Source organism: Methylocystis sp. H62, from assembly GCF_015709515.1.
GTDB lineage: Bacteria > Pseudomonadota > Alphaproteobacteria > Rhizobiales > Beijerinckiaceae > Methylocystis.
The window spans coordinates 57672-111967 of sequence record NZ_JADNQZ010000046.1; the positions used below are offsets into that span (position 1 = coordinate 57672).

Sequence of the window (54296 nt, forward strand, 5' to 3'; positions counted from 1 at the left end):
CGAGGCGGGCCTCGTAATCGAATGCGGCGCGCATGGCGACGAGATACAAAACGATTAGGATTGGCGTGAAGACGCCGATATGAAAGAACTTCGGGGCGAATTGACTGGCGCCGAGCAACAAAGACGCGGCGGCAAAGCCTATTAGGATGACCCCGAAACCGGCCGTCAGAATATGGCCCTGGCCCATGCGGGTGAAGACGGACCCGTCCCGGTTCAGAGCGTCGAGCACGACCAAGATCGCCAGATTGAAGACGCAGCTACCAAGGGCGTCGCCGACAGCGATGTTTGGCGCGTTCGCGGCGGTGACGGCGCTGACGCCCGTGAACAGTTCGGGCAGCGAGGTCGCCGTGGCGAGCAGCAACAATCCAATCCAACTGCGTGAAAGCCGCGTCCGCTGTGCGATAATGTCGCCATAGCGCGCCAGCACTGGCCCTGCGACGGCGATCAAGGCGACGCAGATCGCGAATTTTCCCCAAGCCTCGGTCATCGCCGTCATCAAACCTCCTCCGTTGTCACGACGCGGAGCGCAACGAGCATGCGCTTTGCGCTGTCGTCGTGACATAGCTTACCGCGTGGAGCGACAGAAGCATTCCACCTCTGGCAAGCGAGCGCGGCGATGTCCTATCCGGGCGGCCCGGAATTCGGGGCGGCGCACGGTCTTCTATTCGGCCGCCGGGTTAGACAACACCACGGGCGCGCCCGACAAGAGATCCGTCGCCACCACGTGCATGGGAAGGACTGCGTCTTCGAGATTGCGATAAGGAAGATAGGTGTCGACGAGCCATCGCACGCCGTCAGCCGGTGTCGATTTGCATTTCAAGGGGGTCTGCGTCACTTTACGTGCACATGGCGGATTCGAATGGAAGCATTCGAGCTCGCAGCAGCTCAACGCCTGCGCGGCCGTACATGGCGCGCTTAAGTGTCTTGAGACGATTGATCTGCCCCTCGGCTTGGCCGCTGCTCCAATGTTCGACGATGGCGTTCCTGACGGCCTCGAGATCTCGGCTCAACGTTCGCGCAAACTGTTGCATTGAACGCACACCGGAATGCTTTGCGTCATGAAGCCAATTGTTGAGCTTGTCCGGATCATCCCCGCGCAGAATGCTGCGAAAGCGCATCGCGAGTTGGCGCATGACGACGAAGCTGGGGGAGGCCTGCTTCAAAACGACGACCTTAGCGTTCTCGGCGGGCGTGAGTCGCCGCGTCGGCTTCATGCAGAGAGAAGCGGCAATGACCCGGAGAGATTTGCCAGCCGGTCGCTGGATCGACTGCCGGGATCTCAATGAACTTTCTATACTGCTGTTCTGACTGCTTCTTTTCCCTGCTGCCGGCGCGCCATGTCGACAAAAGGCGCTCCAGATTTGAGAAGCTTCCCGTGTAGCCCCGATGTCGAAGGTCATGAAACAAACGCCGGCCTACCCGATCGCCCTCGGCCCATCGGCGGGAAAGGAACTCTTGGAAATACAGCGGGGAAGTCGGCTTCAACGCCAAGCGCCGACGGTGTAGCGGGAAACCTGTCTTGATCCATTTCGCGACGGTCCTGTGGTCGACGCCGATCTGCGCAGCGATGTCGACAAAAGTCTTGCCCGAGGCACGCAGCGAACTGACCCGGTCAAATAAAGCTTGACGCGCGTGGCCGCATTCGCCGCGCCGCGCCGCGTGACGATCTCCGGTGGTCGGCGGGAGTTGGGGACGCCCGGCAAAACGACTGATGCGGGTCATGTGTCGCTCAATGCTTTCGCGCAAGTTCTGCAACAAATGAAAGCGATCAGCGACTTGTCGAGCTTGCGGCGCTCCCTGCCGAACGCCCTGTGCGTAAAGACCGCAGCGGTCGCGGCTGACGACTTCGATTTCAGGATGGCGCTTGACCCAATCCGCAGTCTCTTTGGCGGAGCGGGTTTCCAGCACATCTGCAACGATCCGACGTTCAAGATCGACAATGATCGTTCCGTAGTTAAAACCTTTGCGCCAACTCCAATCATCAATCGCGATGGCGCGCAGAGGAGCGCCATCGCGACGTTCGGATGCATGACGTTTGAGCTGCCGCAGAATCGCATTGTCGCTGATTGGCATCGCCAAGCGCGCCAGCAATTTTTCGCTTGTCCTGCCGCCAGCGGCGTGGCCGAACAATCTCACGAGGTCGGTAACACGCTGCGTTTTTCGCGCAAAGGGAAAAGCCGTCGTCAGTCTTTCGACGAAAGTCTTTCGCGCGCACCCGTCGTCCAAACACCGCCAACGTCCCAGGCGCAACTCGAGAACGACAGGGACGCCCTGGATTGGAAGATCCTGCAAGCGCCGGAGGTGCCAACTATGACGCGATGCTGACGCTCCTCCGCACTCGGGGCATGACCGCGCCCCGGCTCCGTCCGCCGATTCGATCCACCGGTTCTCTCGAAATACAACGCCGCGCACGACAACTCCGGGCCCAAAGGCTAAATTCGCTTTCTTCGTCATGCGCTATTGAGGCGCCAAGTTCCGCTTTGGCAACGCAAAGCACTTAAAGTGACGCAGACCCCTCTAATGCGAGAAAGGCGGCGGCGAATAGCTCTCTGCGCGAACGCCATGATGCGAAATTGTTCGCCGCGACGAAGGCTGCGGACGCGAACATCACCGCGATGACGTGTGACGATTCGCTCGAAACTCGTCCACGGCACGAAGTCCATGACTTGCGAAAACAGCGTCCGGCCATAGTTCACGGCAGGGCTCCCCGATCAGGAAAATAGGGAAAACTAGCGCAAAATCACCGAGGCCAGTTCAAATCGACACCAAACCAAATCAGGCCTAACGTATTAGCCATGAAGGCTTATTCCAGCTGCGTCGTTCGCTTAACCGGACAGTAGTGAAGAAAATAGGCGTCCGACCCAACTTCAGCGAAGCAGCTTGTCGAGCGCCCAATTCGAACGCTCTGCCGCCGAGAGCGACTGGTAGCTAGCGAATGCAAATCTGGAAGAGAGGCAATGATGAGCATCCTTGAAGTCTGCCGCGTTTGTGAAGCTTCTTCGATTTCTGACACCGGCATTGAAACGGCTCTGGCGCCGGCGAATGTTAGGTCGTTGGGAAACGCCCAGTTTCGGGTGTGGCGCTGTCCGTCGTGCCGCTCAATCCACGCTGGCGATCAAGTAGACCTTGAGAGTGCATATCGAGCCTATCCCTTTCACAAAATGAAGCTCGATTGGGTGCTAAGTCTGGCCTATCGCCGACTGACCCAGCGGCTCTCCCAAGCGGGTCTGAAGCAAGGGCAAACTGTGCTCGATTTTGGCTGCGGCGGGGGCTCGCTCACACAATATCTTCGAGAGAAGGGTTACCGCGCGGTCGGCTATGACGCATACTCGCCGCGCTTTAGCGATCCAGCGCCGCTCGAGGAACGCTACGATTTAGTAATCTCTCAGGACGTGATTGAACACGTCGAAGATCCCATTACCACGATTGCGCGCTTGGAGGCTCTGTGTCGTCCCGGCGGTCTGGTCGCTATCGGCACGCCAAACGCCGCCGCGATCGATCTCGATGAAGCGGAAAAATATGTTCATTCCCTGCATCAACCGTATCATCGCCATATACTCGCTCTGCCGGCGCTTCAGGAAGCAGGTCGAAACATCGGCCTGAAGATCGAGCGCACCTATCTGACCGGATACATGAATATGCCTATGCTTTCTTTGAAATTTTTGCATTACTACATGGGATGTTTCGATGGGACGCTCGATGTGCTTTTTGAGCGGCCGCTGAATAGCGCGCGATTGTGGTTGAACCCACTCACAGGATTTTATTTGTTTTTCGGGTATTGGCTTGGCGACGAGACGGAGGTCTTCGTTATTTTCCGTAAGCCGTAGAGGCGGGCGCGCTGCGAAATCTCTAAAGAGCAATGCGATTGTGCGAGTTGGAACGAAGCTTGCGCCAAACTCGTTGAACCGAAATCTGGACCAGCAAACTTTGGGATTGGCGATAAGGGGAGCTGAAAATGGCAGACGCACCCGTCGATAGAGCAGAGCAAAATGAGCTTTTTGCGGAGATTGCGGGACGCGCGTTATGCGAGCCGGAATTCGGGGAAGCATTGCTCAAGGATCCGGATGCCATACTGGGACAAGCCGGCTTCCACGCGAATTGGCGCAAGCGGCTGATCGAGGGGCTTTCCTCGCCGAACGCTGAGTCGTTGACGGTGGCCGATCTTTTTGGCGCGGACTCAAAAATTGCGCCACGCGTCCGTCGGTTTCGATCGCTGCATTGTTGGCAGGCGAGGGCCGATCGTACGCGCGGGCGCTTCGTACGCCAGCAACCATGGCGCCTAGCCGTCGATCCGCGGCGCCAAGGCAAATTAGGCGGGAGCGAACACAAAGACCACGACGAATGCTAGTTCGCTCGGCGGGCCACCAGCAGCAGTCCAGTGCCTTCGTCCTCGCGCGACGGAAGACCCAGCGCTAGCCGGGCGGCCAGGCCGCCGAGCAGGCCGACTGCGGCCGAGGCATGCCAAGACCACGCTTCGCGATAGTACGGGCCGTCGCATTTGATCGGACTGCACCGGCTGATCCAGTAAAGCAGCGCGTCGTCTTCGCCCCAAGGAACCCTTTCGATGCTTTCGACAATCGCGCCGGCGCGTTTCGTCATTTCCTCCAGCGCGCCAATTGTCCACCAGCTGAGGTGATGTGGCGGGGCGTTCATCAGAAAATTCGGTATCCGAGTTAAGGCCGACGGAACATGCGGCACGCCGATGAAGACCAGACCGCCTGGTTTGGCGGCGCGCAGCATTTCGCCGAATAGCGACGCAGGCGCGCTGATATGTTCGAGAACCTGAAATGCGCAGACGGCGTCATAGGTTGCGGCGTTGACGACGAGATGTTCGCCGAGAGTCTCATTGTGGATCGAAGGGTCGTCGCCGTCCTCGGCGAAATGCGGATCCAGCCCAGTGTAGTCGGCGTGAGTCACACAATGGCGGAAATTGCCTAAGCCGCATCCGACATCGAGCACTCGCGCGCCGCGCGGCACATGGCGCGCAGCGAGATTGAACTCGGGCCGAACGAAATGGTTGGAGTAGAGGCCGAGTTTTTTGAGCCTCGAATAGAACCCTTCATAAAAGACGTGATCGCCTTCGACAGGCGGGTCAAAGAACAGCAATCCCGTCGGCGATTCCCACAGCCCGAACTGGCTCACCTCGCCGAAGCTCGGCCGAACTTCCGCGCCGAACTCTATTTTCCATAGGCGACGGAGGAGGCGCGCTGGCACCATTTGGACGAGACGAACCGCGGAAACGCCAGTGACCGGGCAGCAAGGCACTACAGGAGGCTCCTTGGCGGAATTTCGAAGCATTCCATTCGATCCAACTGACTGGCGACCATGCTTGTAGCCGCACGCAATCTCGCGGCAATGGTCGTCACCTTCGCCAACAGTGGCCCCCGGCCACCCGAATTTTCGGGACCGCCTCCAGAGAGCTCGGCAAGACCGTCTCGCCCACATATACCACACTGTCTAGATCGAGCAGTTTGCCCTTGACGGCGCGGCCGCAGCCTCGCGCCGCCCACATCTTCTTCTGCGGCATCGACCCTCCGACGAATTTCTTAACAACGACTGGATGGGGTAAGGAGTATCAGGAGACCGCGACAAACGGGCGTCGCCTCGCGAGAATTCTGTCGTCGGTTATTCCCAATGCTCCCCGGCGTCGCTCTCCGCAAAATCTTCGCGAAAGGAATGGCGTCGGGACCGGCACCCGGTTGCCTCCTCTCCAAGAGTCATTCGTCTTCGAGCTGCTTGATGTCGGGGAGATCGCGCAGCGTCGCGAGGCCGAAGACCTCGAGAACCTTCTTGGTCGTCACATAGGCGAATGGTGCGCCTGACTCCGGCGCGCGCAAGGTGTCATCGATCAGGCCATGGCGCTTGAGCGCGCCAATGACGTCGCGGCTGATCTCTTTCCCGGCGAGCCGCGAAAGTTCGGCGCGGGTACCGGGTTGCAGATAGGCTATCGCGGTCACCGCCAAAATCTCGGTCGGGGTCAATTCGGGCGCGTCGGCATGGCGCTGATCGCCGCCGCCCGCCGCGCAGATCGCCGGCGCAAAGCGCGGCTTATAATAGTGTCGATTTCGGTTTCAAGATGAGACTCACGATCTTTTGAAAAACAGGGGCTTAAAAAAACCAGTCTCAGTCCGATTTCGGTTTCAATTGAGACTATATCGGCACATTTTCGGTTTCAATTGAGATTGATCGACCGGTCGATCAACCTTACTATAACGACATGGCTGGTCTGGTCGACGATTCAAACGATCCGCGTTGGCAAGAGACTGAACGCCGAGACCAATTTCATCACGAACTGTTAAAGGCAACTGGATGGAAAGCGACGCGAGACGTCGTCGATGCCGCGCATGTGCTCGACGGCCTGATGCATCATGAAAGTTCGCTCGACATTCGCGAGCATTACACCGACACCGCCGGCGCGATCGATCATGTGTTCGCACTGTGTGGCCTGTTGGGCTACCGCTTCGCGCCGCGCATCCGCGATCTTGCCGATCGAAGGCTTTATGTCCTCGATCCCAGAGCGGAATATAAGGCGCTTAAATCCATGATCGGCGGCGTGGTCGATATGCGCGTCATCGGCGACAATTGGGATGAAATCCTGCGCGCGGGCGCGTCGATCAAGGCCGGAACTGTCGCGCCTTCCGCGCTCATGCGCCGGCTCTCGGCCTATCCGCGGCAGAACGCGCTCGCCAAGGCGCTGCGGGAAATCGGCCGCATGGAGCGCACGCTGTTCGCGCTCGACTGGATCAGCGACCCTGCCTTGCGCCGCCGCGCCAATGCCGGCCTCAACAAAGGCGAAGCGCATCACGCTCTCAAGCGGGCCGTGTTCTTTCACCGCCTTGACGAAATCCGCGACCGGACTTTCGAAAACCAGCGCTACAGGGCTTCCGGCCTCAATCTCGCGGTCGCCGCGATCATTCTCTGGAACACTGTCTATATCGGACGCGCCGTCAACGCTTTGCGCACCCGTGGCGAAGACCTGGCTGACGAGCTTCTCGCCCGTGTCGCGCCGCTCGGCTGGGAGCATATCGCCTTCAACGGCGATTACGTTTGGCCCGCCGAACCCCTCGGAGTTGCCTTCCGGCCCCTCAGAAACCCCCGCTCTGAGCTACTCGATGCGGCTTAGAGTAGGATTTTGGGAAGATTCTGCGATGATGGGGTGGACGGCGCCCCGAGCGGCATCATCGTGCCAAGATGGCCGCTATCGCAGCACCATCTAAGGAAAGCCGTCCATGGGGAAATCTAGCTGTCGGGAGCCATTTTGGCGTGACAATACGTTTTCAGGAAAATCAATGATTTAACCGTAGCCATCATGCCTCGGAATATCCATTTAATTGGGTCTGCCTCATTTTTCGTGCTTTTTACCGGTTGGTGACTTCGCTGTCGGTATTGAGCCGCATGAAAGCAAAATCGACATGGACGCTCGGGCCAGGCGTCAGAGCTATGGCCGTGGAGCGCGATGGCGATCGTTGGGTAATTTCGGCCGCCGCGCGAGAGATCGGCTTCTGTCCCGGATGCGGGGCGCGATCACGACGGCGACACAGTCGATATTCGCGCTGTTTACAGGATCTGCCGGCTCAGGGCGCGGTTGTCGCATTGAAAGTCCTGATGACGCGATGGCGTTGTCTGAACAGGGTGTGCGCACGAAAAACATTCTCCGATCAACTTCCCGGCGTCGCCGCCCGACATGCGCGCCGGACGTTACGCGTTGGTCGCCTTCTTCAGCTATTTGCACATGGCGCCGGCGGCAAGCCAGGCGAGCGGCTGATAAACCGCCTCGGCATGCCGGCGAGCGACGACACCCTCCTGCGGCAGTTGAAGCGGGGCGCGACCCGCAGGATCAACGATGTTCGTGTGTTGGGCGTCGACGATTGGCGCCGGCGGAAGGGAGAGAGTTACGGAACCGTGATGGTGGATCTGGAGCGACGCGAAGTTGTCGATGTCTTGCCCGGACGTTCGACGGAAGAAACGGCGGACTGGCTGCGCCAGCATCCAAATGTAGAAGTCGTCAGCCGGGACCGTTGCGGACTTTATGCGCAGGGAATACGCCACGGCGCGCCACAAGCGCGTCAGGTGGCGGTCGGTTCCATCTACTGCAGAATTTGCGCGAGAGGATCGAGCACCAGCTAAGTCGTTCCGATAGAGGCCTGGCGCGTCCCTCCTCGCCGAGAACTGAAGGTGAAGATTCTGGCTTGATTTCTTGCAGCACACCGGGGCGGCAAGTGATCGCTGAGGACAGGTATCTTAAGCGACTTGCATACCACCGTTCGCGACAGGCGATGTTTGAAAAGGTTCAGCTTCTGAAGGCTGAAGGAAAGAACATTCGCCGTATCGCTCTGGAAATGGGCGTTAACTCGCGCACCGTCAGGAAGTGGGTGCATGCAAGCGAAATGCCTGAACGCCGCGAGCGCACTCCAACGCCAACATCGCCGCGCTATTTTCGGGATTATCTCGCGGACCGTTGGGCGAAAGGATGCAGGGGTGGCCGACAACTCTTCGAGGAGATTCAGCAACGTGGCTATTGGGGCAGCCGTTCCAACATGGAGCGCCTCTTGGGAAAGTGGCGAGGCATGGAGCGTACAGCGCTTGCACCAACCAGCGCGCCCTCGCCGAACGTTTCCCCTGTGACTACGACGGCGCTTCCACTTCGCGCGATCGATCCCGAAACGGGTTGGGCCATTTCGCCGATCATTGGCGCCGCGCTTTGCATAAAGCCACGTGGAATGCTGACGGCGCGGCAAGCCGCTAAGGTCATAGCCCTGAAGAAAGCTTCACCAGATTTTGTCGCCATGCGCGCGCTCGCGATGCGATTTCGGGGCGTTCTTCATTGCAAAGATATGAAGCGACTCGACAAATGGCTTGACGACGCTCAGCGATCAGGAATTTACGCCATGCAACGCTTCGCATGTAGGTTACGCGGCGATATTCAAGCGGTCCGAAATGCGGTGGCGGAACCTTGGAGCAATGGTCAAACTGAGGGACAAATCAATCGATTAAAAACGCTCAAGCGCGCCATGTATGGCCGCGCGAGCACCGAGCTGCTGCGCGCGCGTATGATGCCGATGTTGGCGCTTCCGGAGCACGAAAAGTGAGGTGGTCCGCCCCCTGAAAAGTGATCCTCCGTGAAGTATGGCTTTTGAGCCTATGAGGAGGATTTGAGATGGGCAGGAAACGGCACAAGCCCGAGGAGATTGTCGCGAAGCTTCGTCAGGTCGACGTGCTGACGACGCAAGGGCATTCGGTTGCGGAAGCCATTCGATCGATAGGCGTTACGGAAGTGACGTATTACCGCTGGCGCCAGGAATATGGCGGGCTGAAGAGCGACCAGGTCAAGCGGCTGAAGGATCTCGAGCAGGAGAACGCCCGGCTTCGCAAGGCGGTGTCTGATCTGACGCTTGAGAAGCTGATCCTGAAGGAGGCTGCGTCGGGAAACTTTTAAGCCCCGCCCGCCGTCGCGCCTGCGTTGAGCGCGCAAGGGAGGCGTTCGGCGTGTCTGAACGCTTCGCCTGGCGCGTGCTCGGCCAACATCGTTCGACGCAACGTAAGATCGCCAGGACGTCAGATGACGAAGCGGCTCTGACCGCCGACATCATCGCGCTCGCCCTCCAATATGGGCGATATGGCTATCGGCGCATCACGGCGTTGCTGCACGACGCCGGCTGGGCGGTGAACCTCAAGCGCGTCGAGCGGATCTGGCGGCGGGAGGGGCTGAAGGTCCCAGCAAAGCAGCCCAAGCGAAAGCGACTGTGGCTGAACGACGGATCATGCATTCGGTTACCGTCCTCAACACGAGATACCGATCCAGGTGGAAGACCCGAGCATTATCTACAGGGTCGCCGAAGCGCCCTCACGGCTCCTGCTGAGAGAGGTTCTCCCGCCTGGCGCCGGCCCTTCGATGAAAGGCCGGTAGTCTGAACCACTTTTGATGACAGCGTGGACGACGCGCGCCATCTTGGCGGTAATCGCTGTGAGCGCCTTGCGCTTGAGATCGGGATTGTCTCGGTCCCGAGCGATGTAGCGCTCGAACTTGTCCCTAAAGCTGTTGTCGCGTTGACGGATCGCGACCTGTCCTGCGAGCCAAAGCGTTCGCCTCAGGCGCCCATTGCCATACTTCGACAGCTTCGTTTGGCTACGGAACACGCCGGATTGCATCGTGGCGAGATCAAGCCCGCAGAACTTCAGGAACTGACGGTGATGGCTGAACCGACGCAGATCGCCGGTCTCGGCGAGGATGGTTAGCGCATTGATCGGCCCGATGCCTGGGATACGGCGAAGGAGCCGAAAATCCGCGCTGTCGCCAAGGAGCTCGCCGGCCATCACTTCGATCTCGCCGCGTTGTCGTATCAAGCTGCGAGCCTCTGCGATGACCATGCGGAACATGCGTATCGCCGGCGCATCTGGCGCTAGAGGCAGCCCGATGGAGGCCTTCGCCGTTTCGTAGATATCTGTCAGCAGTCGCTCCTTTGATACCTTCCGGCCAACAACCGACCACGCCGCCTCGACGAATGCTTCCTTGCTCAGAGTGGTAATGCTCGCCGGTGTGGGAAACTGTTCGAGAAAGGCGAAAAACCAGTCGCTGCGGCTGTTTCCCCTGAAGCGGTCGATCTCGGGAAAATACAGTGGCAGGTAATGCGTGAGAATCCGATGCTGGATCTCGGTCTTGGCCCTCGAGATCGCCTCATGGGTCTTGGACAGTTCCTGGACGTCGTTGATTCCGGCGACCAGCGGATCGTAATAGCGCTGGGTCGCGCCGATCCGCAGCATGTGCAAAATCACCTGCGCGTCTTTCGGATCGTTCTTGTCCCAGCCGTTGTGCAGCGCTTCGCGCGTTCGCGCCAGCGCCATCGATGACACGAGGCGCGCCTCAAAACCGGCTTCGATCAGCCGCCAAGCCAAAGGTCGATGATAGTTGCCGGTCGCCTCAAAGGCGCAGATCACAGGGCGAATATAGCCAGCCAGTGTCCCGACGAATCGATCATGCTCAGTCCGATTGTTCAGCACCGTCAATCGCCGTCGACGCTGATGATTGGCCGCCTCAATGAGGACTTCGTTGCGCGCTTTGGCGACGTCGATCGCTACCAGCACGGGGTCGTTCGGGATAGGCTGCATGTTGGTCATGGCCGGACTCTCCGGAATGAGGATTCAAACACCGTCATTCTAGAGACGCATCGCCCGGCCATGGCCGCCTCGAGCGGCGCGCGCTTGCTGCTTAATAGCAGCGCGCGCCGCTGGCTCGGCGGTCGCCCCATCACCCTTCCGCAGGTGCTATGGCCCCGAGTTCATCGCCAAGGCCGTGCAGGATTGGATAACCGCTGTCGGCGCCAGGACCGCTTACATCGAGCCAGGCAGTCCATGGGAGAATGGCTCTTGCGAGAGCTTCAACTCGAAGCTTCGTGACGAACTGCTAAACGGCGAGATCTTCTACTCGCTCAAGGAAGCGCGGATCATCATCGAAAGCTGGCGGCGTCATTACAATGAAGTGCGGCCACATTCGTCGTTGGGGTATCGGCCGCCAGCCCCGGCGGTTCTGTTCCCCGAGCGCCCGGCTGCGCAACCCCAGCCAGCTCCGCCGGGCGCTCAGCCGCTGGTCCAAATGCCGATCTTGAACTAACATCCGAACTGGATCGCCCGATGGGGGCCGACCAAGACGTGCCGCGCCTACGTCGTTTCCTATGGAGCGGCTACGTTGACGAGACCCGCGACGCGCTCAGACTGATGAGCTATTGGGTTCGCAGCGCCGTCTCCGAACATACCCACGAGATCAACGCAAAAATGAAACGATTTCTGGTGCTCATCGACGAGTTGGCGACATACTTAAGATTGAACCAGGCTTCCGTAATCAATTGTTGTCAGCGCTATTGGAAGGGTCTGCCGATTTCGAGCTCGCGAGCAGAGTCCGCGGTCAACGCGCTGGTCAATGCGCGCATGAACAAGTTGTGGCAGATGCGCTGGTCGCCGCGCGGCGCGCAACGTGTGCTTCAAGCCAGAGCCGCTGTGCTCGATGGTCGGTTGAAAGCGGGCGCATTCCATCTCGCGGCCTGACCCCCAGCTATTTCCCACTCCCCGACCCAGCTCTGCGGCGGCGGACGAACGCTGGCCTCAACAAGGGAGAGGCGCGTAACGCGCTCGCCAGGGCAGTGTTCTTTCACCGTCTTGGCAAAATCCGCGACCGGACGTTCGAAAATCAACGCTACCGCGCTTCTGGACTAAATCTGGTCGTCTCAGCGGTCATCCTTTGGAATACAGTCTACCTCGGCCACGCCGTAGCCGAACTGCGTTCCAGTGGAGTACCGGTCCGTGAGGATTTGCTCGCTCATATCGCGCCGCTCGGTTGGGAGCATATCACCTTCAAGGGGGACTATGTTTGGCCGACGGAGCCGCTACAAAACGCCTTCCGGCCCCTCAGAAACCCGCGCTCTGAGCTACTCGATGCGGCTTAGCGTACGATTTTGGGAAGATTCTGCGATGATCCCGGATTTGGCGCCGAGGTCGACCGTGCGATGAAACAGCGCAGAGAGACACTCGTCGAAATGGGTCATGCCAGGCGCACGCCGGATAACGTCATTCGCGCGCGGGGGGACTTGGTAAGTCGACTGGAGCGGGGCGAGATCGAGCGCTTCGGAAAATCCATGGCGGCGGACAAGCACGCCCCCTTCAAAATGAAAGCGGAGGGGGAGCGCGTCTCGGGCGTCTTCACCGGCACGACAAACCTGGTCTCCGGTAAATACGCCGTCATCGAGAACGCCTATGAGTTCACGCTCGTTCCATGGCGGCCGGTGATGGACGATCGTCTCGGACGCCAGATCAGCGGCGTCGTCCGAGACTCGGGAATCTCAAGGGAATATACCCGGGCGCGGGGGATTGGAATTTGAGCGATCGTTGCTCAATAGGGAAGGCAGTCGGCAGATTCTCGATTTATTCGCGTGAGTAGCGCCGGCGACGGGCGAAAGGTCACGACCCTGCGAGCGCTAATCACCGCCTCCACCCCGGTCTTGGGGTTGCGCCCGGTGCGCTGTCGCTTGGCGCGGAGGTTGAACGTTCCAAAATTGCGCAGCTTGACCGGTTCGCCGCGAACAAGCGCGTCGGACAGCTCATCGAAGGTCTCATTGAAAATCCTTCGAGCCTCGGCACGGGACAGCGTTGGGCAACAATGATAAATCGCCGCTCGCAAGTCGTGTCGCGTGAACGTTCGCACTCTTTCGCTTTTCTTCAGCACACGAACGCCGGCAGTTGATCCGAACCTTGCACGCTCGCCTCCAAAAACGCTCATGGCCACACTCCACTGCGATGATTTTGCCGAAAACCTAACGATTATTCGCTCTTTCTCGGCCACGCAACTTGCGAGAATCCGATCCCTGCGGCCTTCACCGCGCGCATTCCCAGCCGCCAAGCCTATGCCACTTCCGCATCCATGGCTCCAAGGCCAGCCTCGAACAGGCCGTCATCGCCGGAGAACAAATCGGCAAGGGTGTTCGCAGTTTTATACGCAAATGGCGCCCCAGCGTAGATGAAACTGATAACTACGTTTCCGCTGGAGCACTCTGATATTCCAGCCTTCGGGCCGCAGGCGCCACCATGAGCATCCGAGGTTCGCCGAGACTACTACGACCACTTGAAGGATCGCTCCGCAGGCGATGCACTTGGCATACCGCCGATCATTCGATCCAGCGCGACGTGTGAGAGCCTCCGGGGTGGCATACAAACTGAAATTACCGCTGCTGTTTTCGTGATCGCGCACGGGCGGAGGGTTTCGATGTGCCTTGCTCGTCTTCCGAGAGCAGATCGTAAAGCCACGCCACGCCTGCGTCCATCATCGCCGCCTTGGAAGCGACGGCGTTGAGTCGGAATCGCCTCAGCGGCAACGGCGAGTCCACCCCCACGATACCAAAGCGCACCGCGTGAATGGTCGCGAGCCTCCTCGGTACGGCAGAAATCAGATCGGTCTCGGCGATGATGGCGAGGGCGAACATGAAGTTTGGAGCCGTCAGCGCGATCCGCCGCGAAAGACCTTCACGGGCCAGCGCGGTATCTACAAAGCCCTCGGGATCACCGGTGGCCGAGACCACCAAATGCAGTGCGTTGCAATAGTGTTCAAGCGTCGGATCCTCCGCGAAGGGATGTCCGGCGCGCACCGCGATGACGAAATCTTCCTCGTAGAGTGTCCGGCTATGGAAACGCACCGGCGCGCCATCCAAGGGGATCACGGCGATATCCATCACCCCCGCCTCCAATTCGGCGCAGGCGGATTGCCAGGCGCGCTCGGGCGACGGCTCCCCTTTCGTTGGCATCAGTGGACGCAAGCTGATGTCGACGCCCGGCGCGGCCTGCCGGAGTTTGGCCAAAAGCGCGGGCAAAAACACGGAAGCGGAACCGTCCGGGGCGCTTATCGTGAATCGGCGCGTGGATATCGCTGGGTCGAACGGCGCGGCCGTCGAAAGGATGCTCCTTGTCCGGCTCAGAACGTCAGCGATCGGAAAAGCCAATTCGGTCGCGCGGGCTGTGGGTACAACGCCCTTGGGTGTTCGCAGAAACAGCGGGTCGTTGAGAAGCCGGCGCAACCGGCCGAGCCCGTGGCTCACAGCCGAAGCCGTCAGATTTAGCCTGTCGGCGGCGCGCCCGACGTGACGCTCTTCCAGAACGGCCTCGAAGAGTACGAGCAGATTGAGATCGGCTCGCGAAAGGTTAATTCTGTTCAGCATATCGTGTAAAACGTATCATTTGATTCAGCGTAATGGAAGTGCGATTTCAACCGAACGCACGGCACGAAACGGCCGCGCAGCAATGGAAAATCAGGATCAGGAGTCACTCCGTGTCGCAATCAAGACGTTCAATTCTCGCCGCCGCAGGGTGCCTCGCTACGTTGGAAATCGCGGGCTCAGTGGGATTTCCAGCCCCCGCCCTCGCGGCGCCTGCAACTGCCGACGATGTCGCCGAACTGATCCGTCGGTCCGCCGCCGCGCACGCGGCGCTCATGCGCGGCGATCTCGGCGGATACCGCGCGCTGATTACCTACACGGACGACTTCACGTTGATGTCCCCGTTCGGAGGCGCGCCGACACTCGGTTCGGACATGACGAACGAGCGCATGGAGGCGATGGCTCGGTTCTTCAGGAACGGCACATTCGAGCAGGAGCTGGTGCAGGCCTACGGCTCGGCCGAAATCGTCGTCCTTGCCGTCATTGAACGGCAGAATGTCGAGGTCGGGGGACTTCCCGCGCAGGAATGGCCGCTGCGTGTCACTCTGGTCTATCGTCGCGAGGGCACTGAATGGCGGCTGGCCCATCGGCACGCCGACCCTCTCGTCGAAAGCATCAGCCTGGAACGGGCAGCTGCGCTTGCACAGGGAAAGACCGAATGACGGAGAGCGATCCGGCCAGGCGGCAAGTGGCGTCGGCAGAATTGGAGATGCGCATGATCGGCCGAGACACGGTCATCAAGAACACGTTCAACAACGAAACCTTCGTTTTTTCGGGCGCGCCGGACGAATCCGGCCATCTTGGTTTCGACGTCGTCCTAGGCGAAGGCGGAACCGGCGGAGGCAATGCGCTGATCCATGTGCATCCGTTGGCCGACGAGACTTTCGCGGTGTCCTCCGGGCGTTTGAAGGTCATCATGGCGGGAAAGGAGCATTTCGTCGGAGCCGGTGAGACCATCACCGTTCCACGCGGCACACCCCATTACTTCGCCAATGCGAGCGCAGAAGCGATGAAAGCCACCGTGTCCTTTTTTCCGCCTCAACAACATCTGCGCTTTTTCCGCAACTTCGCCATGCTGACCCAGCAAAGGCCCCAATGGTTCTCCGCCAAAGGAGATCCGAAGCTCCTGCTCATTGCATTGGTTCTCGATGTCTACCACGATCACCTTTATTTGGCGGGTCCACCCATTTGGCTTCAGAAGACAGCCTTCGCGATACTGGCGCGCGCGGCGCGCTGGCGCGGCTATGCGCTGCCGGTATCGCCCTGCACCTCCGATCCAAACTGATTGCGGCGCTTGCGACGGCAAGCCGTGTTTGGCTTACGTGGGAAATCGCAGGTTCGGCGGTATTTGGCGCCCCAGCGTAGACGAAACTGACAACTACGATTCCGCTGGAGCGCTATGATGTTCCAGCCTTTGGGGCGCGAATGCCGCCGCGAGCATCCGAGGCACGCCAGAGCTACTACGACTGATTGCAGATCGCCCCCGTGGTTAAGGCCGCGCTTGCTCGTCTGCTACGCGAAGAAAGGCAAATGCCGGTCGTAATCCTTGGCCGACCGTGGGGGCCTCGATCTAACAACCTCATGAAGTGTAGAGCGATCACCACCAGGAGCGCCGTGTTCAGAGTGACCAGGGCGTGCGCGAATTGCAGAAGATCATTGTTGCGCCCTCTTAGGATGAGTTCCTTTGGACCAAGCAGGCGAGGATTCAACAACCCTGGATGAACCGCAAAGGCGAAGATGAACACCAACGGGAAGATGACGAAGGCCAGACCTGTACCGATCCGCCTGCCAAAAGTCAGCACCTCGCTCCTATTCATTCGAGTCTCCGCATTGAACGAAGCCGCAGAGCGTCAACTTGACACCGCGTTCATCGGGTCGAGACCGCAATCCGGTCGTTGCGCACCGGAAAGCGACCATCGAAGCTGATGAACAGCGGCTCGCCCGAGAACATCGCCGCATTGTCCGCAAGCCTTTGGGCATGAATGTGCAAGTGCGGTTCGCCTGATTGCCCCGAGTTTCCAGCCAGGGCGACCTGCTCGCCGACCACGACCCGGTCGCCGGTTTCCACACGCAGGCTGCCGTTTTGGAAATGCGCGAGGAGAACGCCGACGCCGTCGCAGTCGAGGAAGACATAATTGCCTTCAAGCCGGGATCGGTCCTGTTCAGGCACGGGCATGTCCGGCATGCCGTCGCCGGCGGACAGCACGGCGCCTGCGCATGGCGCCAGCACCGGCTCACCGAAAATTTCATAGCGGGCCGGTTCGCGCGGGCGCCAACCTGGCGCTCGTAGCCCAAAGCCGCCGAGCTTCACCAGATCGACGCCGTAGGATTGGCCGCGATAGGCGCGCTGGCGCTCAGTCGCCGGATTGAGCGTCAGGAAGTGGGCGTTCACGATGTCGCGCGATCCGCCGTTCGCCACCAGATAGACGCCCGGACCCAACGGAAAGGCGAGATCAATCGCGGCGCCACCGTGCGCCCAACGGCCCGAGAGCGCAGTGACGCTCACGACGCCGCTCAACATGCCAAGCAGACCGAACAAAACCAAAGACGCCCATGCCGATGCCCGGCTGGGAAAACCGCGCGACGAGGAAATCCGTCGGCTGATGATATGAACAAGAACGGTCGAGAACCAGATGGCGAGATATGCAACCGGCGTCCACCAGGGCAGCGCGAGCCAGGGCGGCGCAAAGCACAAGGCGATCAACGCAAGGCCTGTGCTTGCGAATTGAAGCCAGTGTCCGAGCGTGCTCCTGATTGGAGCGAATCCGAACCATACGAGCAGCGCAAGCGGCAGGACGATCTGGAGTCCGATGATGCCAAGGTCTGCGGCGCTCATGGCGCATCCTCCGCCGCCGGGAAGCGGATCGCCGTCACATTCGCCTTGAAGAAGGGAAAATACGCGTCCGTGCCGAGATGATTGCCGCCCTCGACCCGTGTCGCAGGCGGTAGCCGCCGAACGTCCTGAACTCTGACATATCGCCGCCAAAAGGCTGCTCGCGAAAGACCTTGTCGGGGTTTTCGTTGCTCCAGCGCTGGATAAGACTGCGGATCGGCCGGCCGTCTTCGGCGACGGTGATATCGACTGCCTGCGTGAATTCTCCGAAGCGCACAATGGCGCGCGCGCTCGTCGCATCGAGAGGCGCCCATGTGACATTCTCCCCTGGCAGCAAGCTGGCAGGCGCCCAGAGCGCCGCTTCAGCAATGACTCTGCCAAAGGCCGAGCGGCGATGGTCGTCATTGCGACTCACGCGAACAACCGGGACCAGCCCAAACAGCCAGAACCTCGTCCACGAACTGTCCGGTGTCGCGCCATCAGACCCGCTGATAGATCCTGCTTTCGCGCGCCAGACCATGCCATGGGGAGGGGCGAGGATCTGGCGGGCCGACATCGGCCGATAGTCCGGCCTCTCTTTCGTGCCGAACTCGATTTCGCCGGTCATCTCGATCTCGACCGCGCGGCGGAGCGGCGCCCCAGGTTCGATCATGTAAAGAAAATAGCGCTGCGCCGGTTCCGGGAGCCCTTCGATCATGGCCGGATCGAAGGCTGCAGCAGCAGGACCGGCTACCTTCATCAGGCGCTTCCTGGCGAGATCATCGGCCCTCCGGTCCAGCCACCGCCAACTGGCAAGGCCAAGAAGGCCGAGCAGGAGCAAGAAAAGTGTCGCGAACAACCAGTTCATTGAGCAAGCCCATTTCTGTCCAGGCGATATCAGTTGCGTTTTGCGCGCTCCCAGAACGCCGAAACGTGCTGCATCCAGAGACCGAGCTGTGCGCCAAAGGTGCCCGCCTCCGGAACGGCGCCGATCTGACGGGCGAGGTCCAGCATGTTGAGAACGACTGTGTGCCGAGATAGCAGGCCGTCGCGAAGGGTTGAAAATTCCGCTGTTTCGAAACAGAGCCGCCCCCGCGTCGGCGCGAAGCCGGGCGGCGTGAGCGGACCCATCATCGTTCCCGATATCCGCAGCCGAACAGCAAAGCCATCGCCCTTGGCGGAGAGATAGGGACCGTCCATCAACTCAACCTGCACATCGGGAAGCGCCGGAAACATGATCTCCTCGTGGAATCGGCGCACCGCTTCCCGGCCGCACAATGGTTGCGGCGCTGCGGGATCGTCCCAGATCACGTTCTCGGCGCAGAGTTCGGCAATGGCGTACGGATCGTGCGCATTGACCGCACTGTGTAGGCGGCGGAGGAAGTCATCGGCGAACGCCGTATCGACCGGAAGATCGGTCATTTGCTTTGCACGTCTGTAATGGGCCGCCTAAGGCTGTAGGGAGCAAGCGGCCCGCGGCCGTAGCGAACCATCAGATGCGCGACCTCGTTGCGCTTGAGGCCGAGCGCCGCATGCAATTGGGGCCGCAAGCGCCGGACTTCGATCGGCTGGTTAATGAAAGCATTGCGGATGCCGCGCTCGGTGGCCGCCAGCGCGAAGCGCTCATACGACCGACCGGTCTCGATCGAGGTTTGCACGTTATCGCGCTCGCCGATGAACACGGCGATGCCGGCGGAGGATCTGAGATTCTCGGTGTCCCTCGCCATCTGGGATTTCGGAGTAAGTACAAATCCCATCAGCGGCTTTGCCAGCCAGGCCGGCAGTTGCGGCTGTCCGCTCGGCCGTCCGCCGAGGCCGTCACCTGTGCCGATCGCGGCGGCGTCGTTAAAGCGGATCCAGTGAATGAGTTCGCGCCGGAAGGCTGGATCGGAAAGTTGTGTGCGATTGCCCTCGTTCACACAGTCGAGAATTGTCTCCTTGAGCTTCGCGTCGTCGATGAGCAGCACACGGACGCCAATGCCCATGCCCGCAGACTCTATCGCGCTGCTGTCGGACGGAGCGAGCGCGCTGCCGTCATAAGGGGATTTGGTGCACTGGCGTTCGGCGATGGCTTTGAGGGCACTCGCTCCCGCCTGGATTGCGGTTTTGGTCAGGCCAACGACGACACGTCCATCGGATTCAATTCTAATGTCAGGCGCCAGTCCGTAAGCGGGCGCCGCTGCCGCGAGATTCTCGGCCGCGCATCCAAGGCTCTTGAACAGATGGCTGTCGTCGGGGTCCACGACGGGACAGCGCCGCGAAAAGTCGGGGGAGATTGTGATCGCGTCGGCGTCGATGCGAAAGCTCCAGGGCTGCGTATTGTGGCTCGAGGCGGCGAGCGTCGCCGCATGCACGAGCGCCTGCATCGGATTGCCGTCTCCCGGCCTCGGCAGCGTACGCAGGCGGGAAGCGGCGGCGGCATAGGATCGATCAGTCATACCCAGGAGAGCCTTTTCGGATCATGGACTTGATTGCGTGGTCCCTCGGCGACGGCTTCGGCCCGGCGGCGAGGCGTAGCGCCTCCGCCCGCTCCCGGTCACGTTTGCGCATCTTCGAGGGCTTCGGCGTAGCAGGGAGTAGCGAAATCGAGAACTCGTGGTTTGCATCTTCGCCGACACCAGGGGCCAATTTCAACTGTCGTAGTGCCCGCGATCACGCCCGCGCGGATGGTGGCAGAGGAAGAGCCTGGCTACGGCGACGGCGGTCCGAACCGGGTGCTGTGGGATAATTCCGCCGGCGAGGCGTGCAGCGCAATTGCCGGCGTCCGCGAAAGGGGCTTGACACTGGCCTTCTCGTTATATAATAAAGAAGTTATATAACGAAAGTCGCGGCATGCAGAATCTCGACGCCACCTTCTCGGCGCTGGCCGATCCGACCCGCAGGGCGATCCTTGCCCGTCTCGCCTTGGGCGAGACGACGGTGATGGAGCTGGCCGAACCGTTCGACATGACTCAGCCGGCTATCTCGCGCCATCTAAAGGTGTTGGAGGGGGCCGGGCTGATCATCCGCCGGATCGAGGGCACCAAACGCCCGTGCCGACTGGCGCCCTCGGCGATTGATGAGATCGATCAATGGCTGGGCACGCTGCGCCAAGCCTTGGCGAAGAACTACGACCGGCTCGACGCCGTCCTGGCCGGAATGAAACCCAAGAAACGAAAGGCAAGACGATGAGCAAGTTGATGCTGAAGACCGAAGGCGACCGGCATGTCGTCGTTGTCCGGCGCTTCGCGGCTTCGCCCGAGGCGGTCTATCGCGCCCATACCGAGCCGAAGCTGATCCGGCGTTGGATGCTCGGACCCGAAGGCTGGAGCATGCCTGCTTGCATCTGCGAGGCGCGTTCCGGCGGTAAAATCCGCTACGAATGGGCAGACGGCAAAGGCGGCGGCTTCTACCTCACGGGTGAGTTCATCGCGCTGGAGCCGTTCAGCCGCATCGTTCACGTCGAGCGGATGCATCTGCCGGACGTCACGCCCGACAACCACATCGAAACGCGCTTCGAAGCCGACGGCGCCGGCACGCTGATGACCATGCGCATGACGCTTCCCGACGCCGCGACGCGCGACGCGATGCTCGCCACCGGCATGGAGCACGGCATGGAAGCGAGTTACGCGCGCCTCGAGGCCATGGCTTGATTCCTCAATTCGTATCCTCACCGCACGAAGGTAACAACAATGCTCGCTGCATCCCCCGTACATCACGGCACCGTTGTCGTCGAACAGGCGATTAATGTGCCTGTCGGACGCGCCTACGCCGCATTCGCTGACGCAAAGGAGCGAACCAGTTGGGCGGCCCCCACTGATAGGGCTGTGTTTAACTACGAGGAGGCAGATTTTCGTGTCGGCGGCCGAGATGTCGCTCGATGCGGAGCAAAGGACGACCCTCGATTCTGCGTTGAATCGCGGTACCTCAATATCGTGCCTGAGCGGTGTGTAGTCACGGTTGAGACGATCAATGAGGACGCGAAGCCCCTCGCGGTGAACATCACGACCACTGAATTCGTACCCGATGGCCACGCCACGAAGGTGAAAGTAACTGCTCAGGTCATCTCGTTTGTCGGCGACGACATGATTAAAAACACAGAGGCTGGACACGCTGGTTCGCTGGCCAATATGGCCCGCTATCTTGAGCAAGCACAGCGAGATGATGAAGATGTTCGGGCAAGATGATGAGGATGCGATTGAGGCCCTTGCTGCTGGCTGGAATGAAACCCAAGAAGCGAAAATCGAAACGATGAGCAAGGTTACAGTGAAGGCCGAAGGCGACCGGCACGTCGTCGTTGTGAGGCGCTTCGCGGCTTCCCCCGAGGCCGTCTATCGCGCCCATACCGAGCCGAAGCTCATCCAAAGATGGTTGGTCGGGTCCGATGACTGGAGCATGCCCGTTTGCATCTGCGAGGCGCGTTCAGGCGGCAAAATCCGCTACGAATGGACAGACGGCAAAGGCGGCGGCTTCTATCAAACGGGCCAGTTCATCGCGCTTGAGCCATTCAGCCGCATTGTGCATGTGGAACGCATGTATTGGCCTGACCCGACGCCGGAATACCAGGTCGAGACGCGCTTTGAAGCCGCCGGCGCCGGCACGCTGATGACCATGCGGATGGCGTTTCCCGATGCGGCGGCGCGCACCGCGATGCTCGCGACCGGTATGGAGCACGGGATGGAAGCGGGCTACGTGCGGCTCGATGTCATGATTTGACGCCCCAATTCACGTCCACATGTCACGAAGGAGTGATAACAATGCTCGCCGCACCACTGATCATCCAGACCACGGCTCAGATGGCGGCCGTCATTCGTCTCACTGTTCCACGCAACGAGATGATGAAAGTGTTCGGCCCCGCCGTCGGCGAGTTGATGGCGGCACTCGCCGCACAAGGCGTGGAGCCGGTCGGCGCGGTGTTCGCGCATCATCTGAAGATGAGCCCGGACACGTTCGATTTCGAACTGGGCGTGAAAGTCTCGGCGCCGGTGAAAGCGGCTGGGCGCATGAAGCCGGGCGAGCTTCCTGCCGCAAAAGTGGCGCGCACGATTTACAGCGGTCCCTACGAAGGTCTCCCGTCGGCCTGGGGCGAATTCGACGCATGGCTGAAGGCAAACGGGCACGAGAAGGCGGAGAGCCTTTGGGAACTCTATTCCGTCGGACCGCAATCGACCCCCGACCCGGCGAACTGGCGCACGGAGTTGAACCGGCCGCTCAAGGTATGACTCGCGCCGCAAGTTCGATGATCGCGCGCCTGGAAAATGTCGGTGCTCGGACCGTGCTCGCGTCACTCGAACGCGTCAGAAGTAAAAGTGTTCGTGACGCAATGTCAGCGCGATACGGCATCCAAACGAAAACGGCGCTTGGCGTCGCCATGCGCGATATGCTGGCGATCGCCAAGGACATTGGCGTAAACCATCGCTTGGCGTTGGCGCTGTGGGAGACCGGCTGATACGAGGCGCGAATGGTGGCATCAATGATCGATGATCCGGCGCTTGTCACTTCCGCTCAGATGGAGCGTTGGTGCAACGACTTCGACAATTGGGGGATCTGCGACACCGTTTGTTTTAAGCTGTTTGACCACACGCCGCACACTTGGGCAAAGATTTGGAAATGGGCCGCCAGCGACAGCGAGTTCGTCAAGCGCGCGGGCTTTGCACTCCTTTGGGCTCTGAGCTTGCATGACAAGTCTGCGGCAGACGAGCCATTTGTCCGGGCATTGTCACTGGTAGAACGCGAAGCGAGCGATGATCGACGCCTGGTTAAGCAAGCCGCGAGCATGGCCTTGAAGGCCATCGGCAAACGAAACCCTTCGCTCAATCAGGCCGCGCTTGCGGTGGCGAGAGATTTGGCGCGTTCGCCGGATGTCCCATCAAGCTGGGTCGGAAAGGACGCGGCCAAGTGGCTCGTCCGCAATCAAGCTACATGACAAACTTCCATCACGGAGTGCAGCGACCAATATGACGAACACCCCCTCGACACTGGCGGAACTCAACGCCGCCTATACTCACGGCGCGCTCAATCCTGTTGATCTGACGAACGCCTCGCTGCACCGCGCTGAGGCCGAGAATGATCAAAGTCGCGCCTTCATCACGATCATGCGCGACAGCGCGCTTGAAAGCGCCGAGGCGTCTGCTAGGCGATACGCGGCCGGCACTCCTCTCTCCGTGGTCGATGGCGTTCCAATCGCCGTAAAGGATTTCTTTGACACCGCCGACACGGCGACAACTGCTGGCTTCCGCCATTTCGTACAGCGAGTTCCAAAATCTGATGCGGCCATCGTGCGCAGGGTGAAAGACATTGGAGCGACCATCCTCGGCAAATCGAACATGGACGCTTTCGGACGCGGCACGACGGGGCTTGCCAGCGATTTTGGAGTGGTCCGCAACCCGCGTTGGCCGGAGCATGTGCCGGGCGGTTCGTCAGCTGGCTCCGCGGCGGCGATTTCGGCAGGCCTGGTCTTTGCCAGTATCGATACGGACGCAGCTGGATCGGCCCGGCTTCCCGCCGCTTGCTGTGGTATCACCGGTTTTAAGCCAACCTACGGTCTTCTCTCCGGGGAAGGAATTCTCGCAGACCAGCCCGCGGATGAGACAATCTTGACTTCCGCACACGTAGCGCTTCAAGCCCGTTCGGTCGCCGATATCGCACAGCTGCTATCGGCGTTGACAAGCCAGGCATTGTCAATGCGGGTGACGGCGATGAAGGTCGCGCGCGTATCGACAGCCCACTGGCACAAGTCGATGCAGCCCGCGATGGACGCGGCGATCTCGCAACTAGAATTATTGGCGGTGTGCGCAGGCAGCGTCGCGACGCCCTTGGAGCTGGCGGTCTTCGACATTGCAAACGTGACGCGTCACCGGGACAATTCCAATGAACTCCTGTTCCAAGATTGCGATATTTTGGCCTTGCCAACATTGGCGGAGCCTGTACCCACCGTCAGTGACGCCGAAAGCAACAAGGAGATGGGCGTACGCGCCGAGAATGTATTTTTCGCGAACTACTTTGGGCTTCCGGCCGTGACGATACCTGTCGGATTTGCCGCAGACGGATTGCCGGTATCCCTCCAACTCGTAGGACGGGCCGGCCAAGACATGGAGGTTCTCGCCCTGGCAGCGGCGCTTGAGTTGCGCCTCTCCGGCGAAACCAGAGAATCCTGCGGTTAGCGAAACAACGGCCCGCCCGGCGCGACCAGCCGGCAGTTCCCGCCTGTTGGCAGGCATTCCGGACTCGGCGCGCAACGAAGCATTTTTCGCCGGTTGCGGACGTTCTCACCTCAGCACAAACTAGTCGGACCCAAAGGCCAACCGAAGGTAGCCACCGCTTGATTTTCGAGGTGTCGAAGCATGGAACGATTCACCGGCGGTTGCCTGTGCGGCGACGTTAGACTTGTGGCATCGGGCCCCCCATACCGGGTTGGTCTTTGTCACTGCCTCGACTGCCGCAAACATCATGGGGCCCTGTTTCACACTTCCGCAGTGTTCCCTCGGGATGCTGTCACGATCAATGGAGAAGCACGCGACTACGCTGGACGGTTTTTCTGTCCGCGCTGCGGCTCGTCCGTTTTCGCGCGCACCGCAGACGAAATCGAAGTGAACCTGGGATCCCTGGATGCCCCTGACCTACTGATGCCAACCTATGAGCTCTGGACCATCCGTCGCGAGTCATGGCTGCCGCCGTTTCCGCTCGCGAGACGATACGACCGCGATCGTGACGCCACAGGTTGCTTTGAGGAGTAGGCCGCACGAACGGTGCGAAGGCGCGTGCCGGCTTCGAGCCACCAGTGAATAAGCACCACGCCATTTCGACGATCCGCTGAGAAACGATATCCACGAAGCACGCGACACCAGCAGCCTATGTCATCGCTTGTGCCAGCGGAGTGGTTTGGTCGCCTCTCGTGCAATGACGCCCTTCGCCTCCAAGTCGAGTTGAACCGCCTTCTTCCACCAGCCGGCCTTGGCGCCTTGCGGAAACAATTCATCGGGGAGATGTGGAAGCAAGGCCTCTCCAATTTCCGCAGCTGTCATGCCCGGTGTTTTTTTTGGAAGAACCTTGAGAAAGGCCTGCTTCATGGCACCGTACTTATCAGCATCGACACGAACGATGCGCCCAGGAGACAGAACATTTTCGATTTCGACCTTTTGAGGTTTCGCCACAGCCACTTCAGATAGTCCCATTTTAGAGTTGGCATCGTTGCGTCACCTCGCGGTGAGCGCTCATTCGCCGCTGAACGCCCGGTGCAGGGTTTCGGGGGCTGGTGTTGACACCACGATCCAGGCTCATCGATGAATCAGCATTGCAATCCGGGCAGCAAGGAGCTTCGCCATAAACCTGAGGGGGAACGCCGGGTAACTGGGCACGTCGCTCGGAACGTCGTTGTTCTCGGGCTTAGACTTTGTTTGGATGCGCATCTGCAAGGGCAGGACATCTCCCTGAAACCGTGCTCGGTACACTGAAAGCCAATGCCCCTTTTCGAAGTTGAGGAACATGGCTGAATTGCAGCAGGTGGCGACGAGGCGGTTCGTGGCCGAATTCTCTGTGATCTTGTAACTCTGCAATAGCTGGGCTCCTCTTGAGCAACGAACGCGATCCTTCCGGTAGAGAACGTATGCGGTCCCGCCATCGGGATCGCGAGCGGATCCTGCGTTCGGCAACGCTTCAATTTGCCGAGAGCCTTCCTGGCAATTGTCGCAGTAGCAGACGACGCTTGTGATGGGAGCGCCAATCGCTTCGAGCTCAACGCTTCCGCACGAGCACGAAGCAGTCGCAGAGGTCTTTTGAGGGCCGGACATTAGTTACTCCTGTTCAGTGATGCCCAACGTTCAAGCTCAGCTGACCGCGCAAGCGTGCAAAGCACGCTGTAGCGGGTCGGCTAGAGCGCAGGGTTGGGCATCAAGAGGCAACCGGCGTCAAATGAGTCAGCGTGCATATCCATCTGTCACCTGTCTTTACGTAGACATCCGTTATCCATTCGTCTGCACTGATCGGCGCGCCCTTGAATATGCCCGTGTTGCGACCGCGCCCAGTAACGACTGCGACGTTTCCATAGACACGGACGCGTAAAATGTCTTTGGTCATGCTGTCGTGGCTCAGAATGCCTTGCCCGACTGCGTGCAGGAAACCGTCTCTGGATACCGGACCCACCTCTGGTGTCACCAACGTCCAGTCCTCGGAAATACAGGATGAGATCGCAGCAACATCATTCGAGATTACCGCTCGATTAAATGCCTCTTCTACCGCCGAGAGTTCCTTGAATAGGGTTTCGTCCATCGTGTCGCTCCTCATCATTAACCAATGCCAAACGTATATTAGGCGTCATTCTCGCTAGGCTACAGCACAGCCATGCTTGCCGCGCTGCAAGCTGCCGAGGCAACCGAGGCGAAGGTGCGCACATGGTTCCAGCGCACCCATTCGTGCAAGTATTTCGGCCAGTAGGCTGCCGCCTCAGGCGACCCGCTGGTCAAGCGAGCGAGCCGCTCATTGCGAGGCACGTTGAAGAACAGGGTGACGCCCAGCGATCCGACCAAATACAAGAGAGCCGCAGCGAGCAGCAGAACGGAAGGCGTACCGTTCCAGGGTGTGATGGACGAGACGGCACATCCAATTGAGAGCAAGCTTGTTCCGAGAAAGGCAGCCATGAACAGCGGGTTGATCACAACGACGTTGATGCGCTGCATAGCAGCAACACCCGCTGGAACCGACAGCTCAGACAACGCCTTCATCACGAAGGTCGAGAAGGCGAAGAACACTCCGCCGACGATGCCAGCACCAACGGAGGCTAGGAGCACGAGTGCTAAGAGCATATGGGAGTGCCGGTCGCTTTGAGCTCGACGTTTCCGCTTGAGCCATCGGACATTTACATGAAATTCCCGCTTGTACTGACCAGCATGCGATTGCCCTCGCTGTCCCGAAACTCCGCGATTGTACGTCCCGGCTCGTAGGGAGCCTCTTGTAGTTCGGTGATGATCTCCACACCCTTCGATTTCAGGGTTTTGACAATCGCTTCGACGTTGTCGTCCACCAACACCAGGACGGGCTCTTCGGACGGCGCATCGTCTTTGCGCCTGAGGAAATGCAACGTGGTTTCAGCGCCTGCAAATTTAAGTTCGATCCATCGCCACCCGTCCTTGCCCATGGGCTCGTCGGCGGCGATCTGGCAGTCGAAATGGTCGGTATAGAACTTTTTGGCGCGGTCCTGATCGAATACGGGCAGCTCGGCGAACTGGATATGCATGGTGGTTCTCTTACTCGTCGTGACAGATGGTCATTCGCCGCTGAACACCCGGTCCAGGGTCTCGGCGAAGGTGTCGGCGTGCGGGCCAAAGCCCATATGGTCGCCGGGGAAGCGGGCCGGCTCGGTTCCAAGTTTCTCGGCCAGCGCCATTCCCATGCCTTCGATGGGTTGCCCGGCGGACTGTTCGCCGATGGCCACCACGACACGCGGTTTGCCCGCGCGCAGCGCATCGACGTCGGGACGGTAGAGGGAGAGCGGCATGACGCCATAGGCGAGCCAGTACTCAAAATTTCCGCTGACCCGGGCAAACGTCTCCGTCGCTTCTGGGGAGATGGCGAACTCCGGTGGCGCCTCGCCCCGGTCCGCTTCGTCCGCCAGGCCGTTGTCGGCAAAGAACTGCGCCATTGCGGCATCGACGCCGTCGCGACGATAGGTGTCGTAAAGACCCTGCGAGCCGGCTACCGCTTCTGACGGGTCGGGTAACAACATCATGCTCGGGGGTTCGTGCGCCACCAGTGCGCGCACCAGCTCTGGATGGCGGGCCGCGAGGTTAAGCCCGATCTGCGCGCCACCGCTGGTTCCAAACACATAGGCCGGCCCGCAGCCAAGCGCTCCGATCAGCGCCGCGGCGTCGTCGGCTTGCACATCGAGTTGCAATTCCTCGGGCTCGCCGTCGAAGGTGCTGCGGGAGTTGCCGCGCGGGTCGTAGGCCACAACCGTGTAGCGGTCGGCGAGATATCGCGAAAGGTCGGCGAATACGCCGGCATCCTGCGGGCCGCCGGGGATGATCAGCAGGATGGGGCCGGTTCCCCGCATTTCAAAATAGATCCTAGCGCCCGGCACTTTCTGCGTGGACGATCTGGTGGTGTGCGTCATAGCAATGTCTCCTGCTGATTGAGGCGAGGAGCAGGATTCGCCCGCAGCCTCAGTGGTTTGGGCCAAGCCGGGGGCGACTGAGAGGAGTGCCCCCGCTGTGGCCGTGACCAGCAAAAACCTGCGCTTCAACATGTCAGTTCTCCTGCTCGGTTCTGAGCGATCCGGATAACAGGCACCGGCAGCCTTGCATAGAACTAGACTGTCTAGTACCACTAGTCAACACAACTAGGTTCTCGGTGGCGGGAGGGGTAGAGGTTCCATGACCAAGGCGGCTTCAGCAGACCTAATGGCAGGGGTTGAAGGCTCGCACCGTTCCGCGCGGAAGCGTCGAGCAATCCTTGACGCTGCCACGGAAGTTTTTCTCACAGGCGGGTATCTCGGCGCCAGCATGGACGAAATCGCCGCTCGTTCGGCGGTGTCGAAGCAAACCGTCTACAAGCATTTCGCGAGCAAGGAGGCGCTGTTCGTCGAGATCGTGACCAGCATGACCGACGAAGCCAGTGGCAAGGTCCTCAACGAAATGCCGGACATAGGCGAGGGGAAGGATCTCGCCGAGTATCTGCTGAACTATGCGTATCGTCAGCTCACGGTGGTGCTGACGCCACGAATTATGCAGCTGCGCCGCCTGGTCATTGGTGAGGTCAGCCGCTTCCCGGAATTGGCGAGGGTTCTCTACGAACGCGGACCTGCCCGCGCGCTGGAAGCACTCGCGGCGTTGTTCATACGTCTGGCCGATCGTGGACTGCTCGTGATCGATGATCCATTGGTCGCGGCGTCCCAGTTCAACTGGCTGATCATGTCCGCCCCTTTGAACCAAGCCATGCTTTTGGGAGACGAGGCGATTCCAAAGCAGGCAGAGCTTCGCCGACATGCTGCAGATGGCGTGCGCGTATTCCTCGCAGCATACGGCAGGCAATGACCTGCCCGCGGATGACGTTTTCCCGTTGCGCCAGATGCAACATCAGGGTGGGAAGGCAAGGATGCGGTCAAGTGGATCGAGCGCAAGCAGATTACATGACCCGTCGCTACGGCACCCGATCGGCCCGCGGATGCAACTGGTCCAACAGGTTGCGGGAGGCCGTGCCATCAGAGGGCTGCAGCGAAAATGCCGATTGACCTCAAGCATCTGCGATATGTCGAAGCTGCTGAACGGTGCGGGAGTTTTCGCAGAGCAGCGGATTCGCTCGCCCTGAAAAAGTCCAATCTCAGCCGACGAGTAAGACACCTTGAAGACCAACTCGGCGTCACGTTGTTCGAAAGGACGCATGCGGGCGTCAGGCCGACTGCGGCAGGCCGGGATTTTGTCAACAGCGTTCGCCGGGTACTTAATGAACTGCAGATCGTCGTCGACGGGGCGAAGGCCGTCGCCCGCGGCGAGGCCGGGTATTTGACCATCGGCTTCTACACCTCGCTATCGGCCGGCAATCTCAGGGCGAGCCTCGTCGAGTATGGCCGTCGATTTCCTCAGGTCGAGATCAGCACGGTCGAAGGGTCGCGCTCGCGTTTGTTCGACGGAATTCAGAACGGCACCGTCGACATCGCCGTGGTCACGGGGGAGCGGGCTTCAGATTGCAATCGTTCGATGGCCTTGTGGAGTGAGCGCATCATCGTTGCCTTGCCCGAGAATCATCCGCTGGCCGCGAACGAGATCATCTACTGGACGGACCTGAAGCGCGAACGCTTCCTGCTCAGCGAGCGCGATCCAGGTCCGGAGATCCAAGACATCCTCGTGGCCAAGCTCTCCTCGCCCGGCGACCTGCCCGATGTCGTCCGGCACGATGTGAGCCCGGAAAATATCAAGAGCCTGGTTGGCGCAGGTCGCGGCGTTAGCATCATGTGCGAGGCAAGCATGGGCGCCAGCCATGCCGGCGTCGTCTACCGCGAGGCGCGCGACGGCAATGGCTCGACCCGGATTGGGTATCGGGCCTATTGGCGAGACGGCAACGAAAATGCGGCGCTCCGGAACTTCATTCGCCTCTTGGAGGAGCGCTGCCCGCCGGTTGCGAACGGGAACGGGGCCCGTGGCGCATCTTCGTGAAGCCCCGGTCCGTCGCCATGAAGCGCGCGATCATCGGTGCGACCAGCTTGGCGGGCTCGACAGCTTGCCCATTTTCGCGGCCAAGGATTTCCGCATAAGCGAGGAGATCGCGGTGAAGGGCCCCGGGAAGCTCCACCGAAATCTTGACCGGCTTGTCGTCTTCAAGCGGTCCGAGCTTTAGCTTGCCCATCGATCAGCCTCCGTAAGGTTCGAGCACCAAATCCCGGGTGACGATGACTCGAACCGGAAAGCCCGGCCGGATCGTGAGCGTCGGCGCGATGTTGAGCTGGCGGCGCACGATCTGCTGGCCGGCATCGTTGATGGTGTCCTGCCCGCCGTTGCGGATCGCCTGGATCAGGCGGTCGTCGTCGTTGGTGGCGAGTTCGGCCCCGACGCTCAGCAAAGTGGACAGTCCCGCCGCCTTCGCCAGCTCCCACCAGTGATAGTCGACGCCATCCTGAAGACCGGCATAACCCTCCGCATCGGCGCCGGGCTGACGCTCGAGCACGATCGAGCGCCCGTTCGGAAAGATCAGCCGGTTCCAAACGAGCAGCACACGGCTCTGACCAAACTGGACGCTGTTGTTGTACTGACCGACAACGCGGGTGCCCTGGGGCACAAGGAGGATGCGGCCCGTCGGGCTGTCGTAGATGTTCTCCGTCACCTGTGCGGTGATCTGGCCAGGGAGATCCGAGTGGATGCCGGTGATGAGCGCCGCCGCGATCACGGCGCCCGCCTGAAGGACGTAAGGCGACGCCGGCGCGGCGACGCGATCCGGTGCGATCGTGCGCCGATCGGCGGCCGCGTTGAGGAAGGCAAGCTGGCGATCCTGCGCCGATGGCGTGGCGGGCGGCGGCGCAAGGCCGAGGCCGGTGAGATCCGGCGGCGGCGGCGGCGCAATCGTCTTAGCACCGGGGGCCGTCGAAGCCATCGGCCGGTTCTCGGCGCCGCTGAAAAGCCTGCTGACGCGAGCGGTTTCGATCTCCTGCAGGCGCCGCTGCTCCTCCGTGCTCAGGCCGGGATTGGGCTGGTTCGGCAGCGGCTGGCCACGATTTTGCGCGCCCAGAATGGGTCGCCCGAGGTCGCCCGGGAGCGGCGGACCGAGCTGGGGAACACCGCTGTAGTCGCGTGGCAATCCGGCAAGGCCGTCGGCGGTCGATCGATTGTCTGTCGAATAAAGTTCTTCGGCGGACCTGCCTCCGTCGCGTGTTTGAAGCGCATAAATGAGCGCCCCGCCGATGCCGACGCTTGCGACGAGAGCAATGCCGGTGAGCACTTTGCGCGACAGCCGCGTAACGCGCGGCGCTTCGGCACGCAGCCGCATCGGCGTGGCCGCGTCGCCAGCCGAGCCTGTCAGCGGCGCGTCATCTTCCTCTTTCCGGGAATCGGGCTCGCTCACGACGCCGGCCTCCCATCGGTGCGGACGATCCGGACGCGCTTCTGGCGGTCGCCGGCGCCAAAGCGCAGCTCGGCGGCGGCGAACAGCCTGTCGACGATCATGTAGTTGGCGCGGACGCGGTAGTTCACGAGTTCGGAGGTGTTGCCCTCCGGACCGACGACGAACAGCGGCGGCATTTCGCCCTGACCGATGCCGCGGGGAAACTCGATGAAGACTTGGCGGCCATCATCGTAGGCGCGTAGCGGTCGCCACGGCGCGCGGTCGCCTTCGACGGCATAACGGAAATTGATGTTGGCGAGGTCGACGCCGGTGGCGACGGGACTGCTGGCCTCAGCCTGCGCGTTCTGGCGCCGCAGCGCGATGAGTTGATCCTGCGGATACAGCCAGGACACCGAAGCCATATAGGTGCGCTCGGTGGAGCGCAGCTCCATGTGGTACGTGCGCAGATTGGTGTTGATGATGAGATTCGTCATCAGATCGACGCGGGTCGGCTTCACCAGGATGTGGATTTGGCTAGTCGCGCCCGAACCGCTCAATGTGTCGCCGATGATCCAGCGCACAGTGTCGCCGGCGGCGACCGGACCGGAGCCGACCAGTTGCTCGCCCGGTTGAAGCGCGATGTCGGTGATCTGGCCGACGGCTGTGTAGACCTGATAGAGCGCGCCGCCTGTATAGGGATAAACCTGCATGGCATTGATGAAGCCGTCGCGGACCGGCTGAACGCGCGCAGCGGTATTGGCCTGGTTGACGCGCGCCGTGGGGTCGGTCGGCTCCGGTGTTCGGCGCGCCGGTTCAACTGGCTGCAATTGTCCGGGCAGCGGGAGCGGCCTCGGAATTTCGACCACGCGCACGGGAGCGGGCGGATCGGCGCTCAGCGCCGCCGGCACGGCGTTGTCATAGGAGATCTCCGGCGGCCTGCTGGCCGTGGCGCAGCCGGCGAGCGCCGACGTGCAAAGCAAAATCGCAAGTGCGGAAGTGCGAAAAGCCGGGTTTCCGGCTTTACGGAAAGACGGCTTCATTGCCCAAGCTCCCGTGACCAGTTGATGGCGTTGACGTAGATTCCGAGCGGGTTGGCGCGCAGCCGGTCGGCGTTGCGCGGCACCTGCACGACGATGGTGAGGATGGCGGTCCAGCGGGTCGTCTCGGCGAGCTGGCCGTTCTCGTAACGGCGTTCGACCCAGGCGACGCGGAAGCTGTCGGGCGAAGCCCGGATGACACTGGAGACGTCGACGGCGATCTGCTGACGGCCGACCTTGGCGAAGGGGTCGTTCGACCGCGCATAGTCGTTGAGCGCCAGCGCGCCGCGGTCGGTCGTGAAATCGTAGGCGCGTAGCCAGTTCTGCCGAACGATGATGGCGTCGGACGGAATCGAGCGAACTTGCTCGATGAAACGCGCGAGATGAAAGGCGATCTGGGGATCGGTCGGACGATAGTCCGCGACCGCCGGTGCGACCGCCTGGGCCTGGCCGAGCCTGTCGATCTGCACAACCCAAGGCACGATCGTTCCGCGGGCCGATTGCCAGACCAGCGCGGCCGCGAAGCTGGCGGACAGGACTAGCGAGCCGAACGCCATGAAGCGCCAGTTCTTCGCCTGGACGCGCGCGGCGCCGATGCGCTCGTCCCAGACCTGAGCCGCGCGCTGGTATGGCGTCTCGGGTTCTGGCGCTTTGCCGTAGTGAGTAGAAGGTCGTTTGAACATCAGCGATCGCCTTGAGAGAGGTTGATGGAGGAGCCGCCGCCATGGCTGTCGCCGCCGCGAACGGCGTGGGCGGCGGCCGTCACACCGTGGCTCAAGGCCTGAGAGCGCTTCATGCGCTGGGCCCAGGCCGGCGGGCCGTCGGCGGACGTTGACGGCGCAGCCTCGGCTGCGCTTCCGCCGATCGTGCCCATGGTCGACGTGCCGCCCGTGGCGGCGAACGCGGATTTGGCGCCACCGGAGAAGGTCGATTTCATGCCGTCTGCTGCGCGGCCGACCGCGCGCCGTAGCGGTGAGGTGGCGGCCGCGCCAGCGGCGCGAGCAACGCCGCCGAGTCCCGAACCGACAGCGGACGCGCCCGACTGACCGGCGGCGCCGAGGCTGTAGGCAGTCGAAGCGCCTCCGGCCATCGCCGCGCCACCGCGTGCGGCCGCAGCGGTTCCGGAAAGAGCGGCGGCGCCGCCGCGCAGGGCCATTCCACCCGCCGCGCCCGCCGCGACCAGCGCCCCGCCCGCCGCGAGTCCGGTTCCGACCGCCGCGCCTGCGCCGAGCTGCGGACCGCCGGAGACGAGGCCGTTGGCGATGCCGGGACCAAAGATTCCAAGTCCGAGCAGCGACAGCGCGGCGAGCACGATCGCCATGGCTTGGTCGATCGTCGGCGTCTGGCCAGCGAAACCGGCGGTGAACTGGGAAAACAAGGTCGAGCCGATGCCGATGACAACGGCGAGGACCAGCACCTTGATGCCGCTTGAGATGACGTTGCCGAGGACGCGTTCGGCCATGAACGCGGATTTGCCGAACAGGCCGAACGGGATCAGCACGAAACCGGCGAGAGTGGTCAGCTTGAACTCGATCAGGGTGACGAAGAGCTGGATGGCGAGAATAAAAAATGCGAGCAGCACCAACGCCCAGGCGAACAGCAGGCAGGCGATCTGGATGAAGTTCTCGAAGAAGGCGATCCAGCCCATCAGGTTGGAGATGGAATCGAGCAGCGGGCGGGCGGCATCGAGGCCGGTCTGCGCGACGCGGCCTGGGCGCATGAGATCTTCGACGGTGAATCCCGTGCCCGACGCCTTCAGGCCGAGCCCCGCGAAGCTCTCGAAGACGATGCGTGCAAGGTTGTTCCAGTTGCCGATGATGTAGGCAAAGACGCCGACGAAGAGTGTCTTCTTGACCAGGCGCGCCATGATGTCGTCGTCGGCGCCCCAGGACCAGAACAGCGCGGCCAGCGTCACATCGATGACGATCAGCGTGGTGGCGATGAACGCCACCTCGCCGCCGAGCAGGCCGAAGCCGCTGTCGATGTAGCGGGTGAAGACCTCTAGGAATTGGTCGATGACTCCGGTGCCGCCCATGGATCACCGCCCGTCGTCGTGCTGCGGCGCCGTCCGCGCTGGCGCGGGCGTAACGCCGAGGAATCGGTCGCGTGTTTCGGCCCAAGTGCGCAGGCATTCGGCATCGCGCGCGGCGGCCTCGCCAAGCAGTTGGCACCGCCGCTGCGCGTCGCGCAGCGGATCGGCCGGCATGTCTTCGCTTGGCCGTGACGCCTGCGCGGGCGGCTCTTCCTCTTTCCGGGTCATCTCGATCGCCGTCGCAGTGACGGCGACGGCGACGAAGACGACGGCGCCGAGGCGGGCCAAGAGCTTGCCGTCCATGACGCGATCCTCTTGAGGGGCCTTAGTTGCCATTCGGGAACATGCGAGCGTTGCCGGGCTGATAGCCGGCGCCCGGCGCCAGGAAGCGGCGGCGCTGCTCGCGACCCTGCTCGGCAGCCGCCGCGCGCTCCGCTTCGGTCAGTGCTTGAGCCCGTCCGTTCGCAGCGACGACGGCTGTGAGATCGGCGAGCTGCTGGGCTTGGAGCGCGAGGAGCTGATTGCCGGCCTGCGCCGCCTGCAAGGCGCCGGTCGCGCCCTGGCTTTGGCCGATGAGTGCTGACATTTCGGCGCGGTTGGTGTCGATGTTGCCGACAACGCCGGCCTGCACCCGCATGGCGTCCTGCAGGCCGCCGACCGTGTTCTGCCAGCGCTCGCGCGCCTGCGCCGCAAGCTGCTGGTCCGACGCGGTCATCGACGCCTTGCCGTAGGTGGAGGTGAAGGCCTGGTCGATCTGCTGGACGTCGTAGGCGAGGCGCTGCGCCTGGCTGAGGAGTTGCTGAGTCTGCTGCACGGACTGCTGCAACCGTTGAAGCGACGAGTAAGGCAGGCTCGCAAGATTGCGCGCCTGGTTGATCAGCATCGTCGCTTCGTTCTGAAGCGATGTGATCTGATTATTGATCTGCTCCAGCGCCCGAGCGGCGGAGAGAACATTCTGCACGTAGTTCGTCGGGTCGTAGACGACCCATTGCGCGGACGCCGGCTGAACCATCACTGGCGACATCGCCAGGGGGACGGAAAGAATCGACGCGGAAAGAAGCGCCGCGCGTGAGCGACGGAAGATCATGGCTGTGTCTCAAGGTTGTTAAGGTTGGGGATGAGGTCGGCGGCCCAGGCGACGCCGCGCAGACGCAGCCAGGCCGGCAGGAATCCTTCGCGGCCGTGCTCCGCCACGATGCGCTCGATCGCGGTCTGATCGGTCTTCGAGGAAGCGGCGCAGAGCGCCAGCGCCACGTCGGACAGACCGAGTTCGAAGAGCCGGTTGCCCCGCCGGGATTGGCAGTAGTAGTCGCGCTTCGGCATCGCGCGGGCGAGGATTTCGATCTGGCGATCGTTGAGTCCGAAGCGGCGGTAGATCGCGGTGATCTGCGGCTCGATCGCGCGCTCGTTCGGCAACAGCAGGCGGGTCTGGCAGCTCTCGACGATGGTGGGCGCGATCGCCGAGCTGTCGATGTCGGAAAGCGACTGAGTGGCGAAGATGACGGAGGCGTTCTTCTTGCACAGTGTCTTCAGCCACTCGCGGAGCTGACCAGCGAAGTCCTCATCGTCGAGCGCCAGCCAGCCCTCGTCGACGATGAGCAGCGTGGGGCTGCCATCGAGGCGGTCTTCGATGCGGTGGAAGAGATAGGCGAGCACCGCCGGCGCGGCGTCCGTGCCGATCAGGCCCTCGGTCTCGAACGCCTGCACAAAGGCTTCGCCAAGATGCTCGCTCTCGGCATCGAGCAGCCGGCCATAGGCGCCGCCGACGCAATAGGGCCGAAGCGCCTGCTTGAGGTCGTTCGATTGAAGGAGGACGGCGAGTCCGGTGAGCGTGCGTTCGCCGACTGGCGCGCTGGCCAGCGAGGTCAGCGCCGTCCAGATGTATTCCTTCACCTCGGGCGCGATCGTCACGCCCTCGCGCTGCAGGATCGCGACGATCCAATCCGCCGCCCACGCGCGCTCCGGCGCGTGGTGGATCCCGGCGAGCGGTTGCAGTGAGACGCTGTCGGCCGCGCCCTCGGTCAGCCCGCCGCCGAGATCGTGCCAATCGCCGCCCATAGCGAGCGCGGCAGCGCGAATCGAGCCGCCGAAATCGAAGGCGAACACCTGAGAGCCCGGATAGCGGCGAAACTGGAGCGCCATCAGCGCCAGCAGCACGGACTTCCCCGCGCCGGTCGGTCCGACGACGAGCGTGTGACCGACGTCGCCGACATGAAGGGAAAACCGGAACGGGGTCGAGCCTTCGGTCCTGCCATATAGCAAGGGGGGCTGCCCGAAATGCTCATCCCGTTCCGGCCCCGCCCACACCGCCGACAGCGGAATCATGTGGGCGAGATTGAGCGTCGAGATCGGAGGTTGCCGGACGTTGGCGTAGACATGGCCCGGCAGCGAGCCAAGCCAGGCGTCGACGGCGTTGATTGTCTCCGCCATCGCGGTGAAGTCGCGGCCCTGAACGATCTTCTCCACCAAACGCAGCTTTTCGGCTGCGATGCGTGGATCGGCGTCCCAGACGGCGACCGTCGCGGTGACATAGGCCTGACCGGCATAGTCGGCGCCGAGTTCCTGGAGCGCGAGGTCGGCGTCCGCCGCCTTGTTCGCCGCATCGGTGTCGACGAGCACCGACGCCTCGTTGGTCATCACCTCCTTCAGGATCGCCATGATGCTCTTGCGCTTGGCGAACCACTGCCGCCGGATCTTGGTGAGCAGTTTGGTGGCGTCGGTCTTGTCGAGAAGGACGGCGCGCGTCGACCAGCGATACGGAAAGGCGAGCCGGTTGAGATCGTCGAGCAGCCCGGGCGTGGTCGCGGTCGGAAAACCGACGATGGTCAGGATGCGGAGATGCGTGTCGCCGAGACGCGGCTCCAGTCCGCCGGTGAGCGGCTGATCGGCCAGCAGCGCATCGAGATACATCGGCGTCTCGGGCACGCGCACGCGATGGCGTTTGGTCGAGACGGTTGAATGCAGATAGGTCAGTGTCTCGCCGTCATCGAGCCATGCGCATTCCGGCATGAAGTTCTCGATGAGCTGAAGCACGCGGTCGGTGCGGTCAGCGAAGCCGCGCAACACCTCATGAGGGTCGAGACCGTTATCGGCCTTGCCTTCATAGAGCCAGCCTTCGGCGCGGGCGGCGTCCTCGGCCGGCGGCAGGTAGACGAAGGTCAGGAAGTAGCTGGACTCGAAGTGCGAGGCGTCTTCCTCGAAATCGGCCTTGCGCTCGGCATCGACCAGGGCGGACGCGGCCTCGGGAAAGCGGCTCGCCGGATAGGCGCCGGCGCCATGGCGTTGCGCCTCCACGAAAATGGCCCATCCCGAGCCAAGGCGGCGGAAGGCGTTGTTGAGGCGGCCGGCGACGGCGACGAGTTCGGCCGGCACCGCGGAATCCAGGTCTGGACCGCGAAAGCGGGCGGTGCGCTGGAAACTGCCGTCCTTGTTGAGGATGATGCCCTCGCCCGCGAGCGCGGCCCAGGGCAGGAAATCCGCGAGGCGGGTTGAGGTCCGGCGATATTCGGCAAGGTTCATCATTGGGACCTCACGCGCTCAGATGGCCGGGAATGCGCAGATGCCGGCGCACCACGTCGACGAATTGCGGATCGCGCTTGGCCGCCCACACGGCCGCGAAATGCCCGATCGCCCAGAGCCCGAGGCCGACCAGCCAGAGGCGCAGGCCAAGGCCGAGCGCCGCCGCCAGCGTGCCGTTGAGGATCGCGATGGAGCGTGGCGCGCCGCCAAGCAGAATGTGCTCGGTGAGTGCGCGATGGACCGGGACGGCGTAGCCCGGCACTTCGCTGGCGCTGTCGATCAGGCTCGCCATCAGACGAGCGCTCCGCCGCCGAACGAGAAGAACGACAGGAAGAAGCTCGACGCGGCGAAGGCGATCGACAGGCCGAAGACGATCTGGATCAGCTTCCGCGCGCCGCCAGACGTATCGCCGAAGGCGAGTGTTAGACCCGTGATGATGATGATCATCACGGCGATGATCTTGGCCACAGGTCCCTCGATGGATTCGAGGATCGATTGCAGCGGCGCTTCCCACGGCATGGACGAACCGGATGCATGGGCGGCGGGCGCCAGCATCATGCTGACGATGGTGACGGACACGGCCGTCGCGATATGACTGCGAATACGCAAGGCATGGCGGATCATGTGAGGTCTCCTGAAGCGGGCTGAGTTGCGGGGATGACGCGGTAGTCGCCGTCCGACTGGAGGCCATCGACGCGGGCGAGTTCGGCGAGGCGGCGGCTTGCGCCGCGGCCACTGAGCACTGCGACGAGATCGATGGTCTCTGCGATCAGTGCGCGCGGGACGGTGACGACGGCTTCCTGGATGAGCTGCTCAAGGCGGCGCAGCGCGCCGAGCGCGGTGCCGGCGTGGATGGTGCCGATGCCGCCCGGGTGGCCCGTCCCCCAGGCCTTGAGCAAATCCAGCGCCTCGGCGCCGCGCACCTCGCCGATTGGAATGCGATCGGGGCGTAGGCGAAGCGAGGAGCGGACGAGATCGGATAGCGAGGCGACGCCGTCCTTGGTGCGCATGGCGACGAGGTTGGGCGCGGCGCATTGCAGCTCGCGCGTATCCTCGATCAGAACGACGCGGTCGGAGGTCTTCGACACCTCGGCGAGCAGCGCGTTGGTGAGCGTGGTCTTGCCGGTCGAGGTGCCGCCGGCGACGAGGATGTTGCGGCGATCCGCAACGGCGCGACGGAGCATCTCCGCCTGTTCGGCCGACATGATGTCGGCGGCGACGTAGTCAGCGAGCGTGAAGACGGCGACGGCCGGTTTGCGGATCGCGAACGCCGGAGCGGCGACGACGGGCGGCAGAAGGCCCTCGAACCGCTCTCCCGTCTCGGGAAGCTCCGCCGAAACGCGCGGTGAACCGGAATGGACCTCCGCGCCGACGCGGTGCGCGACCAGGCGGACGATGCGTTCGCCGTCCGCGGGCGACAGGCGCTCTCCGGTGTCGGAGAGTCCCTCGGACAGCCGGTCAATCCAGAGCCGCCCGTCGGGATTGAGCATCACCTCGACGATCGACGGGTCTTCCAGGAATCCGGCTATGGCGGGGCCGAGGGCCGTGCGCAACATGCTTGCGCCTCGCTGGATTGCCTCTGATTGCTGGTGAGAAACCGCCATGTCGTCCCCGTCTGTGCGGGACCGCAGACATGCGGCCCTGGATCGGGGATCAGTAGAAGAGGCAGAAGTCAGGGCATGACAACAAGCAGAATGGGGTCGTCGTGCTCTGGCGTACAAAGACAGGGAGACGGCGGAATTGACAAACCCCTGCGATGCCCGGCGCGGGCTGTTTCTCAGGTCGAGATGCCCCTCCAAGTTCTTTGGCTTTTTTCAGGAATGGCAGATCTTGAGCGACAATGCCGTCCGTCACACCAGGGTGCCCTGGGTGTTCATGGCGCGAACTCGCCGCACGAACTCAACGTATTGCAACCACAACTCGCCACCGAGACAGCAAACCCGAAGCCCGCTATGTGGTGCCACGATGGTCGCAACAGAGTTTGGCGGATTATCGTATGTCCAATCAGGAACCCGCGCTGTTGCGCCGACTATTGCGCGCGAAGGACCGCATGGACGCGGCCTCCGAAGAGGAATGGCCCGTCGAGCGGCTCGCAAGCGTTAGCGGCATATCCGAGGCGCACTTCGCGCGCTCATTCAAGGATGCCTTCGGGATCCCGCCGCATCGCTATCTGCTGACGCGTCGCATCGAACGCGCCAAGGCGCTGCTGCGCGACACCGACCAGCCGATCATCGACATCGCCTTCCAGACCGGCTGGTCGAGCCTCGGCACGTTCGGGCGCGTCTTCAAGGACATCACCGGCGACAGCCCCACCGAACTGCGCGCTCGCGAGCAGGCGACCGCTTATGCGCTCGAACAGGTTCCGCACTGCTTCGTCAGCGCCGCGTTTCGCCCCAACCTCAAGACCGCAGTTTCGGAGAAGCGTCGCCAGCAAGGCGGCGATAGAAAGGAGCCAGACGAAACGGAGGTTCCCAAATGACTGCAGGTATTGGCGTAATAGGTCTCTACGTCCACGATCAGGACGAAGCGCTCGACTTCTACATCAACAAGCTGGGCTTCGTGCCCCATGCGGACAATCGCAACGGCAATTACCGCTGGCTCACCGTGAAGCATCCGGATCAGCGCTCGTTCGAGTTGGGCCTCTTCCTGCCACAAGAGCCCGTGCTCGACGCCGCAACCGCGCAGACCATGCGCGAAATGGTGGCCAAGGGCGCCATGCCGCCTCTGGTGCTCGTCGTCGATGATTGCCGCGCCGCCTATGAGCGTATGCGCACCAAGGGCGTCGAGTTTACACAGGAGCCGATGGCTCGCTTCGGCGGCGTCGACGCCAACCTCCGCGATCCCTCTGGCAACGCCTGGAAGATGATCGAGGCACGCGCCTGATGTACGCCAAATTCATTCACACGCGGAGCAAGGAGGCCTCTGTGAGCAAGCTCATTCGCCAGTTTCACCGCTGGGTGTCGATGCTCTTTGTGCTGAGCGTCGTCGCCACGACCGTCGCGCTTGCGCGGCCGGACCCGATCCAGTGGATGGCCTATCTGCCGCTTTTCCCGCTCGCCCTGCTCGCGCTGAGCGGCATTTACATCTTCGTGGCGCCGTATTTGCCGAAGCGTCGCGCAGGAGCCTGAAACCTATGACGAAGAAACCTGTCCCTCGCACAGCCAAGGCGCCAATCTCATCGTCATCAGTGCGGGGCGATTGGCGCCCGCGAGACCCTCGACCGTATCCGCACGCTCATTCGCGAAGCCGATCCGGACGCGGTCGAAGAGGCGAAGTGGCCGAAAGCGGCCAACCCGGCCGGCGTGCCCACATGGTCGCACGACGGCATCATCTGCACGGGCGAAATCTACAAGGACAAGGTCAAGCTGACGTTCATGCATGGCGCCGCGCTCAAGGACCCTTCGCGGCTCTTCAACGCGGGCCTCGATGGCGGAACGCGGCGCGGCATCGACATCCACGAGGGCGATCACATTGGCGAGAGGGCATTTATGGCGCTCATCCGCGAGGCCACGGCGCTGAACACGGCAAAAAATGCGGCGAAGGGGAAGCGCAGCTGAACGCTCCGGAACTTTGCGCGGGTAGCGACCGGAATCGGCGATCTCCGGCGTAATGGGCCGGGCAGGCGGGAAGGGCAGATGTTGATCGACCCCGCCCTTCGCCACAATATGCCGACCTCGGCATCGATGGCCCATTTGAGCCAGGGTGCTGTCAAAAAAATCGCAACGGGGTCGTACGCAGCAGCTAGCGCGCATCATCATGCAATACAATTGTTGCATGATGATGCGCGTTTTGGTACAGGTCGCGCATGGACCTTGACGGTATTTTTGCTGCCCTCTCGGATGCTACGCGCCGTCGCATGCTTGACGAATTGTCGAAAACCGACGGTCAAACAATATTCGAATTGCACGTTCGGCTAACGCAATTGCACGGGGCAAGTCTTTCGCGGCAAGCCTTGTCGCGACACCTGTCCGTGCTTGAGGACGCCGGTCTCGTGCGTTCCGAATGGCGCTAGCGAAGCAAACACCACTTTCTCGATCGCGCGCCGCTGCGGCGCGCGTGGAAACTCTGGATGAGGCCCTTGGCCGAGTCCGACCCCAAAGCAAAAAGCGAGGCGCCGAAATGAAAATTGTCCTTACCAGCGTGCTTGTCGACGACCAGGAGAAGGCCCTGAAATTTTATCTGGACGTCCTCGGCTTCGCGCCAAAGGACGATATTCCGATGGGCGGCCACCGTTGGCTGACGATGGTGTCGGCCGGCGATTTGGACGGCGTGCAACTGCTTCTGGAGCCCGACGAACATCCGGCCGCAAAGCCATTCAAGGCGGCGCTCGTTGCGGACGGCATTCCCTGCGCATCCTTCGGCGTCGACGATGTGCAAGCGGAGTATGACCGCCTTTCCAAGCAGGGCGTGCGCTTCACGCAGCCGCCCACGGCGCTAGGGCCGGTCACAACGGCGGTGTTCTATGACACCTGCGGCAACCTCATCCAAATCGCGCAAAAGCATTGAGCGAGGCAGTCGTGAGCAAGGCAACAATTCCCGCTGAAGTGACCAGCGCCATCGCCAACCTCGCCTCCGGCGATCTTAGCACGCACGGCGAAGCCTACGAGTTTCTCTTGCTCGCGACGGAGGACAGCGCCAGATGGGCCGACGCCGCTTGCGCGGAAATCGCACCGCTCATGAAGCACAAGGACGGTCGCGTGCGCTCGATTGCGGGCCAGATGCTTTGTGCCCTCTCCCCCAACGCATCCAGGAAGACTGTTGCCGCCGCGCTGGATGATCTGATGGCGGCGACGCATGACAAAGCGTTCGTGACCGCGCGCCACGTTCTGCTCGCCCTGTGGCGCGTGGGAAAGGCGGACACCCAACTGCGTTCCAAACTCGTGAAGCGCCTGCGCGCGCGCTTTGTCGAGTCTTCCCGAGAGAAGAACAGCACGCTGATCCGCTATGACATCGCCTGTGTCCTTCGCCGCCTATTCGACGAAACGGGCGACGCCGCTGTGAAGTCGACAACTCTTGCGCTGATCGAGTTGGAACCGGACGCCAAGTACCGGAAGAAGTATGCTGGCGCGTGGAAGGGCGCGTGAGAATGGCGACCCTATCGGGCCTTGAAGATTGCGTAGGGCCGCGATCGGCGAATTCCTGCCTGATGGCGGTCCGATCATGCATGTCTGCAGCGAGGCCGTTTGCGGTCAAAAGCTGCTGTACGGAACTTAAACTGAGACACTGCTGCCGAGCGACGGTCATTCTGCGCCTTGGCCTCCGACGATATCATCGGAAATTTCCTCACGCACCTTCGGCCCCTTCGCGAGCCGCCGCCCGAGCGCGGCGACGAAGGCGTCGTAGCGCTCGCCCGCCTGCGCGCGCGCGGCTGCCTGGGCGGGCTCTGGCAAAGGCGGATTGGTGGCGAGCCAGTGGCGGACGAACACCGCGAGCATTTCCACGGAAATGCCGAGATCGCGTTCCATGCGCGTCATGCGCCGGTCGAGCTGATCCAACCGCTTGGTGGTCGCGGCTTCCTGGCGCTCGGCGGCGTCGGGCGACAGGAAGGAGGCGATCGCCGCTTCCGCGACCAGGGATCGCGATTGATCGCGGCGCGCGGCATAAGCGGCGAGCGTCTAAAGCGCGGGCGCAAAGTGTACCACTGAACCGGTTTTGATCTTCCGCTTTGATGGCGGGGCAAAAGTGTACCGGTCCTGATAGGCCGACTCGATGTCATCGACTGGCATTGAGAGGCCGAAAGGATGTTCACAGTGGAACTCTATGCCGCGATACGACGCGCAGTGATGGCGGAGGGGCTGAGCCGGCGGAAGGCGGCTAAGCGCTTTGGCGTTCACCGCAACACGATCACGAAGATGCTCCAGTATTCGGTTCCGCCGGGTTATCGGCGGCGCGAGCGGCCGGTATCGAAGAAGCTCGGGCCGTATATGGCTGGGATCGACAAGATCCTGGAGGGCGACCGGAGCGTTCACAAAAAACAGCGGCATACGGCGCAGCGGATTTTTGAACGGTTGCGGGACGAAGAGGGGTTTTCCGGCGGCTACACGATCGTTCGCGAGTATGTGGCGCGGGCGCTGTTGCGGTCGCGCGAGATGTTTATTCCGCTCAGCCATCGCCCAGGACAGGCGCAGGCGGATTTTTGCCAAGCGGACGCCTATATCGCGGGTAAGAAGGTCCGCTTTCATTACTATTGCGTGGATCTGCCACATTCGGACGGTTGCTTCGTCAAGGCCTATCCCGCCGAGACAGCGGAAGCCTTTTGCGATGGTCATGTCGCGGCGTTCGATTTTTTCGGCGGCGTGCCGCAATCGATTTTATACGACAACACTCGGCTCGCGGTGGCCAAGATCGTGAAGGGCGGAGAACGCCTGCGCTCGCAAATGTTCGCGGAACTCCAGAGCCATTACCCGTTCGAGGATCGCTTCGGCAGACCGGGCAAAGGCAATGACAAGGGCAAGGTCGAGGGGCTGGTCGGATATGTCCGGCGCAACTTCATGACGCCTCTGCCCGTAGCGGAGAGTTTCGACGCGCTCAACGTAAGGCTGCTCGACGCCTGCACGAAGCGGCGACAGGCAATCTTGCGCGGCCAGTCGATGAGGATTGGCGAACGCATGCAGGCGGACATATCCGCGTTCATGCCGTTGCCGCCGACCCCTTACGACGCTTGTCATAAGATTGCGACGCGCGTCTCGTCCATGTCGCAGGTGCGCTACCGCAACAACGATTACTCGGTTCCAACGCGCTATGGCCATCAAGAAGTTTTGGCGAAGGGTTACGTCGACAGAGTCGAGATTGTCTGTCGCGGCGAGACGGTCGCCGTGCACGCGCGCAGCTACGACAAGGCCGAGTTCATTTATAATCCGCTGCATTATCTCGCCTTGCTCGAACACAAGAGCAAGGCGCTCGATCAGGCCGCGCCGCTCGACGACTGGCGCCTCGCCGATTGCGTCTATCGTCTGCGGCGGTTGATGGAGGCGCGCATGGGAAACAGCGGGCGCCGCGAGTTCATCCAGGTGCTGCGATTGATGGAGGACTTCCATCAACATCTCGTCGAACAGGCCATCGCGGAGGCGCTGCGTCTTGGCGCAATCAGTTTTGACGCGGTGAAGATGCTCCTGCTCGCCAAATTGGAGAACCGGCCAGCCCGGCTCGATCTGACATTCTACCCCTATCTGCCAGTGGCGACGGTCGGCGCGACAGACCCCCGCGCCTATCTCGGGCTCGTCGCCAACGCAGCCGCTATCGAGCCAAGTGCACGAGTTTCGGCATGAGCGCCTCGCAGGAGTCGACCTCCCAAACGATCGTCGCGCCGCAGGTGCTGCTGGGCAATCATCTCAAGGCGCTGAAGCTTCCCACCTTCGCCCGCGAATATGAGAAAGTGGCGATGGAATCTGCGCAGGACCGCGCCGATTACCCGCGCTATTTGCTGCGTCTGTGCGAACTGGAGCGCATCGATCGCGAACGGCGCAACGTCGAGCGCCGCATTCGTTTGGCGCGCTTTACGCAGATCAAAAGCCTCGACACCTTCGACTTCGCGGCGCAGCCCTCGCTCAACAAGCCCCTGGTGCTGGAGCTGGCGCGGTGCGAATGGATCGAGAAGCGACAGAACTGCATCGCGCTCGGTCCATCCGGAACCGGCAAGACTCACGTCGCGCTCGCCCTCGGTCTTGCCGCCTGCCAGAAGGCATTTGGCGTCGCTTTCACGACCGCCGCCGATGACGTGCGGTTCCTTGGAGTAGGACTGACTCAGGCGCTCGAACACCTGTTCCTGGCGCTCGTGATCGCCGTTGACCGTGAACGCCATGAGCTGGTCCAGCGTCATGCCGTCATCGGCATAGACGTCGAGCAGCTTGGGCGAGACGGATGCGAGGCGCAGACGCTGCTTGACCACCGACACGGCGACGAAGAAGGCCGCGGCGATGTCCTCCTCGGACTGGCCCTTATCACGCAGCGCCAGAAACGCCCGGAACTGATCGAGCGGATGCAGCGGCGCGCGCTGGATGTTCTCGGCGAGACCGTCTTCCTCGGGAATGCCGTCCTCGCGCACGACGCAGGGCACGGGCGCGGTCTTGGCCAAGCGCTTCTGCTTGACCAGAAGTTCGAGCGCGCGGAAGCGGCGGCCGCCAGCCGGAATCTCGAACATGCCAGTCTCGACGCCTTCGGTATCGCGAACCGGCCGCACGGTGATGCTCTGCAGGAGCGTGCGCCGGGCGATGTCCTCGGCCAGTTCGTCGATCGAGATGCCGGCCTTGATCCGGCGGACATTGGACTGGCTCAGCACCAGTTTGTTGAACGGGATGTCCCGCGATGAGGACAGGACGATCTTCTGAACTCGGGTCATGGTCATTCTCCATGACGGGCGGCCGTAAGACTCTCTCTCGACCTCAACCCGTCACGAAGCGAGCGCAGCCCACTTCCTCTAGGAGGCTGAGGCCGCGCGATCGTAGACCTGCGCTCACGTGGCTTGGGCGAGCTTGCGCGCGATCACCGTGACGCCCGGGCCGGATTTGGCGCCGGGACGCGCCGCTCCCACCGTGGTCGCCGCGTCGATCTCTTCCCCGCATTGAGAACAGACGATGCTCGGGGCGAAGCGATGTCCGCAGGCAGTATGGACGAATTCGATCGCCGCTCCTCCGGGTGGAGCGCTCCAGCGGTCCCCCCACGCCGTCAACGCGACGAGGATCGGGACAAGCTCTTCACCCGCGGCGGTTAGCCGGTATTCGTAGCGGACGGGCCGACGCGAATAGACCTTGCGCGCGATGATTTTGTGCGTCGCCAGCATGGCGAGGCGGCGTGCCAGCAGATTGCGCGATATCCCGAGGTTCTCGACGACCTCGTCGAACCGGTGAAGCCCGAGGAACACATCTCGCAGGATCAGAGGAGTCCACCAGTCGCCGATCAGCTCCAGTGCCTGCGCCAAGGAGCGTCGCATGTTCTTGAAGCTCGTTCTCTGCACCGGCCCTCCTGACAGTTGAATGATTGAACTGACTATGTTAGGGCAAGTTCAATCACAGCCCTATGGGGGCGTCATGTACCACGCGATCGTCCGCAAGCGAGTCGAAGATCTGTTCTCGGCCGTCAGCAAGGGCGACGCTGCGCCGGTGCTCGAAGGATTGGCCCCGCGCTTCGAGCACATCTTTCTTGGCGACCACGCCCTCGGGGGCACACGCACAACGATCGAGAAAACAAAGCTCTGGTACGAGAGGCTTTACCGGTTGCTCCCGGATATCAGCTTCGAAGTACGCTCGATCCGGATTGCCGGCCCGCCGTGGAATACGCTTGTCGCCGCGGATTGGCTTGAGAGCAATTCCGGGACCGATGGCGTCCGCACGTCCACGCCTGGGGTCCATGTCGTCCGGATCGTCTGGGGCAAGATGCCCTCTATCGGCATTTATCCCGACACAGTTGGTCTCGTATCCACGCTTGCTAGGCTTTCACGTGCGGGCGTAGCGGAAGCAACCGCGCCGAAGATTGAGGATTAGCGCTAACTGCTCCTAGACATACTCCGCGACGTGCGGCCGAGAGCCTCTCTGTCGACCTCCAACCCGTCACGAAGCGAGCGCAGCCCTCTTCCTCCAGGAGGCTGCGGCGGCGCGGAATCGCCAGGGCCTGTGGATCGCCGAGTCGATCGAATCTGCATCGAAATGAGGTCGATTTGGGAGGAGGCGGCCGGCAACGCTGCGCGCGCTCGGCCTCCACTTGCATGCCCGCCAATCCGTGTGCTACATACTGAACCACATGGCTCAGTATTCCCAGACCCGTTTGGATGCCTCGTTCGCCGCGCTCTCGGACGCCACCCGACGCGGCGTTCTGGAGCACCTCGGACGTGCGGACGCTTCGATCACGGAGCTTGCCGAGAAGTTCCACATGACCCTTACGGGCATGAAGAAGCACGTCGGCGTCCTGGAGCAGGCGGGGCTCGTCGCCACGAAGAAGGTCGGGCGCGTGCGGACCTGCAAGCTCGGCCTACGCGGACTGGAGCAAGAGGCGGCCTGGATCGAGAGGCACCGCCAGCTCTGGGACGCACGCTTCGACGCGTTGGACAAAATTGTCGAGGAATTGAAACGGAAGGAGAAGGTCGATGGACGAAAGAAGAGATAGTGAGCCCACCCCCATGAAGAACCGCACGACGGTGGAACGTAAGTCCGAGCGTGAGCTCGTGGTTACGCGAAGCTTCAACGGCCCGGCGCGCCTCGTGTTCGAGGCGTGGACCAAGCCCGAGCTGTTCAGGCAGTGGTGGGTGCCGAAGTCGATGGGAATGTCCCTGCTTTCCTGCGAAATGGATGTTCGTGTCGGGGGCAGGTACCGTTTGGAGTTCGCACACGGGGACTCACAGTCGGCGTTCTTCGGCACGTACAAGGAAGTAACACCGCACTCGCGCCTCGTCTGGACCAATGAGGAAGATGAGAATGGGCAGGTCACGACGGTGACCTTCGCGGAAACAGGCGGCAAGACATTGCTGGTCATGCACGAGCTTTATCCCTCGAAGGAAGCTCTCGACGCCGCCGGCACCGGGGCGGCGGATGCGATGGGAGAGACGTTCGAGCAACTGGACGAGCTTCTCCTCACCCTGGGCGCGGGCGCGGGACCGTCATGAAGTCGTCGATCTCGCGGTCGGCGCGGACGCCCTCTGCGGACCTGCGAGACCGTCATCAACCTCATTGGCAATACGGCCAACCGAGGTGGTCTCGTCGTGCGCGTCCGACTCGATCGTCGGCGCTATCCCACTGGCAAGGATATCTCAAAGAAGGAACTGCGAGAACTGAAGGTCGAGTGCGGAGCGTTTCACGGCGAGTGGAACTACGTCATCAGATCGTGCCTGGAACAGCATTGACCGGTCGACTTCGCCGTTCCCGGGACCTAAAGGCGTGGAGCCGCGGACCCGGCTCCACGCCTCCCAGCACTAATGGACGCTGGAAAGGAGTTTCGCGGCTTTGCCCTCCAGTTCCAGCCGCGCATCCTGATGCGGCTTGGCGCGGGCGAGCGCTGTGACTCCCTGGACGAAATCGAAGATCGACTCCGGCGGCCGCCCTTCTTCCTCCAGCACGGTGGCGATGATCTTCTCGGTCTCCGGACGCGAGAAGCCGCGTTTGCGCAAGAAGCTCTCGCGATCCTCATCCTTGCGGGCAACTATCTGCTCGCGAGCGGCCCTGATCCCCGCCAGAAACGGCGCGGGCGATGACGTGGCGAAGCGTTCCAGCGCTGGCGCCGCCTGATGCGCGAAGCGGTGGCTGGCGAACTTGCTGTGGCGGATCGAGATCTCCTCGAAGCCTTCGGCGCCCCAGATATTGCGATTCATGCAGACGGCACGGAGATAGAAGGACGCCATGCCGAGCGTCTTGGAGCCCACCTCGCTGTTCCAGCAGTAGAAGCCGCGGAAGTAGAGATCGGGATCGCCGTTGGGGAGGCGGCCGGCTTCGATCGGATGTGCGTCGTCGACAAGGAAGAGGAAGACATCGCGATCGGAGGCGTAGAGGGTGGTGGTGTCTTTGGTCACCTCGACAAACGGGTTGTGCGTCATGCTCGACCAGTCGAGCAGGCCCGGCACCTTCCAGCGCGTATCGCCCGTACCTTCGCCGGCGATCTTCATGACCGCGGCGACCAGCTCATGGTCCCAGATGCGGCCATAGTCCGGGCCGGTGACAGCGCGCAGTTCAATCCGCCCGTCGTCCGCCTCCAGCGTCTTCACCAGCTCGGCTCGGTGCGAGAGCAGCCCGTGCTGCATGTTGATGCCGGCAAGCGGCGCGGGGAGCTGCCGCATGTAGCTGGCGGGCGCGCCGACCAAGCTGCACATCTGGCCGAATGACCAGTGCGTGGGAGCGATGGGTTCCTCGCGGCCGGGCACGATCAGGGCCAGGCGTTCGGCGTTATCGCGATTGGCCTCGACACGAAGGGTCCGGGTCTCGACGGTGCGGGCGGTGGCGCGGTCGGCGCGTGCGCGAACGGCGGCGTAGAGGGCGCTGAGCGACAGATAGCGCTCGTCGTCGGGCCGTGAGAACCATTCGGACGACACGCGCCCAATTCGTTCGCCGCGCGAGATGTCGACTTTATATCCGGTCGAAACCGGCGGTGGACCGAAGGCGTCCCGATCGGTGATGGTGCTTGTCTGGGTCATGGCAGAATCTCCATGACGGGCCGGCCGGGAGCCTCTCTCTCGACCTCAAACCCGTCACGGCGACAGCCGCGGCCCTCTCACTCTCAAACGTCGGCGGACCATGCCCGTAGCGGCGGCGGCGCGGTTGTCGGGCGACTTCCCGACAGAAACGAGTTGAAACGCACGGCATAATCCCGTACATTATGCACGAAGGAGATTTCTCATGCCAGCAACCTCAAATCGTCGGAAATCGGACCGCGAAATCAAACGCGAACGGATCGAACTGCGCGTCGGCGCCTCCGCCAAGGAGCTGATCCAACGGGCCATGGCCGTAACCGGCCTGACCGCGGGCGACCTTGCCTATGAGGGCGCACGCCGGGTGTTGGACGAGCACGAGCGCATGGTCCTGACCGGCGCGGATCGGGAGGTTTTCTTCCAAGCGTTGATGAATCCTCCTGAGCCATCCGAGAAGCTCATCGCCGCCCTTCGACGCCATCGCGATCTCATGGGCTGAAGAAAGTTGGCCATCACCTTCGAAGCTCTGGGCAAGCAGCACGACCGCTCGAAGTTCTCCTGCGGGCAGGCCGAACTGGACGACTGGTTCCGGCGTCGGGCGAGCCAGGACGAACGTCGCAACGTGGCGCGCGTGTTTATTGCTGTGGACTCGGATTTGGGCGTCGTGGGCTTCTACAGTCTCAGCGCGTTCAAGCTGGACCTCGACGATCTGCCGGAAGAAATCGCGCGCAAGCTGCCGCGCTATGACGACGGTGTCCCGGCTGCGCTGATCGGACGCTTGGCGCGTGACGCGCGCATGCGCGGCAAGGGCCTCGGCGATCTCCTGGTGGCGGATGCGGTGCGCCGCATCCTTGGCGCTGCCCAAGCGCTCGCGGTGCTCGCCATCGTGGTCGATGCCAAGGATGAGCGGGCCGCAACATTCTATGAAGGACTTGGCTTCCGTCGATTCCCATTGCGTCCGAACCGGCTGTTCCTGCTGGCGTCATCGGCGGTGACGGCATTGGAGAGGATGTAGCCGTGACGAATGCCCAAACATCTTTAGACGTGATGGCTTCATGGCGGCCCGCCGACAACGCGCCAGCGTTCGCCGCACGCGCCGATGGCTTGTCGCTGCCGCCGACCCTACGCATCGGACCATGGCGTGGAGTCGGATGGTTCCGCGCGAGCAAAGCTGGCGGCATGCTTGCAGGATGGCCAGCAGCCGCCAACGATCGCCACATCGCTTCGCCAGATTGTCCGCCGCGCCGGACGATCTCTTTGACTATGCGCAACCGCCGCGGCCTCGCGCCAAACCGCCTCAGACCGAGCCGTCGGCCATCTTGGTCACGGACGACTGGCCCGACATCGTGCCCATCACCGATGCGGAGCTGCGAGTCATGGAGGCGCACTTCGCCGATTTGCTCGACGGGATTTTCGGACCCAAGGCATGACGAAGAGATGTGCTCATGACCGGTCCTGTCCTCGTTGGTGATGAGGCGGTCCCGGTCGCCGGCGCTGCTCGCGCCGCCCTCTATTTGCGGGTCTCGACCGGGCGGCAGGCGGAGAGCGATCTGTCGATCCCCGATCAGCGCCGGCAGATTACGGCCTATTGCGTCGCCAAGGGCTGGGACGTCGCGGCTGAATTCGTTGAGACCGGCAACACCGCCACGGACGATCGCCGGCCGGCGTTTCAAGCGATGATCGACGCGGCGCTGGTGAAACCGCCGACCTTCACCGTCATCATCGTCCATTCCTTTTCGCGCTTCTTCCGCGACCAGTTCCAGTTCGAATTCTATGTCCGCAAGCTCGCCAAGAACGGCGTGCGGCTGATCTCGATCACGCAGGACCTCGGTGACGATCCGATGAGCGTGATGATGCGTCAGATCATGACGCTGTTCGACGAATACCAGTCGAAGGAGAACGCCAAGCACACCCTGCGCGCCATGAAGGAGAATGCGCGTCAGGGCTATTGGAACGGCGCACTGCCGCCGATTGGCTATCGCATCGTGGCCGCAGAGCAGCGCGGCGCGAAGATCAAGAAGAAGCTGGAAATCGATCCGATCCACGCTGACACGGTGCGCCTGATCTACCGACTTGCGCTAACCGGCGACGGCGACAGCGGCCCGATGGGCATTAAGTCGATCACGACGCATTTGAACGAGCGCAACATCCGCACCCGCGACGGCGGCCGCTGGGGCATCGCCTCGGTGCATCAGATCCTCACGCGCACGACTTATATCGGGCAGCATCGGTTCAATACGCGCGATCACAAAACGCGCACGGCAAAACCTAAGGCCGAGCATGCTGTCATGGACGTTCCGCCGATTATCACCGAAGTGGAGTTCGAGGCGGTCCAGGCGGCGTTGAAGGCGCGCAGTCCGAAATGGATGCCGCCGCGCGCGGTGAGCGGCCCGACTTTGCTGACCGGGATTTGCTTCTGCGCATCCTGTGGCGGTGCGATGACGCTACGGACCGGCAAGGGCAGCGCCGGCGGCATGTATCGCTACTACACCTGCTCGACGAAGGCGCGGCAGGGCGAGCGTGGGTGTCGCGGTCTGACAGTGCCCATGGACAAGCTCGATCGCGCCGTCGTCGATCACCTGGAGTGGCGGCTGCTCGATCCGGCGCGTTTGACGACGATGATGGATCAATTGCTTGAGCGACGTGAGGAATGGAATGAACGCCGTCGCGGGCACATCGCGGAGCTGCGCAAGCGCGCCGCCGAAGCGGAAGCGAAGTTGAAGCGTCTTTACGAAGCGATCGAGAACGGCGTGGTCGATATGGCCGACCCGTCGCTGAAAGCTCGCATTGCAGAACTCACCGCGGTGCGCGACCAAGCGCAGGCTGACGCGGAGCGCGCAACTTCAGCGGTGGAGCGACTCGGGCCGGCGATCACGTCGGACAGTTTGCGGCGGTTCGCGCTCGCCGCTCGCCGCAAGCTGCGGAACGAAGATGGAACCTATCGGCGGGACCATTTGCGTGCGCTCGCGCAACGCGTCGAGGTCGTCGACCCGAGCGAAATTCGCATCCTCGGGACGAAAACCGAACTGCTACGGACACTTGTCGCCGCTGCGGGCGTAGAATCGGCGGCTGCTGGCGTTCGCAGTTTTATACCGAAGTGGCGCGCCCAAGGGGATTCGAACCCCTGTTTTCGCCGTGAAAGGGCGGCGAGCAGACAGTGAGTAGCGGAACTCCCCTCACCGATCATTCCCAATGCTCTCCGGCTTCGTTCGCCGCATTGAGATCCTCCTCTCCCGCGAAAAGAACGGCGTCGAGATCGGCCTCGGGTCTCGGCGGCTCCAAGAGTCCTTCGTCTTCGAGCCTTTCGACGTCGGGAAGCTCGCGCAGCGTGGCGAGGCCGAAGACCTCCAGGAATTTCTTGGTCGTCACATAGGCGAAAGGCGCGCCGGGCTCCGGCGCGCGCAACGCCCCGTCGATCAGGCCATGGCGCTTGAGCGCGCCGATAACGTCGCGGCTGATCTCTTTGCCGGCGACCCGCGAGAGTTCGGCGCGGGTGGCGGGTTGCAGATAGGCGATCGCGGTCACGGCCAGGATCTCGGTCGGCGTCAATTCGGTGGCGCCGGCGTCGCGCAGATCGCCGCCGCCCGCCGTGCGG

The 54296-nt window shown here is 62.1% G+C and carries 61 protein-coding genes and 11 pseudogenes (2 of these 72 cut by a window edge); 38 read left to right on the forward strand and 34 right to left on the reverse strand.

Annotated features, from left to right (window positions below):
* The 4 genes and pseudogenes from IYY11_RS05745 to IYY11_RS23270 form a co-directional block, all read right to left on the reverse strand.
* Positions 1-562, reverse strand: partial view of a hypothetical protein gene (locus IYY11_RS05745; RefSeq protein WP_312029707.1) — the 5' portion only. The gene continues 515 nt to the left of window position 1, outside the view; only the first 562 of its 1077 coding nucleotides appear in the window; the start codon lies at positions 560-562; the stop codon falls past the left edge of the window.
* 99 nt (positions 563-661) lie between these two features.
* Entirely contained in the window at positions 662-835 is a 174-nt protein-coding gene (locus tag IYY11_RS05750; RefSeq protein ID WP_196403037.1) for a hypothetical protein, read from the reverse strand.
* A 1-nt stretch (position 836) separates the two neighbouring features.
* Positions 837-2379: pseudogene (locus IYY11_RS05755) on the reverse strand (ISL3 family transposase).
* A gap of 113 nt (positions 2380-2492) precedes the next feature.
* Positions 2493-2696 (reverse strand): annotated as a pseudogene (locus IYY11_RS23270) (DUF4372 domain-containing protein); the annotation flags it as partial.
* Between the two features lie 261 nt (positions 2697-2957).
* On the opposite strand from IYY11_RS23270, the gene IYY11_RS05765 reads away from it, so the two are divergent.
* A complete protein-coding gene (locus IYY11_RS05765; protein ID WP_196402672.1) occupies positions 2958-3827 on the forward strand; it encodes a bifunctional 2-polyprenyl-6-hydroxyphenol methylase/3-demethylubiquinol 3-O-methyltransferase UbiG in 870 nt (289 codons plus the stop codon).
* A gap of 517 nt (positions 3828-4344) precedes the next feature.
* On the opposite strand, the gene IYY11_RS05770 is transcribed toward IYY11_RS05765, so the two are convergent.
* Positions 4345-5298 carry a class I SAM-dependent methyltransferase gene (locus IYY11_RS05770; RefSeq protein WP_196402671.1) on the reverse strand — a complete coding sequence of 318 codons (954 nt, stop codon included), beginning with the start codon at positions 5296-5298 and terminating at the stop codon, positions 4345-4347.
* A 419-nt stretch (positions 5299-5717) separates the two neighbouring features.
* Positions 5718-5981, reverse strand: a complete 264-nt coding sequence (locus tag IYY11_RS05775) for an SMC-Scp complex subunit ScpB (RefSeq protein WP_210331216.1) — start codon at positions 5979-5981, stop codon at positions 5718-5720.
* A gap of 347 nt (positions 5982-6328) precedes the next feature.
* Here IYY11_RS05775 and IYY11_RS05780 point away from each other — a divergent pair.
* The 3 pseudogenes from IYY11_RS05780 to IYY11_RS05790 all read left to right on the forward strand — a co-directional run.
* A pseudogene (locus tag IYY11_RS05780) lies at positions 6329-7123 on the forward strand (Tn3 family transposase); the annotation flags it as partial.
* A 317-nt stretch (positions 7124-7440) separates the two neighbouring features.
* Positions 7441-9089: pseudogene (locus IYY11_RS05785) on the forward strand (ISL3 family transposase).
* Between the two features lie 68 nt (positions 9090-9157).
* Positions 9158-9774 (forward strand): annotated as a pseudogene (locus IYY11_RS05790) (IS3 family transposase); the annotation flags it as partial.
* A 48-nt stretch (positions 9775-9822) separates the two neighbouring features.
* Here IYY11_RS05790 and IYY11_RS05795 read toward each other — a convergent pair.
* On the reverse strand, positions 9823-11115 hold the full coding sequence (locus IYY11_RS05795) for an IS110 family transposase (protein WP_196402670.1): 1293 nt from the start codon (positions 11113-11115) through the stop codon (positions 9823-9825).
* A 145-nt stretch (positions 11116-11260) separates the two neighbouring features.
* On the opposite strand from IYY11_RS05795, the pseudogene IYY11_RS05800 reads away from it, so the two are divergent.
* The 4 genes and pseudogenes from IYY11_RS05800 to IYY11_RS05815 all read left to right on the forward strand — a co-directional run.
* Positions 11261-11608, forward strand: a pseudogene (locus tag IYY11_RS05800) (integrase core domain-containing protein); the annotation flags it as partial.
* A gap of 20 nt (positions 11609-11628) precedes the next feature.
* Positions 11629-12039 carry a hypothetical protein gene (locus IYY11_RS23760; protein WP_196402688.1) on the forward strand — a complete coding sequence of 137 codons (411 nt, stop codon included), beginning with the start codon at positions 11629-11631 and terminating at the stop codon, positions 12037-12039.
* A 20-nt stretch (positions 12040-12059) separates the two neighbouring features.
* Positions 12060-12437 (forward strand): annotated as a pseudogene (locus IYY11_RS05810) (Tn3 family transposase); the annotation flags it as partial.
* Between the two features lie 9 nt (positions 12438-12446).
* Positions 12447-12869 (forward strand): DUF3363 domain-containing protein, encoded by a 423-nt coding sequence (locus IYY11_RS05815; RefSeq protein ID WP_281431666.1) that lies wholly within the window; start codon positions 12447-12449, stop codon positions 12867-12869.
* An 11-nt stretch (positions 12870-12880) separates the two neighbouring features.
* Here IYY11_RS05815 and IYY11_RS05820 read toward each other — a convergent pair whose 3' ends face one another.
* Both IYY11_RS05820 and IYY11_RS05825 read right to left on the reverse strand, forming a co-directional pair.
* Positions 12881-13213, reverse strand: a complete 333-nt coding sequence (locus IYY11_RS05820) for an integration host factor subunit alpha (RefSeq protein WP_312029691.1) — start codon at positions 13211-13213, stop codon at positions 12881-12883.
* Positions 13214-13706: 493 nt separating this feature from the next.
* The gene (locus tag IYY11_RS05825; protein ID WP_196402668.1) at positions 13707-14696 is read right to left on the reverse strand and encodes a LysR family transcriptional regulator; all 990 of its coding nucleotides are present in this window, start codon (positions 14694-14696) and stop codon (positions 13707-13709) included.
* A 110-nt stretch (positions 14697-14806) separates the two neighbouring features.
* Here IYY11_RS05825 and IYY11_RS05830 point away from each other — a divergent pair, with 110 nt between their 5' ends.
* Both IYY11_RS05830 and IYY11_RS05835 read left to right on the forward strand, forming a co-directional pair.
* On the forward strand, positions 14807-15355 hold the full coding sequence (locus IYY11_RS05830) for a nuclear transport factor 2 family protein (protein ID WP_312029690.1): 549 nt from the start codon (positions 14807-14809) through the stop codon (positions 15353-15355).
* On the forward strand, positions 15352-15978 hold the full coding sequence (locus tag IYY11_RS05835; protein ID WP_196402667.1) for a cupin domain-containing protein: 627 nt from the start codon (positions 15352-15354) through the stop codon (positions 15976-15978). Before IYY11_RS05830 ends, IYY11_RS05835 begins: the two co-directional genes overlap by 4 nt.
* A gap of 582 nt (positions 15979-16560) precedes the next feature.
* On the opposite strand, the gene IYY11_RS05840 is transcribed toward IYY11_RS05835, so the two are convergent.
* From IYY11_RS05840 to IYY11_RS05855, 4 genes are read right to left on the reverse strand one after another with little or no spacing between them, the layout of a single operon-like run.
* Positions 16561-17529 carry a M23 family metallopeptidase gene (locus IYY11_RS05840; RefSeq protein WP_196402666.1) on the reverse strand — a complete coding sequence of 323 codons (969 nt, stop codon included), beginning with the start codon at positions 17527-17529 and terminating at the stop codon, positions 16561-16563.
* Between the two features lie 34 nt (positions 17530-17563).
* Positions 17564-18346, reverse strand: coding sequence for a DUF6544 family protein (locus IYY11_RS05845; RefSeq protein WP_210331214.1), 783 nt, complete (start codon positions 18344-18346; stop codon positions 17564-17566).
* A gap of 56 nt (positions 18347-18402) precedes the next feature.
* Positions 18403-18927 (reverse strand): ester cyclase, encoded by a 525-nt coding sequence (locus IYY11_RS05850; RefSeq protein WP_196402665.1) that lies wholly within the window; start codon positions 18925-18927, stop codon positions 18403-18405.
* A complete protein-coding gene (locus tag IYY11_RS05855; RefSeq protein ID WP_210331213.1) occupies positions 18924-19943 on the reverse strand; it encodes an Acg family FMN-binding oxidoreductase in 1020 nt (339 codons plus the stop codon). The genes IYY11_RS05850 and IYY11_RS05855 overlap by 4 nt, the downstream gene beginning before the upstream one ends.
* Positions 19944-20337: 394 nt before the next feature.
* Between IYY11_RS05855 and IYY11_RS05860 the strand changes: the two genes are divergently transcribed.
* The 9 genes from IYY11_RS05860 (at position 20338) to IYY11_RS05895 (ending at position 25220) form a co-directional block, all read left to right on the forward strand.
* On the forward strand, positions 20338-20676 hold the full coding sequence (locus IYY11_RS05860) for an ArsR/SmtB family transcription factor (RefSeq protein WP_196402664.1): 339 nt from the start codon (positions 20338-20340) through the stop codon (positions 20674-20676).
* The gene (locus IYY11_RS05865; RefSeq protein WP_196402663.1) at positions 20673-21137 is read left to right on the forward strand and encodes an SRPBCC domain-containing protein; all 465 of its coding nucleotides are present in this window, start codon (positions 20673-20675) and stop codon (positions 21135-21137) included. The genes IYY11_RS05860 and IYY11_RS05865 overlap by 4 nt, the downstream gene beginning before the upstream one ends.
* 39 nt (positions 21138-21176) lie before the next feature.
* The gene (locus IYY11_RS05870; protein ID WP_196402662.1) at positions 21177-21671 is read left to right on the forward strand and encodes an SRPBCC domain-containing protein; all 495 of its coding nucleotides are present in this window, start codon (positions 21177-21179) and stop codon (positions 21669-21671) included.
* Complete coding sequence (locus IYY11_RS05875) at positions 21628-22200, forward strand: SRPBCC domain-containing protein (RefSeq protein ID WP_246719588.1); 573 nt, start codon at positions 21628-21630, stop codon at positions 22198-22200. The genes IYY11_RS05870 and IYY11_RS05875 overlap by 44 nt, the downstream gene beginning before the upstream one ends.
* A gap of 41 nt (positions 22201-22241) precedes the next feature.
* Entirely contained in the window at positions 22242-22706 is a 465-nt protein-coding gene (locus IYY11_RS05880) for a GyrI-like domain-containing protein (protein WP_196402661.1), read from the forward strand.
* A 101-nt stretch (positions 22707-22807) separates the two neighbouring features.
* Entirely contained in the window at positions 22808-22933 is a 126-nt protein-coding gene (locus IYY11_RS23275) for a hypothetical protein (protein WP_281431665.1), read from the forward strand.
* 24 nt (positions 22934-22957) lie between these two features.
* On the forward strand, positions 22958-23410 hold the full coding sequence (locus IYY11_RS05885) for a DNA alkylation repair protein (protein WP_210331212.1): 453 nt from the start codon (positions 22958-22960) through the stop codon (positions 23408-23410).
* Complete coding sequence (locus tag IYY11_RS05890; protein ID WP_196402659.1) at positions 23346-24647, forward strand: amidase; 1302 nt, start codon at positions 23346-23348, stop codon at positions 24645-24647. Before IYY11_RS05885 ends, IYY11_RS05890 begins: the two co-directional genes overlap by 65 nt.
* A gap of 180 nt (positions 24648-24827) precedes the next feature.
* Positions 24828-25220 carry a GFA family protein gene (locus tag IYY11_RS05895; RefSeq protein ID WP_196402658.1) on the forward strand — a complete coding sequence of 131 codons (393 nt, stop codon included), beginning with the start codon at positions 24828-24830 and terminating at the stop codon, positions 25218-25220.
* 120 nt (positions 25221-25340) lie between these two features.
* Here the strand turns inward: IYY11_RS05895 and IYY11_RS05900 are convergent, their stop codons facing one another.
* From IYY11_RS05900 to IYY11_RS05920, 5 genes are all read right to left on the reverse strand, one after another.
* A complete protein-coding gene (locus tag IYY11_RS05900; RefSeq protein WP_210331211.1) occupies positions 25341-25658 on the reverse strand; it encodes a DUF6958 family protein in 318 nt (105 codons plus the stop codon).
* A 715-nt stretch (positions 25659-26373) separates the two neighbouring features.
* Positions 26374-26751 (reverse strand): nuclear transport factor 2 family protein, encoded by a 378-nt coding sequence (locus IYY11_RS05905; protein ID WP_196402657.1) that lies wholly within the window; start codon positions 26749-26751, stop codon positions 26374-26376.
* Positions 26752-26810: 59 nt separating this feature from the next.
* Positions 26811-27284: a DUF1772 domain-containing protein gene (locus IYY11_RS05910; protein ID WP_196402656.1), complete on the reverse strand. Its 474-nt coding sequence runs from the start codon at positions 27282-27284 to the stop codon at positions 26811-26813.
* 53 nt (positions 27285-27337) lie between these two features.
* Positions 27338-27715 (reverse strand): VOC family protein, encoded by a 378-nt coding sequence (locus IYY11_RS05915; RefSeq protein WP_196402655.1) that lies wholly within the window; start codon positions 27713-27715, stop codon positions 27338-27340.
* Positions 27716-27745: 30 nt separating this feature from the next.
* Positions 27746-28591, reverse strand: a complete 846-nt coding sequence (locus IYY11_RS05920; RefSeq protein ID WP_196402654.1) for an alpha/beta fold hydrolase — start codon at positions 28589-28591, stop codon at positions 27746-27748.
* A 259-nt stretch (positions 28592-28850) separates the two neighbouring features.
* Here IYY11_RS05920 and IYY11_RS05925 point away from each other — a divergent pair, with 259 nt between their 5' ends.
* A complete protein-coding gene (locus tag IYY11_RS05925; protein WP_246719587.1) occupies positions 28851-29510 on the forward strand; it encodes a TetR/AcrR family transcriptional regulator in 660 nt (219 codons plus the stop codon).
* A gap of 186 nt (positions 29511-29696) precedes the next feature.
* Positions 29697-30629, forward strand: a complete 933-nt coding sequence (locus tag IYY11_RS05930) for a LysR family transcriptional regulator (RefSeq protein WP_196402653.1) — start codon at positions 29697-29699, stop codon at positions 30627-30629.
* Here IYY11_RS05930 and IYY11_RS05935 read toward each other — a convergent pair.
* From IYY11_RS05935 to trbB, 11 genes are read right to left on the reverse strand one after another with little or no spacing between them, the layout of a single operon-like run.
* Positions 30559-30819 carry a DUF2274 domain-containing protein gene (locus IYY11_RS05935; RefSeq protein WP_196402652.1) on the reverse strand — a complete coding sequence of 87 codons (261 nt, stop codon included), beginning with the start codon at positions 30817-30819 and terminating at the stop codon, positions 30559-30561. The genes IYY11_RS05930 and IYY11_RS05935 overlap by 71 nt on opposite strands.
* 3 nt (positions 30820-30822) lie before the next feature.
* A complete protein-coding gene (locus IYY11_RS05940) occupies positions 30823-32028 on the reverse strand; it encodes a TrbI/VirB10 family protein (RefSeq protein WP_196402651.1) in 1206 nt (401 codons plus the stop codon).
* A complete protein-coding gene (trbG, locus tag IYY11_RS05945) occupies positions 32025-33047 on the reverse strand; it encodes a P-type conjugative transfer protein TrbG (protein ID WP_196402650.1) in 1023 nt (340 codons plus the stop codon). Before trbG ends, IYY11_RS05940 begins: the two co-directional genes overlap by 4 nt.
* Positions 33044-33727 carry a conjugal transfer protein TrbF gene (gene trbF, locus IYY11_RS05950; protein ID WP_196402649.1) on the reverse strand — a complete coding sequence of 228 codons (684 nt, stop codon included), beginning with the start codon at positions 33725-33727 and terminating at the stop codon, positions 33044-33046. Before trbF ends, trbG begins: the two co-directional genes overlap by 4 nt.
* Positions 33727-35079 carry a P-type conjugative transfer protein TrbL gene (gene trbL / locus IYY11_RS05955; protein ID WP_196402648.1) on the reverse strand — a complete coding sequence of 451 codons (1353 nt, stop codon included), beginning with the start codon at positions 35077-35079 and terminating at the stop codon, positions 33727-33729. Before trbL ends, trbF begins: the two co-directional genes overlap by 1 nt.
* Before the next feature lie 3 nt (positions 35080-35082).
* Positions 35083-35379: a putative entry exclusion protein TrbK-alt gene (gene trbK-alt / locus IYY11_RS05960; protein ID WP_196402647.1), complete on the reverse strand. Its 297-nt coding sequence runs from the start codon at positions 35377-35379 to the stop codon at positions 35083-35085.
* Between the two features lie 22 nt (positions 35380-35401).
* The gene (gene trbJ, locus IYY11_RS05965; protein ID WP_196402646.1) at positions 35402-36163 is read right to left on the reverse strand and encodes a P-type conjugative transfer protein TrbJ; all 762 of its coding nucleotides are present in this window, start codon (positions 36161-36163) and stop codon (positions 35402-35404) included.
* On the reverse strand, positions 36160-38598 hold the full coding sequence (gene trbE / locus IYY11_RS05970; RefSeq protein ID WP_196402645.1) for a conjugal transfer protein TrbE: 2439 nt from the start codon (positions 38596-38598) through the stop codon (positions 36160-36162). The genes trbJ and trbE overlap by 4 nt, the downstream gene beginning before the upstream one ends.
* 7 nt (positions 38599-38605) lie before the next feature.
* Positions 38606-38887 carry a VirB3 family type IV secretion system protein gene (locus IYY11_RS05975; RefSeq protein WP_150978936.1) on the reverse strand — a complete coding sequence of 94 codons (282 nt, stop codon included), beginning with the start codon at positions 38885-38887 and terminating at the stop codon, positions 38606-38608.
* Positions 38887-39219, reverse strand: coding sequence for a TrbC/VirB2 family protein (locus IYY11_RS05980; protein WP_196402644.1), 333 nt, complete (start codon positions 39217-39219; stop codon positions 38887-38889). The genes IYY11_RS05975 and IYY11_RS05980 overlap by 1 nt, the downstream gene beginning before the upstream one ends.
* A complete protein-coding gene (trbB, locus tag IYY11_RS05985; RefSeq protein ID WP_196402643.1) occupies positions 39216-40199 on the reverse strand; it encodes a P-type conjugative transfer ATPase TrbB in 984 nt (327 codons plus the stop codon). Before trbB ends, IYY11_RS05980 begins: the two co-directional genes overlap by 4 nt.
* Positions 40200-40591: 392 nt before the next feature.
* Here trbB and IYY11_RS05990 point away from each other — a divergent pair, with 392 nt between their 5' ends.
* The 7 genes from IYY11_RS05990 to IYY11_RS06020 all read left to right on the forward strand — a co-directional run bounded on the left by IYY11_RS05990 (position 40592) and on the right by IYY11_RS06020 (position 43679).
* Positions 40592-41074: a helix-turn-helix domain-containing protein gene (locus tag IYY11_RS05990; RefSeq protein WP_196402642.1), complete on the forward strand. Its 483-nt coding sequence runs from the start codon at positions 40592-40594 to the stop codon at positions 41072-41074.
* On the forward strand, positions 41071-41478 hold the full coding sequence (locus tag IYY11_RS05995) for a VOC family protein (protein WP_196402641.1): 408 nt from the start codon (positions 41071-41073) through the stop codon (positions 41476-41478). Before IYY11_RS05990 ends, IYY11_RS05995 begins: the two co-directional genes overlap by 4 nt.
* 41 nt (positions 41479-41519) lie before the next feature.
* Positions 41520-41723, forward strand: a complete 204-nt coding sequence (locus IYY11_RS06000; RefSeq protein WP_196402640.1) for a hypothetical protein — start codon at positions 41520-41522, stop codon at positions 41721-41723.
* A gap of 108 nt (positions 41724-41831) precedes the next feature.
* Complete coding sequence (locus tag IYY11_RS06005) at positions 41832-42152, forward strand: DUF1801 domain-containing protein (protein ID WP_409455230.1); 321 nt, start codon at positions 41832-41834, stop codon at positions 42150-42152.
* Positions 42153-42400: 248 nt separating this feature from the next.
* Entirely contained in the window at positions 42401-42607 is a 207-nt protein-coding gene (locus IYY11_RS23765) for a helix-turn-helix domain-containing protein (protein WP_196402639.1), read from the forward strand.
* Positions 42608-42714: 107 nt separating this feature from the next.
* Positions 42715-43101, forward strand: coding sequence for a VOC family protein (locus IYY11_RS06015; RefSeq protein WP_196402638.1), 387 nt, complete (start codon positions 42715-42717; stop codon positions 43099-43101).
* Positions 43098-43679 (forward strand): hypothetical protein, encoded by a 582-nt coding sequence (locus tag IYY11_RS06020; protein WP_196402637.1) that lies wholly within the window; start codon positions 43098-43100, stop codon positions 43677-43679. Before IYY11_RS06015 ends, IYY11_RS06020 begins: the two co-directional genes overlap by 4 nt.
* Positions 43680-43835: 156 nt before the next feature.
* On the opposite strand, the pseudogene IYY11_RS06025 reads toward IYY11_RS06020, so the two are convergent.
* Positions 43836-44207 (reverse strand): annotated as a pseudogene (locus IYY11_RS06025) (CopG family transcriptional regulator); the annotation flags it as partial.
* 129 nt (positions 44208-44336) lie between these two features.
* Here IYY11_RS06025 and istA point away from each other — a divergent pair.
* Positions 44337-45863, forward strand: coding sequence for an IS21 family transposase (istA, locus tag IYY11_RS06030; RefSeq protein WP_196402636.1), 1527 nt, complete (start codon positions 44337-44339; stop codon positions 45861-45863).
* Positions 45860-46306 (forward strand): annotated as a pseudogene (locus IYY11_RS06035) (ATP-binding protein); the annotation flags it as partial. The gene istA and the pseudogene IYY11_RS06035, both read left to right, overlap by 4 nt.
* On the opposite strand, the pseudogene IYY11_RS06040 reads toward IYY11_RS06035, so the two are convergent.
* Both IYY11_RS06040 and IYY11_RS06045 read right to left on the reverse strand, forming a co-directional pair.
* A pseudogene (locus IYY11_RS06040) lies at positions 46265-46933 on the reverse strand (ParB/RepB/Spo0J family partition protein); the annotation flags it as partial. The pseudogenes IYY11_RS06035 and IYY11_RS06040 sit on opposite strands and share 42 nt — an antisense overlap.
* Before the next feature lie 114 nt (positions 46934-47047).
* Positions 47048-47512 (reverse strand): helix-turn-helix domain-containing protein, encoded by a 465-nt coding sequence (locus IYY11_RS06045; RefSeq protein ID WP_210331207.1) that lies wholly within the window; start codon positions 47510-47512, stop codon positions 47048-47050.
* A 55-nt stretch (positions 47513-47567) separates the two neighbouring features.
* Between IYY11_RS06045 and IYY11_RS06050 the strand changes: the two genes are divergently transcribed.
* From IYY11_RS06050 to IYY11_RS23770, 4 genes and pseudogenes are all read left to right on the forward strand, one after another.
* Positions 47568-48074: a nuclear transport factor 2 family protein gene (locus tag IYY11_RS06050; protein WP_196402635.1), complete on the forward strand. Its 507-nt coding sequence runs from the start codon at positions 47568-47570 to the stop codon at positions 48072-48074.
* A gap of 256 nt (positions 48075-48330) precedes the next feature.
* Entirely contained in the window at positions 48331-48693 is a 363-nt protein-coding gene (locus tag IYY11_RS06055) for a helix-turn-helix transcriptional regulator (protein WP_196402634.1), read from the forward strand.
* Complete coding sequence (locus IYY11_RS06060) at positions 48674-49189, forward strand: SRPBCC domain-containing protein (RefSeq protein WP_246719586.1); 516 nt, start codon at positions 48674-48676, stop codon at positions 49187-49189. Before IYY11_RS06055 ends, IYY11_RS06060 begins: the two co-directional genes overlap by 20 nt.
* A gap of 27 nt (positions 49190-49216) precedes the next feature.
* Positions 49217-49426: pseudogene (locus IYY11_RS23770) on the forward strand (ISAzo13-like element transposase-related protein); the annotation flags it as partial.
* Between the two features lie 69 nt (positions 49427-49495).
* On the opposite strand, the gene IYY11_RS06070 reads toward IYY11_RS23770, so the two are convergent.
* A complete protein-coding gene (locus IYY11_RS06070) occupies positions 49496-50707 on the reverse strand; it encodes a DUF932 domain-containing protein (RefSeq protein WP_196402633.1) in 1212 nt (403 codons plus the stop codon).
* A gap of 202 nt (positions 50708-50909) precedes the next feature.
* On the opposite strand from IYY11_RS06070, the gene IYY11_RS06075 reads away from it, so the two are divergent.
* From IYY11_RS06075 to IYY11_RS06090, 4 genes are all read left to right on the forward strand, one after another.
* Complete coding sequence (locus IYY11_RS06075; protein WP_196402632.1) at positions 50910-51200, forward strand: DUF1778 domain-containing protein; 291 nt, start codon at positions 50910-50912, stop codon at positions 51198-51200.
* A 6-nt stretch (positions 51201-51206) separates the two neighbouring features.
* Positions 51207-51716 carry a GNAT family N-acetyltransferase gene (locus tag IYY11_RS06080; RefSeq protein WP_196402631.1) on the forward strand — a complete coding sequence of 170 codons (510 nt, stop codon included), beginning with the start codon at positions 51207-51209 and terminating at the stop codon, positions 51714-51716.
* A 175-nt stretch (positions 51717-51891) separates the two neighbouring features.
* On the forward strand, positions 51892-52131 hold the full coding sequence (locus IYY11_RS06085; protein ID WP_246719585.1) for a hypothetical protein: 240 nt from the start codon (positions 51892-51894) through the stop codon (positions 52129-52131).
* A gap of 15 nt (positions 52132-52146) precedes the next feature.
* Positions 52147-53862: a recombinase family protein gene (locus IYY11_RS06090; protein ID WP_196402630.1), complete on the forward strand. Its 1716-nt coding sequence runs from the start codon at positions 52147-52149 to the stop codon at positions 53860-53862.
* A gap of 22 nt (positions 53863-53884) precedes the next feature.
* Here the strand turns inward: IYY11_RS06090 and IYY11_RS06095 are convergent, their stop codons facing one another.
* Positions 53885-54296, reverse strand: partial view of an SMC-Scp complex subunit ScpB gene (locus tag IYY11_RS06095; protein ID WP_196402629.1) — the 3' portion only. The gene runs 287 nt beyond the window's last position; 412 of the gene's 699 nt are visible here — the last part of the coding sequence; the start codon falls outside the window, past its right edge; the stop codon is at positions 53885-53887.

Excerpts from the sequence above, each read along its gene's own strand:
- IYY11_RS06075 (WP_196402632.1), top strand. The coding sequence starts at position 50,910 with ATGCCAGCAACCTCAAATCGTCGGAAATCGGACCGCGAAATCAAACGC.
- IYY11_RS05765 (WP_196402672.1), top strand. The coding sequence starts at position 2,958 with ATGATGAGCATCCTTGAAGTCTGCCGCGTTTGTGAAGCTTCTTCGATT.
- IYY11_RS06085 (WP_246719585.1), top strand. The coding sequence starts at position 51,892 with ATGGCCAGCAGCCGCCAACGATCGCCACATCGCTTCGCCAGATTGTCC.
- IYY11_RS05855 (WP_210331213.1), bottom strand. The coding sequence starts at position 19,943 with ATGACTGATCGATCCTATGCCGCCGCCGCTTCCCGCCTGCGTACGCTG.
- trbE (WP_196402645.1), bottom strand. The coding sequence starts at position 38,598 with ATGATGAACCTTGCCGAATATCGCCGGACCTCAACCCGCCTCGCGGAT.
- IYY11_RS05850 (WP_196402665.1), bottom strand. The coding sequence starts at position 18,927 with ATGACCGATCTTCCGGTCGATACGGCGTTCGCCGATGACTTCCTCCGC.
- IYY11_RS05995 (WP_196402641.1), top strand. The coding sequence starts at position 41,071 with ATGACTGCAGGTATTGGCGTAATAGGTCTCTACGTCCACGATCAGGAC.
- IYY11_RS05890 (WP_196402659.1), top strand. The coding sequence starts at position 23,346 with ATGTCCCATCAAGCTGGGTCGGAAAGGACGCGGCCAAGTGGCTCGTCC.
- IYY11_RS05925 (WP_246719587.1), top strand. The coding sequence starts at position 28,851 with ATGACCAAGGCGGCTTCAGCAGACCTAATGGCAGGGGTTGAAGGCTCG.
- IYY11_RS05905 (WP_196402657.1), bottom strand. The coding sequence starts at position 26,751 with ATGGACGAAACCCTATTCAAGGAACTCTCGGCGGTAGAAGAGGCATTT.
- IYY11_RS05900 (WP_210331211.1), bottom strand. The coding sequence starts at position 25,658 with ATGGGACTATCTGAAGTGGCTGTGGCGAAACCTCAAAAGGTCGAAATC.
- IYY11_RS23760 (WP_196402688.1), top strand. The coding sequence starts at position 11,629 with ATGGGGGCCGACCAAGACGTGCCGCGCCTACGTCGTTTCCTATGGAGC.
- IYY11_RS23765 (WP_196402639.1), top strand. The coding sequence starts at position 42,401 with ATGGACCTTGACGGTATTTTTGCTGCCCTCTCGGATGCTACGCGCCGT.
- IYY11_RS05895 (WP_196402658.1), top strand. The coding sequence starts at position 24,828 with ATGGAACGATTCACCGGCGGTTGCCTGTGCGGCGACGTTAGACTTGTG.
- IYY11_RS05870 (WP_196402662.1), top strand. The coding sequence starts at position 21,177 with ATGCTCGCTGCATCCCCCGTACATCACGGCACCGTTGTCGTCGAACAG.
- trbK-alt (WP_196402647.1), bottom strand. The coding sequence starts at position 35,379 with ATGGACGGCAAGCTCTTGGCCCGCCTCGGCGCCGTCGTCTTCGTCGCC.
- trbB (WP_196402643.1), bottom strand. The coding sequence starts at position 40,199 with ATGGCGGTTTCTCACCAGCAATCAGAGGCAATCCAGCGAGGCGCAAGC.
- istA (WP_196402636.1), top strand. The coding sequence starts at position 44,337 with ATGTTCACAGTGGAACTCTATGCCGCGATACGACGCGCAGTGATGGCG.
- IYY11_RS05920 (WP_196402654.1), bottom strand. The coding sequence starts at position 28,591 with ATGACGCACACCACCAGATCGTCCACGCAGAAAGTGCCGGGCGCTAGG.
- IYY11_RS06090 (WP_196402630.1), top strand. The coding sequence starts at position 52,147 with ATGACCGGTCCTGTCCTCGTTGGTGATGAGGCGGTCCCGGTCGCCGGC.
- IYY11_RS06015 (WP_196402638.1), top strand. The coding sequence starts at position 42,715 with ATGAAAATTGTCCTTACCAGCGTGCTTGTCGACGACCAGGAGAAGGCC.
- IYY11_RS23275 (WP_281431665.1), top strand. The coding sequence starts at position 22,808 with ATGTCAGCGCGATACGGCATCCAAACGAAAACGGCGCTTGGCGTCGCC.
- IYY11_RS06050 (WP_196402635.1), top strand. The coding sequence starts at position 47,568 with ATGATTGAACTGACTATGTTAGGGCAAGTTCAATCACAGCCCTATGGG.
- IYY11_RS05930 (WP_196402653.1), top strand. The coding sequence starts at position 29,697 with ATGCCGATTGACCTCAAGCATCTGCGATATGTCGAAGCTGCTGAACGG.
- trbF (WP_196402649.1), bottom strand. The coding sequence starts at position 33,727 with ATGTTCAAACGACCTTCTACTCACTACGGCAAAGCGCCAGAACCCGAG.
- IYY11_RS06055 (WP_196402634.1), top strand. The coding sequence starts at position 48,331 with ATGGCTCAGTATTCCCAGACCCGTTTGGATGCCTCGTTCGCCGCGCTC.
- IYY11_RS05885 (WP_210331212.1), top strand. The coding sequence starts at position 22,958 with ATGATCGATGATCCGGCGCTTGTCACTTCCGCTCAGATGGAGCGTTGG.
- IYY11_RS05865 (WP_196402663.1), top strand. The coding sequence starts at position 20,673 with ATGAGCAAGTTGATGCTGAAGACCGAAGGCGACCGGCATGTCGTCGTT.
- IYY11_RS05835 (WP_196402667.1), top strand. The coding sequence starts at position 15,352 with ATGACGGAGAGCGATCCGGCCAGGCGGCAAGTGGCGTCGGCAGAATTG.
- IYY11_RS05980 (WP_196402644.1), bottom strand. The coding sequence starts at position 39,219 with ATGATCCGCCATGCCTTGCGTATTCGCAGTCATATCGCGACGGCCGTG.
- IYY11_RS05770 (WP_196402671.1), bottom strand. The coding sequence starts at position 5,298 with ATGCTTCGAAATTCCGCCAAGGAGCCTCCTGTAGTGCCTTGCTGCCCG.
- IYY11_RS06060 (WP_246719586.1), top strand. The coding sequence starts at position 48,674 with ATGGACGAAAGAAGAGATAGTGAGCCCACCCCCATGAAGAACCGCACG.
- IYY11_RS05935 (WP_196402652.1), bottom strand. The coding sequence starts at position 30,819 with ATGGGCAAGCTAAAGCTCGGACCGCTTGAAGACGACAAGCCGGTCAAG.
- IYY11_RS05880 (WP_196402661.1), top strand. The coding sequence starts at position 22,242 with ATGCTCGCCGCACCACTGATCATCCAGACCACGGCTCAGATGGCGGCC.
- IYY11_RS05910 (WP_196402656.1), bottom strand. The coding sequence starts at position 27,284 with ATGCTCTTAGCACTCGTGCTCCTAGCCTCCGTTGGTGCTGGCATCGTC.
- IYY11_RS05860 (WP_196402664.1), top strand. The coding sequence starts at position 20,338 with ATGCAGAATCTCGACGCCACCTTCTCGGCGCTGGCCGATCCGACCCGC.
- IYY11_RS05840 (WP_196402666.1), bottom strand. The coding sequence starts at position 17,529 with ATGAGCGCCGCAGACCTTGGCATCATCGGACTCCAGATCGTCCTGCCG.
- IYY11_RS05825 (WP_196402668.1), bottom strand. The coding sequence starts at position 14,696 with ATGCTGAACAGAATTAACCTTTCGCGAGCCGATCTCAATCTGCTCGTA.
- trbG (WP_196402650.1), bottom strand. The coding sequence starts at position 33,047 with ATGAAGCCGTCTTTCCGTAAAGCCGGAAACCCGGCTTTTCGCACTTCC.
- trbJ (WP_196402646.1), bottom strand. The coding sequence starts at position 36,163 with ATGATCTTCCGTCGCTCACGCGCGGCGCTTCTTTCCGCGTCGATTCTT.
- IYY11_RS05990 (WP_196402642.1), top strand. The coding sequence starts at position 40,592 with ATGTCCAATCAGGAACCCGCGCTGTTGCGCCGACTATTGCGCGCGAAG.
- IYY11_RS05795 (WP_196402670.1), bottom strand. The coding sequence starts at position 11,115 with ATGACCAACATGCAGCCTATCCCGAACGACCCCGTGCTGGTAGCGATC.
- IYY11_RS05975 (WP_150978936.1), bottom strand. The coding sequence starts at position 38,887 with ATGGCGAGCCTGATCGACAGCGCCAGCGAAGTGCCGGGCTACGCCGTC.
- trbL (WP_196402648.1), bottom strand. The coding sequence starts at position 35,079 with ATGGGCGGCACCGGAGTCATCGACCAATTCCTAGAGGTCTTCACCCGC.
- IYY11_RS06070 (WP_196402633.1), bottom strand. The coding sequence starts at position 50,707 with ATGACCCAGACAAGCACCATCACCGATCGGGACGCCTTCGGTCCACCG.
- IYY11_RS05915 (WP_196402655.1), bottom strand. The coding sequence starts at position 27,715 with ATGCATATCCAGTTCGCCGAGCTGCCCGTATTCGATCAGGACCGCGCC.